Origin of the sequence: Methylobacterium sp. NPDC097929 (assembly GCF_049543375.1) — a bacterium.
In the GTDB taxonomy this organism is placed as follows: domain Bacteria; phylum Pseudomonadota; class Alphaproteobacteria; order Rhizobiales; family Beijerinckiaceae; genus Methylobacterium.
In genome coordinates, this window is the sequence record NZ_JBMVEP010000003.1 from 337,401 (window position 1) to 390,787 (window position 53,387).

Here is a 53,387-nt window from a genome sequence, read left to right on the forward strand (position 1 = left end):
GGCGCGGCTGGCGGCAGGGACTTTGTTCACGTGACCGGCTTCCGATATCCCCCTCCCCCCTCTGCGGGAGAGGGTGGCCCGCGAGGCGGGTCGGGTGAGGGGAGCGACCTTTCCCGAAGCGTCGCCCCCACTCCCGCCTGCTCCGCAGGCACCCTTCCCCGCGGAGGGGGGAGGGTTGCTGTCCCCGAATCCTGATGCCTCGTTACAAACTCGTCATCGAGTATGACGGCGCGCCGTTCTGCGGCTGGCAGCGGCAGGCCGACGACCCGAGCGTGCAGGCCGCCATCGAGACCGCGGTCACCCGCTTCTCCGGCGAGACGGCGCGGCTCACCTGCGCCGGCCGCACCGATGCGGGCGTGCACGCGATCCACCAGGTGGCGCATCTCGACCTCGCCAGGGACTGGCGCACCGACACCGTGCGCGACGCGCTCAACGCGCATCTGCGTCCGCAGCCCGTCTCCATCCTGTCCGCCGAGGTCGTGACGGGGGCATTCGACGCCCGCCACTCAGCGATCCGACGGCATTACCGCTACCGCATCCTCAACCGGCGCAGCCCCGCCGCGCTCACCCGCGCCCATGTCTGGCAGGTGCCCTGGCCGCTCGACGCCTGCTTGATGCAGGCGGCCGCCCGGCGGCTGCTCGGCCGCCATGACTTTTCCGCGTTCCGCGCCGCGGAGTGTCAGGCCAAGAGCCCCGTGCGCACGCTCGAACAGCTCGACGTGACCCGCGAGCGGATGGGCCTGTTCGAGGAGATCGTGATCGCGACCTCCGCCCGCTCCTTCCTGCACCATCAGGTGCGCGCCATGGCCGGCACGCTGATGCTGGCGGGTAGCGGGCGCCTCTCCGCCGACGACGTGGCGGAGATCCTGGCGACCAGAGCGAAGCACCGTTGCGGCCCGCTGGCCCCGGCCTGCGGGTTGACCTTCGTCGGTGTCGATTACGCTTGATGGCAGCGCATTGTCCCGTTTTTTCGAAAGCCGGCGGCCATCGGCCGGGACGAGGCTTCGGACGGCTTCCGCTTGATCACCTCGGATCGTCATCGCGAGCGTGAGCGGCGCGACCCCTCCGGATCGTACAGAGCCCCGGATGGCTTCGGCTCCGCCTCGCCCTGACGATGCGATCAGCTCGAAGCGGTGTCGAAATAAGCCTCCAGCACCCGCCCGTAGATCGCGGTGAGCCGCTCCAGATCGGCCAGAGCCACGCGCTCGTCGGTCTCGTGCATGGTCCGCCCGACGAGGCCGAACTCGATCACCGGGCAGGCATCCTTGATGAAGCGCGCGTCCGAGGTACCCCCCGTGGTCGAGAGCGCCGGGCGTCGTCCGGTCTCGGCCTGAATCGCATCCGCGACGAGATCGACGAAGGCGTCGGGCCGGGTCAGGAAGGCCGGCGAGTTCGAGGGCTGGAGGTCGAGGCTGAAGCGCACGGCGTTGCCGGCTGCCGCCTCCAGGCGCTTGGCGATCTCGGCGCCCAGGGTCTCGGCGGTCCAGTCGTCGTTGAAGCGCACGTTGAACACGGCCTTGGCCGAGGCCGGGATCACGTTGGTGGCGGGGTTGCCGACATCGATCGTCGTGAATTCGAGGTTCGAGGCGTCGAAATGCGCGGTGCCGCCGTCGAGCGGTTCGGCGATCAGGGCAGAGGCGAGGCGCAGCAGGCCGGGGATCGGGTTCTCGGCCCGGTGGGGATAGGCGACGTGGCCCTGGCGCCCGTGCACGGTGATCCGGCCCGTGAGCGAGCCGCGCCGGCCGATCTTGATCATCTCGCCCAGGGCATCGGGGTTGGTCGGCTCGCCGAGCAGGCAATGGTCGAAGCGCTCAGCCCTCGCCTTGGCCCAGTCGAGCAGCTTGACGGTGCCGTTCACCGCCTGCCCCTCCTCGTCGCCGGTGATGAGGAAGGCGATGGAGCCGCCGAAATCCGGGCCGCGCGCATCGAGGAAGGCCAGCGTCGCGGCGAGCATGCAGGCGATGCCGCCCTTCATGTCCACGGCGCCGCGACCGTAGAGGAAGCCGTCGGCGACCGTGCCCGAGAACGGCCCGTGGCTCCAAGCGGTCGTCTCGCCCGGCGGCACCACGTCGGTATGGCCGGCGAAGATGAGGACCGGGCCTGCCGTGCCGATGCGCGCGTAGAGGTTCTCGATGTCCGGCGTGCCGGCCTCCGAAAAGACCGGGCGCTCGACGGAGAAGCCCGCCCGCGAAAGAAGGTCCGCCAGGAAGGACAGGGCGCCGCCCTCCTCCGGGGTCACGGAAGGGCAGCGGATCAGCGCCTGGGCGAGGGCGAGGGGGGTGTGGTCGGACAAGGGCGGTCCCATGGCTCGGATAGACGGCTCCTCCCATCCGCCCCCTCATCCTGAGGTGCCCGCGCTAGCGGGCCTCGAAGGATGCTCCGGAAGCCGCGCGATCGCTGGAGGCTTCGAGGCCTCCGCTGCGCTCCGGCACCGCAGGATGAGAGAATGGATGGGAAACAGCGCTTCTTCGTTGGTAGGCGAGCCGTAGCACGCACCTATCAGCCACGCAGTCAAAACCCGGCGCCGCTTCCGCTGTCCGCCCGAGGCGCTTACATGGCGCCCATGGCCCTCTCGTCCGAAGAAATCGAACGCTACGCCCGCCACCTCGTCCTGCGCGAGGTGGGCGGCCCGGGTCAGGCCCGGCTGAAGGCGGGGCGCGTGCTCGTGATCGGGGCCGGTGGGCTCGGGGCGCCGCTGATCCAGTATCTGGCGGCCGCCGGCATCGGCACCATCGGCATCGTCGATGACGACACGGTCTCGCTCTCGAACCTGCAGCGGCAGGTCATCCACGGCACGCCGGATGTCGGCCGCCCGAAGGTCGAGAGCGCGGCCGATGCCGTCGCCCGGCTCAACCCGCATGTGCGCGTCGAGACGCATCCCTTCCGGCTGACCCCGGAGAACGCGCCGGCCCTGCTCGAAGGCTACGACCTCGTCGCCGACGGCTCCGACAACTTCTCCACCCGCTACGCCGTCTCGGATGCCTGCTTCCACGCCGCGAGGCCCCTGGTGACGGCGGCGCTCGGGGCCTTCGACGGCTCGCTCACCACGATCCGCGCCCACGAGACCGGACCGGACGGCGCGCCGAACCCGACCTATCGCTGCCTGTTCCCGAGCCCGCCGCCGCCGGGCAGTGTCGCGCCCTGCGCCGAGGCCGGGGTGCTCGGGGCGCTGGCCGGCGTCATGGGCTCGCTGATGGCGATGGAGGTGATCCGGGCGCTGGCCGGCTTCGGCGAGCCCCTGGTCGGGCGCCTGCTGATGGTGGACGCCCGCTCGATGCGCTTCGAGACGCTGGGTTACGCCTGGGACCCGGACAACCCGTTGAACGGAGCGGGGGTCAGGACAGGCCCGGAAGCCGCACGGGCGGAGCGGCAGCCTCGGCCGCGTTGAGGCAGCACTTCTTGTACTTCTTGCCCGAGCCGCAGGGGCAGGGGTCGTTGCGGCCGACATCCTTGAACGGGTTCGTGACCGGCTGGCCGTAGCTCTCCTCCGTCCAGGCCAGCGCGCCCACCGGATCGTCGAGCGTGCCGTAGCGGTCGCCGAATTCGCTCAGGTCCGGCGGTTCGGCGCTGGCTTGGCGCAGCGCCTTGCGGAACCACGCCGCATCGCTGAACTCGTCGGTGAGGCGGCCGTCGCGCCGGGCCGCCTGCGAGCGCGGCGCCAGGTCGGTCAGGCCGAGATAGGCGATCGCCTCCTCCCAGCCGACCCAGGCCATGTCGCCCTCGACCGCGGCCTGCGCGGCGTCGAAGCGCAGCAGCAGGGCGCGGGCGTCCTCCAGCGGCAGGCGGCCCTGCCGGGTCAGGTAGGCCAGGGCCGTGAAGGCCTCGTTGCGGATGAAGCCGTCGGCGGCGCTGTCGAGGATCAGCGCGTGGAGCGGGCCGGCGTCGCCGTCGAAGACGCTGGCGATGATGCGGGCCGTGGTGATCGTGCTGGCGTCGCCGAGCAGCCCCTCGACGGCCTCGCCGTCCTGATGCAGCAGGCGCATCAGCGGCGCGTAGACCCGCCTGTCCCCGGCCGCGGCCAGGGCGTGCAGGCCCCAGAACAGCAGGTTGGCCTCGTGCTCGCTCGGCGCCTCGGGATCTTCCGCCGCGGTCGCCAGCACCGCGAGCACGGCCTCGGCGATCGCCTCCGGCTCGGCCACGGCCCGCCGGAGGGCGTCTTTCGGCATGTGTTCGGCGACCGAAAGGCGCTCGATCAGGTTCGCGTCCATGACCATCTCCCCTCGGTCGCTCTCGATCAGGCGCGCAGGGTGGCGCCGGTCTTTTTCGACACCTCGGCGACGATCTTGGCGCTCACCGCCTCGATCTCTGCATCCGTCAACGTGCGCTCGGCGGGCTGGAGCCGCACGGCGATGGCGACGGACTTGGCGCCCTCCGGGATGCCGGTTCCCTCGTAGAGGTCGAACACCTCGATGCCGGTGATCAACTTCCGCTCGGCGCCCTGCGCCGCCTTCAGGATGTCGGCGGCGGGCACGTCGCGGGGGACGACGAAGGCGAAGTCGCGGGAGATCGCCTGGAGGTCGGGCAGGACGAGGGCCGGCTTGGCCTTGGTCGGCCGGTGGCGCGGCAGCGGCAGGGAATCGAGGGTGATCTCGAAGGCGGCGAGCGTGCCCTTGAGGTCCATCGCCTTCAGGAGCCGCGGATGCAGCTCGCCAAAATGGCCGACCACGTTCTTGGGCCCGAATTGCAGGGTGCCCGAGCGGCCGGGATGCAGCCAGTCGGGGCCGCCGGCCACGATCTGGAGCCCGCCGGTCGGCACGCCCAGCGCGGCGAGCAGGGCCAGCGCGTCGGCCTTGGCCTCGAAGGCGTCGACGGCTTGCGCCGCCCCGCTCCAATGGCGCCCGGCTCCGCCGTGGCGGGCGGTGCCCCGGCGCAGTCCGGTGGCGCGCAGGGACTGGCCTTCCGGCTCGTCGCTGGCAAAGCACTGTCCGACCTCGAACAGGGCGGTGTCGGGAAAGCCCCGGTCGGCATTGGCCTGGGCGGCCCGCAACAGGCCGGGCACGAGGCTCGGACGCATGTCGGAGAGGTCGGCCGCGATGGGGTTGGCGAGCGCCAGATCGCTCGTCCCGCCGCCGAACAGCCGCGCGTCGGCCTGCGCGATGAAGGAGTAGGTGACCGCCTCCAGCATGCCGCGGCTGGCCAGCGCCCGCTTGGCGAGGCGTCCGCGCCGCTGGAGCACGGTGAGCATCGGCTCAACCGCGACCGCCTCGGCGCGCGGCAGCGGCTTCGGCTCGATCCGGTCGAGACCGGCGATGCGCACGATCTCCTCCACGAGGTCGGCCTTGCCCTCGACATCCGCCCGCCAGGACGGCGGCAGCACCTTCACGCGGTCGCCGGAGCCCGAAATGTGGAAGCCCAGGGATTCCAGCGTCACCTTCATCTCGGCCCGGGACAATTCGATGCCGGCCAAGCGGCGCACCTCGGTCCAGGGGAAGTCGATGACGTGGGAGAGTTCCGGCACCTCGCCCGCGAGGGTGGCCTGGCTCGGGCTGCCGCCGCACAGATCGACCACGAGGCGCGTGGCGAGGTCGAGCCCGGGCAGGGCGAAGGCCGGATCGACGCCGCGCTCGAAGCGGTAGCGGGCGTCGGAGACGATGCCGAGGCGCCGGCCGGTCCGGGCGATGGCGCGCGGGTCCCAGAGCGCCGATTCGATCAGCACGTCGGTGGTGGTCTCGTCGCAGCCCGAGGCCTGCCCGCCCATGATGCCGGCGATCGACTCGACGCCGTTGTCGTCGGCGATCACCACCGCATCGGAATCGAGCCGGTAGGTCTTGCTGTCGAGCGCGACGAGGCTTTCGCCCTCTTGCGCCCGCCGCACGGTGAGCCCGCCCGCGACCTTCCTCGCGTCGAAGACGTGCAGCGGCCGTCCCCGGTCGAAGGTCAGGTAGTTGGTGATGTCGACGAGCGCGTTGATCGGGCGCAGGCCGATCGCCCGCAGGCGCTTCTGCATCCACTCGGGCGACGGGCCGTTGGTCACGCCGCGCACGAGGCGGAGCGCAAAGAGCGGGCACAGGCCCTTGTCGTGCTCGTCGAAGGCCAGGGTGACCGGCGTCGGGCAGGCCCCCTCGCCGCGCACGGGGGGCAGCGGCTCGCGCTTGAGGGTACCGATGCCGGTGGCCGCAAGATCCCGGGCGATGCCGTGGATCGAGGCGCAATCGGCGCGGTTGGGCGTCAGGTTGATCTCGATGACCGGATCGTCGAGCCCGGCCCAGACGGCGTAAACGGTGCCGACCGGCGCCTCGGCGGGCAGATCGAGGATGCCGTCATGGTCGTCGCCGAGGCCGAGTTCCGCGCCGGAGCAGAGCATGCCGCGGCTCTCGACGCCGCGGATCGTGCCCACCGAGAGGGTGATGGCCTTACCCGGAACGTAGGTGCCGGGGGGCGCGAAGACCGAGAGCATGCCGGCCCGCGCGTTGGGCGCGCCGCACACGACCTGCAGCGGCTGGCCGTCGCCGGCATCGACCTGGCAGACCCGCAGGCGGTCGGCGTTCGGGTGCTGCTCGGCCGAGATCACCCGCGCGATCACGTAGGGGCGAAGCGCGGCGGCCTTGTCCTCGATGCCCTCGACCTCGAGACCGATCCGCGTCAGCGTCTCACTGATCGCGTCGAGCGAGGCCTCGGTGTCGAGGTGGTCCTTGAGCCAGGAGAGGGTGAATTTCATCTCAGAACATCCTCGCGGCCGCCGGGGCGGGCCGAGCCGGGATCGAAAAGCGGTGCGGCGGGGCTCAGGCGGTCAGCCCGCCGACGAGGCTCGGCACGTCGATCGGCCGGAAGCCGTAATGCTCCAGCCAGCGCACGTCCGCCTCGAAGAAGGGGCGCAGGTCCGGCATGCCGTATTTGAGCATGGCGAGCCGGTCGATGCCCATGCCGAAGGCGAAGCCCTGGACCTGATCCGGGTCGAGCCCGCCGCTGCGCAGCACGTTGGGGTGGACCATGCCGCAGCCGAGGATTTCCAGCCAGTCGGTGCCCTCGCCGAAGCGCAGTTCGCCGCCCTTGCGCGAGCACTGGATATCGACCTCGGCCGAGGGCTCCGTGAACGGGAAGAACGACGGGCGGAAGCGCATCGTCACCGCCTCGACCTCGAAGAAGGCGCGGCAGAACGATTCGAGCACCCATTTCAGGTTCGCGATGTTGGCCGAGCGGTCGATCACGAGCCCTTCGACCTGATGGAACATCGGGGTGTGGGTCTGGTCGGAATCGTGCCGGTAGGTGCGGCCGGGCATGATCACGCGGATCGGCGGCTGCCCCGCGCGCATGGTGCGCACCTGAACCGGCGAGGTGTGGGTGCGCAGCAGCTTGCGCCGCCCGAGATGGTCGGGGCGTAGGAAGAACGTGTCGTGCATCTCCCGGGCCGGGTGGCCTTCGGGGAAGTTGAGCGCGGTGAAGTTCAGCTCGTCCGTCTCGATGTCGGGCCCTTCGGCCACCGAGAAGCCGAGATCGGCGAAGATCGCGGTGATCTCCTCGATCACCTGGCTGATCGGGTGGATGCGGCCGCGGACCTCCGGCGCCTCGCGCAGGGGGAGCGTCACGTCGATGCGCTCGGCGGAGAGCCGGGCGTCGAGGGCGGCTTCCGTCAGCGCCTCGCGCTTGGCGAGGATCGCGCCCTGCACCCGGTCGCGCAGGCCGTTGATGAGGGGGCCGCGCTCGCGCCGCTCGTCGGGCGTCATCGCGCCCAGCGTCTTGAGGAGCTCCGAGACGCTGCCCTTCTTGCCGAGCGCCGCCACGCGCAGGGCTTCGAGGCTCGCCTCGTCCCCGGCCCGCTCGATCTGCCCGAGGAGGTCGCGTTCGAGAGCGTCGAGATCCATCACCGCTGTCCTTACCGATCGTCCGAGTGCTGCGTCCGGGGCTGCTTTTGCGCGTCGCCGGGCCACGCGCAAGCGCCGCATCGGCGCCGGGCCTCCGGGAGAAGTCCGCACCCGGAAAACAAGAAGGCGCGGCGCTCGCCGCGCCGCGCCTTGTCAAAGGGTCGTTCCGCCTCTCGGCAGAGCGGTCAGGCGGCCTTCGGCAGGGCCGACTTCGCCTTCTCGACGACGGCGGCGAAGGCAGCCGGCTCGTGGATGGCGAGTTCGGACAGGGCCTTGCGGTCCACCTGGATGCCGGACTTGGCCAGCGCATTGATGAAACGGGAATAGGTCAGGCCGTGCTCGCGCACCGCCGCGTTGAGCCGCTGGATCCAGAGGGCGCGGAAGGTGCGCTTCTTGTTCTTGCGGTCGCGGTAGGCGTACTGCAGACCCTTCTCCACCGCCTGCTTGGCGATGCGGATCGTGTTCTTACGGCGGCCGTAATAGCCCTTGGCGGCCTTCAGAACCTTCTTGTGCTTCGCGTGACTGGTCACGCCGCGCTTTACGCGAGCCATGGGAGATCTCCTGGAGTTCTAGAAAACAGATTCGACTGACGGAGGAAAAACTTACCGCTGGTTCGGCAGGAAGTACTTCTTCACGTTGGCGGCATCGCCCTCGAACAGGGTCGTGGTGCCGCGCAGGTTGCGGATCTGCTTCGTGGTCCGCTTGATCATCCCGTGGCGCTTGCCGGCCTGGGCGTACATCACCTTGCCGGTGCCGGTGATCTTGAAGCGCTTCTTGGCGCCGGATTTGGTCTTCAGCTTGGGCATTTGGCTCTCCTGACGCGACAGCGGATCGGCCGGTGAGCCGGGGCTTCGCGCGTGAATGCTGCTGGAGCAACGGGAACCGCCACGGCAGCCCTAATCGGCCGGGCGGTTCGACGCGGGCGGCTTATGGCAGAAACCGCCCGCCGTTTCAATCGATGGATCGAACGGCACGATTTTCGCGCCGCCCGCAGATGGGTGGCGCGGCGGGCTGCATCGAAAACAGGCATCGGGAGCCGGACGGTCAGGCAAGTGATGAATCACACCTGCACCGATTTGCGGCGATTCCCGCACGAACATTGTGGAAAGCCGGCATTCGGTGGGCTTGCCAAGATTTCCGCTCGCCCCAGCGAGGTGAGCGGAACCATAAACCTTGGCTGTCGGTTTCGTTCATGTCCCGCTCAGGCCGTACCCCCCATTCATCGCCCCAACATCCTTTTCCCGGTCACAGGAGACGTCTTCGTGCGCATTGCCCAGGTTGCTCCGCTCGCGGAAGCCGTGCCCCCGAAGTTTTATGGCGGCACCGAGCGTGTCGTTTCATGGATCACAGAAGAACTCGTCCGCCAGGGTCATGACGTGACGCTGTTCGCGAGCGGCGATTCCCAGACATCGGCCAAGCTCGCCGCCTGCCATCCCGAGGGTCTGCGCCTTCTCGGCTACCGCGACCATACCGCGGGCCACCTCGCCATGCTGCACCACGTGCATCGGCGGGCGCACGAGTTCGACGTGATCCACTTCCACATCGATCTCTTGCAGTATCCGATGTTCGAGGATCTGTATCACAAGTGCCTGACGACCATGCACGGCCGCCTGGACGTGCCGGACTTCATGCCGGTCTACAACACGTTCACGGGCATGCCGCTGGTCTCGATCTCCGACAACCAGCGCGAGCCGATGCCGGAAAACTCCAACTGGCTGGCCACGATCCATCACGGCCTGCCCAAGGAGAACTGCCCCTATTATCCGGAGGCCAAGGGCGGCTACCTCGCCTTCCTCGGCCGCATCTCGCCCGAGAAGCGTCCCGACCGCGCGATCGAGATGGCGATCCGCTCCGGCACGCCGCTGAAGATCGCCGCCAAGGTCGACAAGGCGGACCAGGAATACTGGGATGAGAAGATCGAGCCGATGATCCACCACCCCCTGGTGGAGTATATCGGCGAGATCAACGAGGAGCAGAAGAAGGACTTCCTCGGCAACGCCCTGGCGCTCGCCTTCCCGATCGACTGGCCGGAGCCCTTCGGCCTCGTGATGATCGAGGCGATGTCGGCCGGCACCCCGGTGATCGCTTACGGCAACGGCTCCGTGCCGGAGGTCATTAAGGACGGCGTCTCGGGCTACATCGTCAACTCGATGGACGAGGCGGTCGAGGCCTGCCGCAAGGTCAAGGATCTGCCGCGCGCCGGCGTCCGCAGCCACTTCGAGGGCCGCTTCACCGCCGAGGTCATGGTCCGCAAGTACGTAGCGGCCTACGAGCAGCTGCTGGCCGGCCGGGGAAACGTGCTGAAGATGCCGTCCGCCGGCGCCTTCTCGCCTCAGTACGGTGAGCTGAACGGTGCGTCGCACGCGCCGATCCACGTCGCGGCGATGCCGGCCTGAAGCCGGGTCCGGGCTTGAGGGAAACTGTCCCGTGGCCCCTCGCCGGGGCCGGGGACGCGCCTAACTGAACGGGTCCGACAGGGGCCGCCGGTCGCTTCGAGCCGACCGGCGGCCCTCGATTTGCGAGCCCGGCCACGGGCTCCCCTCGGATCAACGGCACAAAGGCGCTTCGCATGGCGGCACAGGACGACGCAGCCCACAACCACGCCGATACGGCCGAAGGGCGGGCGCGCAAGGCCGGCCCGGGACTCGGCTTCCAGGACGCGGACGAGAGCCTGCCGCAATACCATATCGAGGCACAGGCCTCGCTGGTGGAGCGCCCCCTGCGCTCCTTGAAATACGGCGAGGCCTTCGCCGTGCTCGACAGCTACGGCGATATCGGCTGGTATCCGGGGCCGGAGGGCCTCTACTTCCAGGACACGCGCTACCTCTCGCGCCTCGCCCTCACCATCGAGGACGAGCGGCCGATGATGCTGTCCTCGGCGATCCAGGACGACAACGGGGCGCTCAGCGTCGATCTCACCACGCCCGACATCCGGCTCGATGCGGGCGACGAGACCGCGATCCCCCGCGAGCTGATCGCCATCGAGCGCACCAAGTTCCTGTTCAAGGGGACCTGCTACGATCGGATCGGCCTGCGCAACTACGACACCCGGCGGCGGCGGCTGCGCATCGGCGTCACCTTCGACGCCGATTACCGCGACCTGTTCGAGGTGCGCGGCTCGGATCGCACGAACCGGGGCAAGCGCACCGTCGAGCGGCGCAGCGAGACGGAGGTGCAGTTCCGCTACGCCGGCCTCGACGAGATCGTGCGCACCACCTCCCTGCATTTCGGGCCCAAGCCCCACACGCTCGAACCGGGCAAGGCCGAGTTCGTGGTCGAGCTGGAGCCGGGGGCCCAGAACTCCCTCTTCATCCGCGTCGTCTGCCAGTCGCACCGGGCCTATACCAGAGCGCCCGGCCCCGAGCGGGCGGGCGAATCCGCGGCGGCGGCGCTCTCGCGGGCGGCGGGCAGCCTCGCCGAGCAACCGGATCGCTCCTTGAGCGAGGGACGCATCTTCGCCCGCGCCTACCGCGACAACCGGCGCGACCAGCGCCAGATCACGGCGGGCATCACCACGATCATCTCCTCGAACGATCAGTTCAACGAGGGGCTCTGCCGGGCCACCGCCGACCTCTACATGCTGGCGACCCGGACGCAGGAGGGCATCTACCCCTTCGCGGGCATCCCCTGGTACTCCACGGTGTTCGGACGCGACGGCATCATCACGGCGATGATGGCGCTCTGGATCGACCCGAACTTCGGCAAGGGCGTGCTGCGCTTCCTCGCGGCGACGCAGGCCAAGGCCGTCGATCCGGCCGCCGACGCGCAGCCCGGCAAGGTGCTGCACGAGACCCGCCGCGGCGAGATGGCGATGCTCGGCGAGGTGCCCTTCCGGCACTATTACGGCACCATCGACGGCACGCCGCTCTTCGTGATGCTGGCGGCGCAGTATTACGAGGTGACGGGCGATCTCGGCACGATCCGGGCGATCTGGCCGCAGCTCAAACTCGCGCTGGAATGGATCGACACCTACGGCGACCGCGACGGCGACGGCTTCGTGGAATATGCCCGCGAGACCGAGCAGGGCCTGGCCAACCAGGGCTGGAAGGACAGCCACGACTCGATCTTCCACGCCGACGGCGCCATGGCCAAGGGGCCGATCGCGCTGTGCGAGGTGCAGGGCTACGTCTACGCGGCCAAGCGCGGCGCGGCCCGGCTCGCGAGCCTTCTCGGCGAGGACGACCTCTCGGTCCGGCTCTCCGCCCAGGCCAACACGCTGCGCGAGAACTTCGACCGGGCGTTCTGGTGCGAGGAGATCGGCACCTACGCGCTCGCGCTCGACGGCCAGAAGCGGCAATGCGCGGTGCGCTCCTCCAACACCGGCCACGCCCTGTTCACGGACATCGCCCTGCCGGAGCGGGCACCCCTGGTGGCGGCGCAGCTGCTGTCGACCGACGGCTTCAACGGCTGGGGCATCCGCACCATCGCCAAGGGCGAGGCGCGCTACAACCCGATGTCCTACCACAACGGCTCGATCTGGCCGCACGACAACGCGCTCTGCGCCCTCGGGCTCGCGCGCTACGGCCTCAAGGACGAGGCGGCGCGGGTGTTCGAGGGCATGTTCGACACGAGCCTCTACTACGACCAGAAGCGGCTGCCCGAGCTGTTCTGCGGCTTCATGCGGCGGCGCCAGCGCGGCCCCGTCAGCTATCCCGTGGCCTGCTCGCCGCAGGCCTGGGCGGCGGCGGCCCCCTTCGCCTTCCTGGCGGCCTGCCTCGGGCTCGAACTCGACCACGCCCGCAACCGGATCCGCTTCCGCAACCCGGTCCTGCCGCGCTTCCTCGAAGCGGTGGAGCTGTTCAACCTCAAGCTCGGGGATTCGCGGGCCGACATCCGCCTGCACCGCCACGGGCACGACGTGACGGTCGCGGTGAGCCGGCGCGTCGGCGACGTGCAGATCTCGATGCTGAAATAGGGTTTGCGAGCAGCCGGTCCGTCTCGGACGACGAGGCTGGATGCGATGTCCGATCCACGGCCCGGCAGCGTCGCGATCCTGGATCGCTTCGCTGAACCTCGCTATGACGGCGTGGGTTCACTCTCTCCGTCACGGCGAGGCCCGAAGCGATCCGGACCGCGACGCTGCCGGAAAGAGGCGCTCGAACGGTCCGCACCGGCCCCATCGCCGCACGGGGTCGCGAAAACGAAAAATGCGCCGCCCCCGCAAGGGGACAGCGCATTGGGTGGGGGCAGACGCTCCGCGACGATGCGCGGATGAGGAGCCTTTTAGCGCGGCGCCAGGATCATGATCATCTGGCGGCCTTCGAGCATCGGCTCGCTCTCGACCTTGGCGATCTCGGCGGTCTCGACCTTGACGCGTTCCAGGAGGCGCAGGCCGATATCCTGGTGAGCCATCTCGCGGCCGCGGAAGCGCAGGGTCACCTTGACCTTGTCGCCCTCCTCGAAGAAGCGGTGCACGGCCTTCATCTTCACGTCGTAATCGTGCTTGTCGATGCCGGGGCGGAGCTTGATCTCCTTCACCTCGACCGTCTTCTGCCGCTTACGGGCCTCGTTCTGCTTCTTCTGTTCGTTGAAGCGGAAGCGTCCGTAATCGAGGAACTTGCAGACGGGAGGCGACGAGTTCGGCGCGATTTCGACGAGATCGAGCCCGATCTCCTCAGCCATCGCCAGCGCGTCGAAGAAGGGCACGACACCCTTGTTCTGACCATCCTGGTCGATGAGCTGGACGTCGCGGACGCCGCGGATGTCCCGGTTTGCGCGCGGCCCGTCCTTCTGCGGGGCCGGCATGGCTCTCATTGGTCTGCGAATGGCTCAGTTCTCCTGTATCAACGACGAAACGGCAGCCTGAAGAGCCACCCCAACGAGCAAGCCCCGGCCACCGATCGATCCGGCGCGGCCGGACCTCACTAACTTGGCAAATCTTCTTGCGGAGTCAACTCGCGGGACTGATTTCGGTTCATCCCCGCCCCGTTCCGCCCCGATTCAGCAGCTCCGCGTAGACGCCGAGCGTTCCCGCGATCATGCGATCGAGGGAGAAATTCGCCTCGACATGGGCTTGCGCCCGGCGGGCGAGGGCGTCGCGGGCGCTCGCTCTCAGGCAGAGCGCCTCCTTCAGCGCCTCGGCCAGGGCGGCGGCATCGCCGGGCGGCACCCGCCAGCCGGTGCGCTGGGCCGGATCGACATCGGGCGGGGCCAGCACCGTCTCGGGCACGGCGCCGAGATCGGAGACGACCACCGGGATGCCGAGCGCCTGCGCCTCCACCGCCGAGCGCCCGAAGGCCTCGGGCTCGACGGAGGGCACGGCGACCACGCAGGCCGCCCGGAAGGCCGCCGGCATGTCGCTGCAATGACCGACCCGGCGCACGAGGCCGGCGAGGCCCCGGGCCTCGATCAGGGCGTCGAGTTCGCGCTCGTAGGCCGTGCGTCCCTGCGGATCACCCGCGAGCACCACGGCGAAATCGGCGATTCCGAGATCGCGCAGGCGGGCGGCGGCCTCGATCAGCACGCGCTGGCCCTTCCAGGCGGTCAGCCGGGCGGCGAGCAGCACGACCCGCTCGTGGGGGGCCACGCCCCAGGCCCGGCGCAGGCTCTCGACCCGGGCGGGCGCGACCGCCGAGGGCGTGAAGGTCGAGAGATCCGTGCCCCGGTGGATCACGGTGATCCGCTCGCCCGCCTGTTCCGGATGCGCCCGGCGGATCAGCTCGGCCGTGTAGTGCGAGTTGGCGATCACGGCGTCGCCCCGCGCCATCACCGAATTGTAGAGCACCTTGACCGCCGTCCGGCCGGAATAGCTGCCGTGATAGGTCGTCACGAACGGGATCTTCAAGCGCCGCGCGGCACCGAGCGCCACCCAGGCCGGAGCGCGGGAGCGGGCGTGCAGGATCTGCACGCCCTCGTGGCGGCAGAGCCGGGCCAGACGCTCGACGTTGAGCGCCATGGCCAGCGGATTCTTGGTGTTGGCGGGGAAGGGCACCCAGATCCCGCCCTTGGCCTGCAGCTCGCCGACGAGCCGGCCGCCCTCGGTGGCCACGAGCGGACGCGCTCCGGCCTCGGCCAGGGCGGCGGCCACGTCGACGGTGGTGCGCTCGGCGCCCCCCGCCTCTAGGGCGGGGATGATCTGGAGCACCGTGACGCCCGCCAGCGGCGAGACCTCGGACGACCGAACGGGGCCGCCGGACAGGCTGCCCCCGTTCATCGCGTCACCCGCGTCGGGACGGTCGCTCGAAACATGGTCATCGGGTAAGGATCGTCCCAGGCGCTTTACGGTTCGGTAAACGAAGCGTCGTCGGCATGTTTCAGAATCGCGGGGCCCACGCGGACGTGAGCACTTCCGGGACTTTTTCGGGCGAATTGCCCGTCACCACCCTGACCGTCGGCGGCGCCTCGGCGCCCCGACGGATCGCCGTGCGCATCCGAGAGGGCGAGGGCCCGCCCGTGGTCTGGCTCGGCGGCTTCCGCTCGGACATGCGCGCGACCAAGGCCGCCGCCCTGGATGCCTGGGCGGCGGAGCGGGGCCGGCGCATGGTGCGCTTCGACTATTCGGGGCACGGCGAGTCGGAGGGGCGCTTCGAGGACGGCACGATCTCCGACTGGCTCGCCGACGCCGCGGCGGTGATCGAGCGCTACGCCGACGAGCGGCCGATCCTCGTCGGCTCCTCCATGGGCGGATGGATCGCCTGCCTCGTCGCCCGCGAGCGGGCGCGGCGGAGCCTGAGCCTCGGCGGCATGGTGCTGATCGCCCCGGCCCTCGATTTCACGGAAGCGTTGATGTGGGCCTCGTTCCCGCCGGAGATCCGGCAGACCCTCGAGCGCGACGGCGTCTGGTACCGGCCCACGGACTATGCCCCGGAGCCGGACCCGATCCGCATGGCGCTAATCGAGGACGGGCGGCGCCACCTCCTGCTGGAGGAGGCGCTGGAGCCGGGCTGCCCGGTCCACATCCTCCAAGGCATGGCCGATCCGGACGTGCCCTACGGCCATGCCCTGCGCATTCTGGAGCGCCTGCCCGGGCCGGGCTCGATGCTGACGCTGATCAAGGACGGCGACCACCGCCTGTCCCGGCCCCAGGACATCGCGCTCCTGGTGCGGTCGGTCGAGGCGATGGCCTGAACGACAGCCCCCGCATACACGCGGGGGGCAGCGCCTTTGATGCCGCTTAGAGCTGCGCTTTCTTTCGACGAACCGGTGTCCACTTCGTCGGAATGCGCACTAGTGCAGGCTCACCGGGAAGAGCTGGTGCGCCATCGCGTTCGCGACGGCGACCTCGCGGGAATCGGTGAGCAGGATTGGCGCCCCGCTCGCGGAGAGCAGCGCGAACAGGTCGAGGCCCGGGGTCATCTCGGGCGCCTGCGGGAACAGGCTGCGCACCTCGTCCGAGCGGATCGGCCGGACATAGGCGATATGCCCCTCGCCGAGCGCGGCGAACTCGGCCGGATCGATGGCGGGCGTGGCGGCGGTGTCGATGGTGAGGTCGATCGTCGTGAGGTCGTTCATGGAATGCCCTCCTTCCGAGGCAGAGCGTTGAATCGGATATGGTCCCGCAGGTCGGCGGCGACAAATCCGGGTTGGGGGTGAGGTCTGGCGACGGATGACCGCAGCCTGCGATGCATCGCTGCGTCGGCTCAGGGAACCCGGATCACGGGTCCTTCGAGGCGATCGCGATCTTGCGCACGATGCGCTCCGGCTCCGGCCGGACGAGATCGATCGAGAGCAGGCCGTTCGACAGCTCCGCGCCCAGAACCTCCATGCCGTCGGCGAGGAGGAAGGCCCGCTGGAACTGCCGCGCCGCGATGCCGCGGTGCAGGAATTGGCGGGACTTGTCGTCGATCTGCCGGCCGCGCACGACGAGTTGACTCTCCTCGAGGGAAACGTCGAGCTGGTCCTGCGTAAAACCGGCCACCGCCAGCGTGATGCGCAAGCGATCGGGCTCGTTTTCGCTGCGGGCGATGCGTTCGATGTTGTAGGGCGGATACCCGTCGTTGGCGGCCTTCGACACGCGGTCGAGAGCCTGCTCGATCTCGTCGAAGCCGAGCAGGAACGGGTGCCCGAACGGGGATGGCCGCGTCATGGTCGCTCAAACCTCCGGCGAGGCCCTGCGGGGACGAACCCCTTGCGGCACCTCGCGGTCTCGAGCCCGCCTCGCGGCAGCGCTCTTGAACGGGGATATGGAAAGCGGCCCCTCCGCGATCAAGATCGCCGGTTCCCAGCGCCCTCGGTGCGACTGCATCCCCGCCGGTGCGCCCGATCGTCCGGCACCATCATGGGATTAAATGGCAATTCAGTCCGGGACGATCGGGAAAGAGCGGGACGGGGGCGGCATCGGGTCCAATAGTTTGGAATTGCTCTGAAATTCTTCTCAAACCTTGATTGCTCCCCCGATTGTCGGATAGCACGCCTTGAAACTTGAAAGATGCGCGGTGCCCCGGGAGCGCCGGGCGTCACCTTTGCCGTATCCGTGACATCAGCCGCAGCCGGACCTCGCGAAGGCTGTCCGGTGCCCGAGGAGGGCGCCCTGGGATCGGATCGCCCGCGGCGGGCAATCGGTACTTCTTCGGCCTTCGGGTCAGGCGGCCCGCTCCGAATCCGACGGGGCGGCGCGAGAACGGGGAGACGGGATCGTCGTGATTCAGGAAGCCTGGGGAATGCGGCGCGCAGCGCCGGGACGGGACGGGATCGGAAGGCGCCTGCTCGCGGGCGCCGCGCTCGCCGCCGCCCTGACCGCCCCGGTCCCGGCCGCGCTGGCGCAGGAGGGCGGCCCGACGGCCGCCAAATCCGACACGGTCAAGTCCGACGCTCCGCCCCTGAAGATCGAGCTGAACCGCCTCGAGCCCGCGGGCGAGGCCTGCCGCACCTACATGCTCGTCGACAACAGCCGCGGCACCGCGCTGAAGTCGCTCAAGGTCGATCTCTTCGCCTTCGACACCGAGGGCGTCGCCCAGAAGCGCCTCGCGGTCGAGCTGGGACCGGTCCAGGAGAAGAAGACCGTGGTGCGGCTCTTCGACTTCCCCGGCCTCGCCTGCCCGAAGGTCGGCCGCCTGCTGCTGAACGACGTCCTGGCCTGCGAGGGCGGGGACGCCACCCGCGAAACCTGCCTGGAGCGGATCGAGCCCGCCACCAAGACTTCGGCCGCCTTCGATCGCTGAAGCCGGCCCGGCCGTCCCACCCGCTCCGGTTCGTCCGGGCGGCCTGGGACGGCGGACAGACCATGAGCCACGAGGAGTAACAGATGGATCCGACGTCCGTGCCCGCCGAGGCCGTCGCGCAAGCCCACGACATGTCGTTCCTCGGCCTGTTCCTTCAGGCCGACCCGATCGTGAAAGGCGTGATGATCCTTCTCGTGGTGGCCTCGCTCGCCTGCTGGACCGTGGTGTTCGAGAAGATGGTCCGGCTCGCCGCCGCCAAGCGGCAGGCCAAGGCCTTCGAGGCGATGGTCCGCTCCGAGGGCACCATCGACACGGGGCAGAGGGGCATCGCCGGCCACGTGGTCCGGGCGGGCCTCGACGCGTGGCGCGATCAGGACACCAGCGAGAGCCGGGCCGAGCGCCGCGAGCGGATCGAGCGCGCGATGAAGGGCGCGCTGGGCGTCGAGGTCAAGCGCCTCCAGGGCGGCCTGCCCCTGCTCGCGACCTCCGGCTCCACCGCCCCGTTCGTCGGCCTGTTCGGCACGGTCTGGGGCATCATGAACTCGTTCTCGTCCATCGCGAAGAGCCAGGACACCAGCCTCGCGGTGGTGGCGCCGGGCATCGCCGAGGCGTTGTTCGCCACCGCCATCGGCCTCGTCGTCGCGATCCCGGCGGTGATGGCCTACAACAAGCTCTCCGGCGACGTCGCCCGCATCCAGTCCGGCTTCGTCTCCTGCATCGCGGTGCTCGGCAACCGCCTCGCCCGCGACCGCGGCCCCCACGCCCGCGCCGCGGCCGCCGAGTAGCGTCCCGCACGACACCCGACCATCCCGAAACCCTTGAGGCGACGCCCGTCCGGTCCGGCGGGCCGCCGCCGACGCCCGGGAGGGCGACACCATGGCCATGGGAACCGCGCGTTCGGCGAGCGACGACGAGGACGGCCTCGACGCCACGCCGATGTCCGAGATCAACGTCACCCCGATGGTGGACGTGATGCTGGTGCTGCTCATCATCTTCATGGTGGCGGCCCCGCTCATGACGACGGGCGTGCCGGTGCAGCTGCCGAAGACGACCGCCGCCAAGGTGGCGCAGTCGCAGAAGCCGCTCGAAGTCTCCATCGACAAGGACGGCAACCCGTTCATCGCCAAGGACGGCTTCACGCCGGAGACGATCCTGCCGCGCCTGCGCCAGCTCAAGGCCGAGAACCCGGAACAGGTCGTGCTCGTGCGCGGCGACCGGGACGTGCCCTACGGCAGGATCATGGAGGTGATGGGCCTCGTCGGTCAGGCCGGCTTCACCAAGGTCTCGCTGATCGCCCAGTCCGCGGGCGGTGCCGCGCCCGCCGCCGGGGGTGCCAAGTAGCGCCATGGCCGCTCCCATGCCCGCCCCCAGGTCCGCACAGAAGCCGCCCCCGATGCCGGCATCCCTGCCTGCCCCTGCACCCGGCTCCGCCGGAGCGGCGCTTCCCTCGGACGGGGGGGGAGGGCAGGGCCGCCTCGCGGCCGCCTTCGCCCTGGCGCTGGCCCTGCACGCCGCGGGCCTGATCGGCATCACCTACCTGCACCTGACGCCGCCCGCTCCGCCGGGGGACCAGGAGATCACGATCGATCTCGCCCCGCAGATGATGGAGGCCGACACCCAGGCGGCCGCCGAGACGGCCCAGGCGGACGCCGTTCCCGAGGAGGCCAAGCCCGAGGGCGAGCCGGAAACCGCCGAGCCGGTCGAGACGCCGCAGGAGGTGCAGCCGCCGCCTCCGCCGGAGACGGCCCAGGTGGCGCCCGACGAGGTACAGCCGCCCCCGCCCACCGAGATGACGCAGGTCATGCCGGAGGAGGTTCAGCCGCCCCCGCCGCCCGAAGCCGTCACCGAGGCCGTGCCCGACACGCCGCCGCCCCCGCCGGAGGAGCAGCTCGTGACCTCCGAGGCGCAGGAGGCGGAGCCGATGGCGCCGCCCCCGCCGGTCGCGGCCAAGCCCGAGCCGCCCAAGCCCGAGCCACCCAAGCCCGATCCCAAGATCGAGGAGCGCCGCAAGGCCGCGCTGGAGAAGAAGCGCGAGGCCGAGCGCGAGGCGCGCCGCAAGGAGCTGGAGAAGGTCCAGGAGAAGAAGCGCGAGGAGGCTCGGATCAAGGCCGCCAAGGCGAAGGCCGAGCGCGACGCCGCCCGGCGCGCCCAGGCGGCGCAGGCCGGCAATTCGCAGCGCAACTCCGCCGCGACCTCGCGCCAGAGCGCGACGGGCTCAGCCGCCGCGGCCAGCGATCCCAACGCCATGGCGGCGTGGCGCGGCGCGATCGCCTCGGCGATCCGGGGCCGCATGAACCGCGAGGCGGCGGCCGGCACCGCCGGCGGCGTCGCCAACGTGCGCTTCACCGTGAGCCGCTCGGGAGCGGTGAGCGGGGTGAGCCTCGTCGGCAGCAGCGGGGTCGGAGCCATCGATGCCGCCGCGCTCGCGGCGGTGCGCGGCGGCCTGCCGCCCGCCCCCGCCGGCGTGACCTCGTCGAGCCTCGCCGTCACGGTGCCGATGCGCTTCAGTCCCGGCCGCTGAGGCCGTATCGATCGCCCCTCCGCCGCGTTGTCCCGCTCACAGCGGACGGCGCGGCGGATCACGGCGGCGGATGACGATCTACTTCACGAGCGACACGCATTTCGGCGACCCGCGCATCCTGCGCATCGACCGCCGGCCCTTCCCCGACCTGCCGACGCACGACGCGGCGCTGGTGGAAGCCTGGAACGCGGTGGTCGGACCCGACGACACGGTCTGGCACCTCGGCGACTTCGCCCTCGGGCCCCCGCCGGAGCGCGTCGCGGCGCTGCTCGCGGGCCTCAACGGGCACAAGCACCTCATCATCGGCAATAACGACGGCCCCGCGACCCTCGCGGCGCCCGGCTGGCGTTCGGTCGCACACTACGCCGAGACCGAAGTCGAGGACCGGCGGCTCGTTCTCTGCCATTACGCCTTCCGCACTTGGAACGGCCTCGGCCGGGGCGCGATCAACCTGCACGGGCACAGCCACGGCCGGCTCAAGCCGATCCCCCGGCAATACGATGTCGGCATCGATGCGCAGGACCTGCGCCCGGTCACGCTCGGGGAGATCCTGGTCTCCCGCCGCGGAAGGACGGCGCGGACGCAGCGATAGCCATTCGCCCCGCGCCCTTCCGCAGACCGAGGGCCAAGCGGGGCAGGACTGCCCGAAATTGCGGCATGGGCGGGCGCAGAACGGGGCCGGCGCGCTCGGAACCATCCGCCGAGCGTCGCCGTTCAAAAGCCGAGACGGACGACGATGCGACGAACGGAGCGGTGCCAAGGCACTGTGATGTCACTGCATTGTGCGCTCCTCACTTTTTTGCGTTCCAGTTGAATCAGCGTCGGTTCGCCCATGCGTCACCCCTTGCGACACACCGCACTCGTCGGACTCGCCGCCGCTCTGGCGGGTCTCGGCGTCGCCTCGACCGCCCTCGCCGCGCCCGGCTGCATCGATGCCCGGCGCAAGATTCAGGAAGCCGGCGCCCTGCGCTACCAAGCCCGTGAGGAAGCCCGCCTCGGCAACCGGGATCGGGTCTGCGACACCCTCGACGAGGTCGGCGACCGCTACCACGAGGCGCAGGACGCCTTCGAGGATTGCGGGGCCGACATCGTGGCCATCGACCTGCGCAGCGAACTCCGGGCGCTCAGCGTCGCCAAGCGCGTGAATCGCTGCGAGTGACCCGGGCGGCCTCGGCCGCAACCTCTTTACGCCGACGACACCATGAAAGCCGGGCCTTGGCCAAGGTCCGGGTGCGGTCCCGCACCGCCAAGCGTTGCCGTGCGGCGCACGTTCACATCAACGAAACCACCCGCTTGCCTGAGGACTTGCCATGATCGCCACCGAGAGCAGCCACCGCCCCTCCGAGACCGAGATGCGGACCGGCCCGTCCTTCGCCGCCGCCCTGTGCGGGTTCCTCGGCAGCACCGTGGCCACGACGATGGTGATGTTCCTGCTCGGCAGCAGCGTCTGACGCCCGCACGACCGTTCGCGCGCCGTCAGGGCGCGATGGACCACAGGCGGCTGCGCGAGAACAGCATCTCCGGCTTGCCGACCGCCGCCGCCGTCCTCGGCAGCGGGCATCGAAGCGTCTCGGGCCGGGGCGGGGCCGCCGCGGCCTGAGCGGGCGGCACGAGACCGAGCCGCAGCTGGACCGCCGGATGCCGCGCCGCCGTAATGGTGGCCACACCGGCGATGATGCAGCCGGCGATCACGCCGAGGAAGAAGTTCGTCATTGGAAGCGGGTTCCGAACCCGGTGCGGCGCTGGCTGTCCACGCGGAAGGGATTCACGCCTTTCGGGGCACCATTACGGCAGAGGTCTCGCATACCCGCTTTTAACAAAGCACATGCGACATGATTCGCCCGACGGAGCGACAGCAGCGCTGGAAAAGGGCGGACGATGCAGTATGCGGCCAATGCCTATGCGAGGGTCTCGCAAGTGGCCCTCACGCCCCGGGAGGCCGAGGCCGCCGTTCTGCGCAAGGCGGCCGGACGGTTGCAGGCCCTCGGCGCCGATGTGGCGACGGGACCGGCCCTCAACGAGGCCCTGACCTTCAATCAACGCGTCTGGACGATCCTGGCCTCGGCCGCGACGGAGCCGAGCAGCCCGCTGCCCATCGAGGTGCGCACCGGCATGGCGCAGCTCTCGGCCTTCGTGTTCCGCACCATCCTGGACGCGATGATCGAGCCGACGCCGCAGAAGATCGAGTCGCTGGTCTCGCTCAACAACCACATCGCCGCCGGCCTGCAGGGCGATCCCGGCCCGGGCGCCTGAGGTCTTCGGCGCCGCTCCTCGATTGGGGCGCATGGCTCCGGGCTTGCGCCGCGTGTCCGGCCTCACGGGCCGAGGACATCCGCGTCGGCACGCATCAGGCGGTCTTGGCGACGCGCCTCAGGCGGTTTTGGCGACGCGCTCGCCGGCAAAGGGCGTCGTCTCCCGCGCGTAGACGCGCGCCTTGAGGATCACCTCGTTCGGAATCTGCATCACCACGTCCCCGGTCGAGGGGTCGGTGACGCGGAAGACGAGGCTCTGGCTCTCCGCGTCCCGGATGTAAGCGCGCCGTTCCGGCTCCGGCGGCTTCGTCTCGGTGGCTTCGGGCTTCACGTCGAGCGAGACGGCGGGGTCGAGCACGCGCGGCGGCGCGGCCTCGCTCGGTGCGGGCTCCGCCACGGGGCGAATGGGGGTCACGGTCGCGGGTGAGGAAACGGGCGGCAACGGTGCCGCGGCCCTGATCGGGTCCATGGCTGCAATCCTTCGGCTTTCGGCGCGAGGCCGGCCCTCAGGAGATTGCAGGCGTCGCTACCGGAACCTTAACGGCTCAGGAGCTGTCCCCCGGGAACGGGGAGCAGCCTGACCGAGCCGTAAAGATTGCCTGAAGGATTTTCACGATTCGCGACGGGGACGGCCGATCGAGCGGCCGTCCCCGTCGCGGGCGATCCTATTCGGCCGCGTCGACGTAGAGCTTGCCGCCCTCTTCCAAGAACTCCTGCGACTTCGCCGCCATGCCGGCTTGGCGCTCGGCGTCGCTCATCGGCTGGGCTTGGCCGATGACGATGCCGGCCTCCTCCATGGCGAGCACGTCGGCGCGCAGATCCTGCGTGATCTTCATCGAGCAGAACTTCGGGCCGCACATCGAGCAGAAATGGGCGACCTTGTGGGCGTCCTTCGGCAGGGTCTCGTCGTGGTAGGCGCGCGCCGTGTCGGGATCGAGCGAGAGGTTGAACTGATCCTCCCACCGGAAGTCGAACCGCGCGCGGCTGAGGGCGTCGTCGCGCAGCTGCGCGGCGGGGTGGCCCTTGGCGAGATCGGCGGCGTGGGCAGCGATCTTGTAGGTGATGACGCCGGTCTTCACGTCGTCGCGGTTCGGCAGGCCGAGATGCTCCTTGGGCGTGACGTAGCAGAGCATCGCCGTGCCGAACCAGCCGATCATCGCCGCGCCGATGCCCGAGGTGATGTGGTCGTAGCCCGGGGCGATGTCGGTGGTCAGCGGGCCGAGCGTGTAGAACGGCGCCTCGCCGCACTCGGCCAGCTGCTTCTCCATGTTGACCTTGATCTTGTGCATCGGCACGTGGCCGGGGCCCTCGATCATGGTCTGGCAGCCCTTGTCCCAGGCGATCTTGGTGAGTTCGCCCAAGGTCTCCAGCTCGGCGAACTGCGCCGCGTCGTTGGCATCCGCGATCGAGCCGGGGCGCAGGCCGTCGCCCAGCGAGAACGACACGTCGTAGGCGCGGCAGATGTCGCAGATCTCGTCGAAGCGCTCGTAGAGGAACGATTCGCGGTGTCCGGCGAGGCACCAGCGCGCCATGATCGAGCCGCCGCGCGAGACGATGCCGGTGGTGCGCCGCGCAGTCAGCGGCACGTGGGCCAGCCGCACGCCGGCATGGATCGTGAAGTAGTCGATGCCCTGCTCGGCCTGCTCGATGAGCGTGTCCTTGAAGACCTCCCAATCGAGCTTGAGCGGGTCGCCGCCGACCTTCTCCAGCGCCTGATAGATCGGCACGGTGCCGATCGGCACGGGGGAGTTGCGCACGATCCACGAGCGGATGTTGTGGATGTTGCGGCCCGTCGAGAGGTCCATGACCGTGTCCGCGCCCCAGCGGATCGACCAGACCAGCTTCTCCACTTCCTCGGCGGCCGAGGAGGTGACGGCCGAGTTGCCGATGTTGGCGTTGATCTTCACGAGGAAGTTGCGGCCGATCGCCATCGGCTCGAGTTCGAGGTGGTTGATGTTGGCCGGGATGATGGCGCGGCCCCGGGCCACCTCCTCACGCACGAATTCCGGCGTGATGAAGGGCGGCACCGAGGCGCCGAAGCTCTCGCCGTCGGCGAGCGCGGCCTCGGCGCGCTCCAGCATCTGCTCGCGGCAGGCATTCTCGCGATGCGCCACGTAGATCATCTCTTCCGTGACGATCCCGGCCCGGGCGAACTCGAACTGCGTCACCATCTGCCCGGGTTCGGCCCGGCGGATCGTGCGCTCGGCCGGGCAGGGGGCGACGAGCTTGTCGGCGGCGGCAAAGCCGTTGTCCTCGGGCTTGACCGCCCGCGGCTGCACGGCGGCGTAGCCGCGCTTGACGATCCAGGGCTCGCGGGCGGCGGGCAGGCCCTTCTCAAGGTCGATGGCCGCATCCGTCTCCGTGTAGGGGCCGGACGGGTCGTAGACCCGCACCGGGGCTTCCTTCGGGTCGGAGAGGGCGATCTCGCGGTAGGGGACGCGGATGTCCGGGCGGCCGGGCGCTTCCGCATAGACCTTGCGGGAGCCCTGGACGGGGCCGGTGGTAACGCTGGCAGGATTGCCGTTGGGAAGGTCTTTGGGACGGACGGGTGCGTTCATCGCTGTCGCTCCTGGCGTTGGAGGCGACCCGTGGTCCCGACGATGGTGCGGTCGGCCGCTGCTCGTGCGAGCGATGAGGCCGCTGGTTCCCGTCCCTCCGCCGGTACGAGCCGGATCAGGTTCAAGGGTCAGGGCGTCGCCCACTCTCAGCCCCCTTGACGGGGCCCCCCTCGGAACGATTCCAACCTCTGCCTCGGGGCCGGTCTTGTCAATGCACGACCGAAAACCGGCCGATTCGGAGAAGGCTGTTTTCGTTTCGGAACGATCCGGCTGTCAGCGGGACGGCGCGGTGCGAAACCAGCCGGCAAAGCTTGACGGTTTGCGCCGTATCCGAGACAGGGGCTCGACGAAAAACTCACCAATTGCCGCGACAAGGGCCTTCGGGCCGCCGCGGAGGCGGCTTGGGTGTGGATGACGCCCCGGCCGCGGGTGGTCATGCGCACGCCTTTTCGCGACACCAGATGGCGATGAGCACGATCATCCCTTTCCGCCGACCCGCCCCTCCGGCGCCGACCCGCACCGGCTGCGACGTGGCGGCCGTGGCGAGCGACCTCCTGGTCGTGCTGGACCAGCTCGAAGGGCTGGTGGCGCGGGCCGCACACATGGACCGGCCGCGGATCGAGGTGGAGCGCAGCGTGCAGAACCTGCTCGACGCGATCAACGCCGTGGAGCGCGCCTCGGATTGCCTGGGCGAGGGCAACAGCGTCTCCGAGCCCGCCTGAGGCGGCGCCCCGACCTCGGCCTGGCGCGCCGTCGAGCCGAGCGTGTTCCGATCAAGCGCGGCTGGGCGGATTTGACCCGGCGGAGCCTGCCGGCCACCATGCTAGCTTCCTCATTCGTGCGCGGGGCTCGTCTGCCCGGCGCCCGCGGGAGCCGCGACCGGACACGATGAGCGAGGCCGAACGGACGATCCCCGAACGCGACGGGCGGCAGGGCGCGGCAGGCCGCCTCGACCGGCTCGTGGCGCAGGCGCGGGCCGCGGGCCTGTGGGAGCGGGTGTGGCCGGTTCTCTGGCGGGGCCTCGGCGTCGGGCTCGCCTTCCTCGCCGTGTCCTGGCTCGGCCTGTGGCTCGATCTTCCGCCGCTCTGGCGCATGGCCGGGCTCGGCCTGTTCGCGATCCTTCTCGTCCTGGCGCTTTTGCCCGCCCTGCGCCTCAAGCGCCTCAGCCGCCGCGAGGCCCTGGCCCGGATCGACCGGGAGGCCGCCCGCGCGGGGGGGCTTGCCCACGATCCGGCCTCGGCGATCGAGGACACGCTCGCCGTCGGCCAGACCGATCCGGCCACCCGTGCGCTCTGGGCGCTGCACCAGTCACGGGCCGCGGCCGCCGTCGCCCGGCTGCGGGCCGGGCGCCCGCGCCCCGACATGCCCGGCCACGACCCGCTGGCCCTGCGCGCGGGGCTCCTCGTCGCCGCGCTCGCCGCCCTCTTCGTCGCCGGCCCCGAATGGCGCGGGCGCGTCTCGGCCGCCTTCGACTGGCGCGAGCCGCCCGCCGCCGCGCCGAGCTTCCGCGTCGACGGCTGGATCGACCCGCCGATCTACACCCGCGTGCCGCCGCTGATCGTCGCGATGTCCGGCAATGCCGCGGACCCGGTGCAGCGCCTGCGCGCGCCGGTCAATTCTACGCTGATCGTGCGCATCGCCGGCCAGGGCGAGGCGGCGCTGACGCCGAATGCCGCCCTGGTGCCGGTGGCCAAGGACGAATCCGCCCCTTCGCGCGCCGCACCCGCGCCGCAGGCCTCCGCCGCCCGCGCGACCTTACGGGAGGAGCGCTTCCGGCTTGTCGGCGGTACGGCCGAACTCGGCATCGCCGCCTCGGGCTCCGAGCCGCAGCGCCTCGTGATCGAGACGATCCCCGACCGGCCCCCGGAGGTGCAGCAGGTCGGCGGCCTCGAAGTGAACGGACGGGGCACCTTCAACCTCACCTACCGCGCCAAGGACGATTACGGCATCGCCGCCGCCGAGGGGCTGGTGGAGCCGCTGAAGGCCGGCCGCTCCCTCGTGCCGGTGCCCAAGATCGGGCTGGCGCTGCCCGCCGACGCGCTCGGCGAGACCGACACCAAGACGCTCGTCGACCTCACCGACAATCCCTGGTCCGGCGCCCGGGTGAAACTGACCCTGGTGGTCCGCGACGAGGCCGGCCAGGAGGGCCGCACGCAGCCCGCCGAGATCGTGCTGCCGGCGCGCGTCTTCACGCAGCCGCTCGCCCGGGCGCTCGCCGAGGAGCGCCGCCGCCTCGTCACCGCCCCCGACGCGGATCGCCCCCGCGTCCAGACGGCGCTCGACGCCCTGCGCATCGCCCCCGAGCGCTTCACGCCGCAGCCCGCGATCTTCCTCGGGCTCACCACCGCGGCCAACCGCCTGCGCGCGGCCAAGACCGACGCGGATCTGACCGGCGTCGCCGACCTGCTGTGGGAGATGGCTCTCAAGATCGAGGACGGCGACCTCTCGGATGCCGAGAAGGCCCTGCGCGCGGCCCAGGACCGCCTCAAGGAGGCGATCGAGCGCAACGCGCCGGACGAGGAGGTGAAGAAGCTCACCGAGGACCTGAAGCAGGCCCTCGACAAGTTCATGAAGGAATTCGCCCAGCGCCAGAAGCCGCAGAACCGCCAGCAGCAATCCGAGCGGCAACAGCAGCAGAAGGGCGGCCAGACCGTCACGCCGGACGATCTGGAGAAGATGATCAAGGACATGCAGGAGGCGATGCAGCGCGGCGACACGGCCGAGGCCCAGCGCCTGCTCGAACAGCTGCGCAATGTGCTCGAAAACCTCCAGAGCGCCGAGAACGGCCAGAAGTCCGACGGCGGCATGGCCGAGATGAACCGCCAGCTCGACGACCTCGACCGCATGTCCCGCGAGCAGCAGGACCTGCGCGACGAGACCTACAAGGAGGGTCAGCAGGGACAGCGGCCCGGCCCGCGCCAGCGGCAGCAGAACGGCCAGCAGCAGGGGCAGCAAGGCCAGCGTGGGCAGCAGCCGGGCCAGCGCGGCCAGGGTGAGGAAGGCCAGCAGGGTCAGCAGGGCCGGGGCCAGCAGGGACAACAAGGTCAGGGCCAGGGCCAGCGCGGGCAGCAGGGCCAGAGCATGGGCCAGCGCCAGCAGGGCCTGCGCGAGCAGCTCCAGGATCTCAAGGAGCGCATGAAGCAGCAGGGCCTCCAGGGCGAGGAAGGGCTCGCCGACGCCGAGGGCGCCATGCGCGAGGCCGAGGAGGCGCTGGGCCAGGGTCGCAACGGCGATGCGGTCGATGCCCAGGGGCGGGCCCTGGACGGGCTCAAGCGCGGCGCCGAGGGCCTGCAGCAGCAGATGCAGCAGATGGCCGAAGGCGAGGGCCAGGGCCAGCAGGAGGGCCAGTCGCCGGGCCAGCAGGGCCGCTCGGGCGCCTCCGACGACGATCCGCTCGGCCGCCCGACGCGGGGGCGCGACCTCTCGAACGGCAACGTGCGCGTGCCCAACGCCGACGAATCCGCCGTGCAGCGCGCCCGCCGGATCATGGAGGAGTTGCGGCGCAAGCTCGGCGACCCCTCGCGTCCGCAGGAGGAACTCGACTATTTCGAGCGCCTGCTGCGCCGGAACTGACGCCCCGAAGACCCACCGCTCGGGCCGCGCTCGCGTGAGCGCGGCCCCTCACGAGATCAACGACCCATGTCCGCCAACCAGCTCGCCCTCCTCGCCTGCCTCGCCGTGGCCGTGGTGCTGCTCCTCGGCCTCGTCAACATGATGCGGGGCGGCAGCGCCAACCTCTCGCAGAAGCTGATGCGCCTGCGCGTGCTCCTGCAATTCGTCGCGATCATCGTCATCATGGGCGTGGTCTGGTGGCGGGCGGCCTGACCGCTCCGCCCGGGCCGGCGCGGCCGCTCACTCCTTCGTGCGCTCGAAGGTGACGATGCTGCGGGTCTCGCCCCGGTCGGCCCAGTTGGGCATGACCCGCCAGGGCGTCAGCACCCGCAGGCGCGCGCCGTCGAGGGTGAAGGAGCGGGTCTGCTCCGTCCCGACCCATTTCGGGTCCCAGGCCACGTCGACCGCCGTCGTCCACTTGTCCCCGTCGAGCCGGTAGCGGCCGCTGTAGGAGACGAGGGTCTGCAACAGGGCGGCGCGCTGCGCGTCGGTCTCGGCCGGCTTGCGGCCCTCGCCGGTGAGGATGAAGAAGACCCGCTTCTCCGGCGTGAACAGGACGTAGCCGGTCGGCCGGTCGCCCATCGCCGGCAGCTTCGTGCCGTCGGCGCGCGCCTCCACCTCGTACGAGACCAGCTTCCAGAGCCCGACCACGCGGGCCTCGTCGTCGGCCCGGGCCAGTCCCGGCACCAGGCCGGCCGCCAGAGCCAACCCCGCCTGCAGCCCCATTCCCATCGTCGTTCGCATCGTTTCCCCCGGATCGAGAAGCCCCCGCCGAAGGGGTGTATCGGCAACGCGGACGTCGCTCGGAGGATGCGCCATCGACGCATCCCCACCGGGGAGCCTGCCGTCGGCCTCCGATCCTCGGCGGGAGCCTCCCGCTTCGTTCCGGATCGCCGACGAAGCCCGCCGGGTGTGGCGTCGGCGCCCCACCGGCCGAGCAAAAGCACGGGCGCCGGATGAATCCACGGGCTGCGGCCCCGAGTGCGTGATAATCGAGGCGGGTTGAAACGGACGGATCGACCGCCGATGAAGTCACCCATTGCCCGGATTCTCCTCGGCGCCCTCGTCGCCTCGGCCGTCACGACCACGCAGGCCGCCGATCTCGGCGCCGCCCGGGCTCCCGCGCCGCCGCCCTACTTCGCCCCCGTCCAGCCCTACTCGATCGTCTCCGAGGTCCGCATCGGCGGCTCGGTTCAGGATCCGGGCAGTGCCGAGGGCAAGCTTCCGGGCTTCAGCACCGCGAACGTCAACGGCGAAATCCTGTTCGCCAAGCCGCTGGTGACCACCGATCCGTTCTGGCAGGCCTTCGTGCCGCGTCCCACCGTGGGCGGCAGCTACAACACCGGCGGCCGCACCAGCTACGCCTATATCGGCGCGACCTGGACGGTGGACCTCTTCCCCGAGACGCTCGACCGGCGCGTCTTCCTCGAAGGCTTCTTCGGCGGCGCGGCCCATAACGGCTATACCGGCCTGAAGGCGAACGCGCCCTACGGCTTCAATGCGCTGGGCTGCAATCCGCTGTTCCGCGAGGCGGCGGCGCTGGGCTTCCGCATCAACGCCCAGTGGAGCGTGATGGCCACCGTCGAGCACATGTCGAATGCCGGCCTGTGCGGCGACAACCGCGGCCTGACCAATTTCGGCGGAAAGCTCGGCTACACGTTCTGATCCGGCGCCGGCCGCTTTTCCGGCTTGCTAAAGACCCGCCGCGCGCGAAACATCGCCCGGCGGGTTTTTCTTTGGCCAGGGCCTGCCCGTCGCGAGGGCCGGCCGGCCCCTGCGGCCCGCGAAAAACAGATAACAATCTCGCGCCCGCAGCGGATGCGGCATCCGGGACGGGAGCGAGAGGAGAGAACGCCGTGGTCAAGCTCAACCGCATCTACACCCGCACCGGCGACAAGGGCACGACCGGACTCGCCAACGGCGAGCGCCGCTCCAAGGCCGATCTGCGGGTGGAGGCCTACGGCACGGTCGACGAGACCAATGCCTGCATCGGGCTCGCCCGCCTGCAGGCCGAACCCGCCCTCGACGCAATGCTGGCGCGCATCCAGAACGACCTGTTCGATCTCGGCGCGGATCTCGCCACGCCCCCGAGCGACAAGCCGCTGGGCTACGAGCCTCTGCGGATCGTGCCCGCCCAGGTCCAGCGCCTGGAGGCGGAGATCGATGCGCTGAACGCCGAGATTCCGCCGCTCACCTCCTTCGTGCTGCCCGGCGGCTCGCCCACGGCGGCCGCGCTCCACCTCGCCCGCACCGTCTGCCGCCGGGCCGAGCGGCTGGTCGTGTCGCTGTCGGGCATCGAGAGCGAGGCGATCTCGGGCGAAGCCCTGCAATACCTCAACCGGCTGTCCGATTTCCTGTTCGTGGCCTCCCGCGCGGCCAACCGGAACGGCGCCGACGACGTGCTCTGGGTGCCCGGCCAGAACCGCTGACAGTCAACCCTACCCTACCGAGAAGGCGCGTTGACAAGCGGGAAATCGCCTCGTTACGGTCCCGCCGCCCTGACAATCACATCGAGTTCCGTCGAGCGGATCCTGAAGCCGTCCTTGAAGTGACGCCGGGACTGTGTCGGCGCGGAGGAAAGCGACAGTCATGAAGGTTCTGGTGCCCGTCAAGCGGGTGGTCGACTACAACGTGAAGATCCGCGTCAAGGCCGACGGGTCGGGCGTGGAACTCGCCAACGTCAAGATGTCGATGAACCCCTTCGACGAGATCGCCGTCGAGGAGGCGATCCGCCTGAAGGAGAAGGGCACGGTCTCGGAGATCGTCGCGGTCTCGATCGGGCCGCAGCAGGCCCAGGAGACGCTGCGCACCGCGCTCGCCATGGGCGCCGACCGGGCGATCCTGATCAAGACCGACGTGAATTGCGAGCCCCTGGCGGTCGCCAAGATCCTCAAGGCGATCGTCGAGAAGGAAAGCCCGAACCTCGTCATCCTCGGCAAGCAGGCCATCGACGACGATTCCAACCAGACCGGCCAGATGCTCGCCGCCCTGCTCGGCTGGCCGCAGGGCACCTTCGCCTTCAAGCTTGAATTCGGCGAGGGCGCGGTCGACGTGACCCGCGAGGTCGATGGCGGGCTCCAGACCGTCTCGCTCAAGCTGCCGGCCATCGTCACGACGGACCTGCGCCTCAACGAGCCGCGCTACGCCAGCCTGCCCAACATCATGAAGGCGAAGAAGAAGCCGCTGGAGGAGCTGGCCCCCGACGCGCTCGGCGTCGACGTCACGCCCAAGCTCACCGTGCTCAAGGTGTCCGAGCCTCCGGGCCGCTCGGCGGGCGTGAAGGTCGGCTCCGCGGCCGAACTCGTGCAGAAGCTCAAGGTCGAAGCCGGCGTACTCTGACCCCCTCAGGCGCCGCTCCCGGAACCGGTCGAGCGGCGCCTCCCTCCCTCATCTGAGAGATCGTTCATGACCACGCTCCTCTACGTCGAGCACGCCAACGGACAGATCAAGGACGGCACGCTCAAGGCGCTCACCGCGGCCAAGGAAATGGGCGCTCCGATCCACGCGCTCGTGCTGGGCTCCGGCTCGAAGGCGGCGGCCGAGGCCGCGGGCCGTCTCGACGGCGTCGAGAAGGTGCTGAGCAGCGAGGAGGCGGTCTACGATCACGACCTCGCCGAGCCGAGCGCAGCGCTGATCGCCTCGATCGCCGAGCCCTACGACGCGATCGTGGCCGCCGCCACGACCACGGGCAAGAACACGCTGCCGCGCGTGGCCGCGCTCCTCGACGTCGCGCAGATCTCCGACATCATCAAGGTCGTTGCGCCCGACACCTTCGAGCGGCCGATCTACGCCGGCAACGCGATCCAGACCGTGCAGGCGGGTGCGGGCAAGCGGGTCATCACCGTGCGCACCGCCGCCTTCAAGCCCGCGGAAGAGGGCGGCGCGGCGGCACCCGTCGAGGCACTCTCGGCCGCGGCACCCGACGCGCTGGGTGCTGCCTACAAATCGGAAGAAATCGCCAAGTCCGACCGGCCGGAGCTCGCCTCGGCCAAGTTCATCGTCTCCGGCGGTCGCTCGCTGGGCTCGGCGGACAAGTTCAAGGAGTTGATCGAGCCGCTGGCCGACGCGCTCGGCGCGGCGGTGGGCGCTTCGCGCGCGGCGGTGGATGCGGGCTACGCCCCCAACGACTGGCAGGTGGGCCAGACCGGCAAGGTGGTGGCGCCCGACCTCTACGTGGCGGTCGGCATCTCCGGCGCGATCCAGCACCTGGCCGGCATGAAGGACTCGAAGGTCATCGTCGCCGTCAACAAGGACGAGGACGCGCCGATCTTCCAGGTGGCGGATTACGGCCTCGTCGGCGACCTGTTCCAGGTGGTGCCGGAACTCCAGGCCGAGATCGCCAAGGCCAAGGACCGGTAGCGGACCGCCGAATGCGGGGGCGGGCTCGTCGCCCGGCCCCACAGCCTGCGGCCGAAGGACCGGACAGGGAGCCGGATGTAGCCGGATCGGATGGGACCGGTTTGACGCATTTGTTGCAGTGCCGCATTCTAGGGGTGCGGGTTGCAGGACGATGCCGCAGCAGTAGGACGTGATTCGGGTATGGGCATCGAGATCAAGACGGTCGGCATCATCGGTGCCGGCCAGATGGGCAGCGGCATCGCGCATGTCTGTGCGGCATCGGGCCTGGACGTTCGGCTGAACGACCGCGACCCCGACCGGATCGACGCCGCGCTTGGGCTGATCGACGCGAACCTCACGCGTCAGGTCCAGAAGGGCACGCTCAGCGACGAGCAGCGCCGCAGCGCCCTGGAGCGGATCGGGGCCGCACGGGGCTTCGACGATCTCGCGCCCTGCGACCTCGTCATCGAGGCGGCGACCGAGGACGAGGCGACCAAGCGCAAGATCTTCCAGAGCCTGTGCCCGTCGCTCAAGCCCGATGCGCTGGTCGCGACCAACACCTCGTCCATCTCGATCACCCGGCTCGCGGCGTCGACCGACCGCCCGGACCGCTTCATCGGCATCCACTTCATGAACCCGGTGCCGCTGATGCAGCTCGTCGAGCTGATCCGCGGCATCGCCACCGAGGACCCGACCTACGAATCGGCCAAGGTCTTCATCGCCAAGCTCGGCAAGACCTCGACCATGTCCGAGGACTTCCCGGCCTTCATCGTCAACCGCATCCTGCTGCCGATGATCAACGAGGCGATCTACACCCTCTACGAGGGCGTAGGCTCGGTGGAGTCGATCGACACGGCGATGCGGCTCGGCGCGAACCACCCGATGGGCCCGCTCCAGCTCGCCGACTTCATCGGCCTCGATACCTGCCTGTCGGTGATGCAGGTGCTCTACGAGGGGCTGGCCGATTCGAAGTACCGGCCCTGCCCGCTCCTGGTGAAATACGTCGAGGCCGGCTGGCTCGGCCGCAAGACCAAGCGCGGCTTCTACGACTATCGCGGCGAGACGCCGGTCCCGACGCGCTGAGGACGGCGCCGCTCATCCCGGCGCATCTCCTTCCCGAGGGCGCGAGGACGGGTCACCTCCGCTGGCGTTCGCGATGGCGGGACCGGCCGTTCGTGCGCGCCTTTGGAAACCGGATGAGGCTGCTCTGCGCAGCGACGTTTCTCACCGTCGCGACCATGGCCGCACCGGCCGGAAGTGCGGCGAGCGAGGTCGCGGCCGAGCGCTATCCGCTGGCCTGCGTCTATTTTCGCCGCGATCTCGACCAGTACGAGCATTGCGCCCGGCGCGAGGACGGGATGGTCCGGGTCGCCCCGGCGCATGTCGCGCGGCTGCGGTTCGAGCGCGGCCTCGCCGAGTTGCGCGTGCCGGGAATCGGCTGTCTCTGGGTGCGCCGCGACGGCCTCGCGCTGCCGGTGTTCCTGCTCGACAACGGGCCGGACCCGTTCGAGCAAGGCCTCGTGCGCAGTTGGCGCAACGGCACGGTCGCCTTCTACGACCGCCGCCTGCGGCTCGTCCTCGCCACGCCCTATGACTGGGCCTTCCCGTTCAATGCGCGCGGCGAGGCGCTGGTCTGCGAGGGCTGCCGCTCGGACGGAAGGCAACCCGCCTCCATGGTCGGCGGGCGCTGGGGCCTGATCGACCGGACGGGACGCCTCATCCTACCGCTGGCCGAGACGGACGCCGCCGACAGGCGCTATTTCGACCGGCGCTGATCCGCGCCCTCCGCGGCCTCGACCGCGTAGCCGAACTCGGCCGACGCGTGCTCCAGCCAGCGCCAGAAGCTGCCGGCGAAGCTGCGAGCGACCGTGAGGTCGTAGGTCGGGCCGGCATCGCGTTGCCAGAACTGCACGCCGATATGGGCGATGCTCGTCACCGCTGCCCGGCCCGGCCCGAACGCGCGCGGATGCAGATCGACCGCGACGCCCTTGGCGAGCATGGCACGCGCCTGCGCGCCCGAGATCCGCACCAGGGCGCGGCTGTCGCTCTGGTCGGTGACGGCAGCGACGCCGCGCAGGGCCTCGGGCAGGTCCCTCAGATCGCGCGGTGACGGCGCCACCGCGAGCCACTGGCCGGGCGCGGACCAGACCAAACCCGTCTCGCCATGGAAGATTGCAGTTCCGGCCTCCGGCAGGGACGGGCCGAACCGGTCCGCGAGAGTGGTTCGTAAGCCGGCTTCCTTTCCCTCGGCCGCGATGACGGTGGCGAGGCCGATCCCCTCGCGCAATTTCAGGCGGATGCCCGCCGGTCCCGCCGCCGCGCCGTGGCGCCCGACCCGCGCGGCCCCTTCCCAGGCGCCGCGCGGCCGCCACAGGCTCGTCATCGCCTCAGACACGCAGCTTCTCCTCCTTGGGGTCCACGAAGACGGCTGAGCAGATCTCGACCTCGATCTCGGCACCGCGCACCGGATCGGTGGCGCGCACCCGCTCACCGTGACGCTCCGGCCCGCGCCGGATCAGGCCGAGGCCGATCCAAGACTTCAGGCTCGGCGAGTAGGCTACCGAGGTCATCACGCCCTCGTCCGCCTCAAGACTCGGCTCCGCGCCGAGGCTCAGGAAATGCGCGCCCGCCCGCAGCCGCGCGCTCGGATCGACGGGGCGGAAGCCGACCAGGACCGGCCGGTCCGGATCGACCAGCGCCGGGCGCTCCTTCATCAGGCGGCCGACATAGTCCTTCTTCCTGGCGAGCATCCCGCCGAGGCCGAGATCGCGCGCGGTGGTCTGACCGTTGATTTCGGCGCCCGCCGCGTGGCCCTTCTCGATGCGCATCACCGAGAGCGCCTCCGAGCCGTAGGCGGTGATGCCGTAGGGCAGGCCGGCTTGCATGATCGCCCGCCACGCGGCGTCGCCGTAGGCGGCCGGCACCGCCAGCTCGTAGGCGAGCTCGCCCGAGAATGAGATACGGAACAGCCGCGCCGGGATGCTGCCGCCGACGGTGACCTCGGTGCAGGCGAGGAAAGGAAACGCCTCGTTCGAGAGGTCGAAGCCGGGATCGACGATGCGGCGCAGGGTGTCGCGGGCGCGGGGTCCGGCGACCGCAACTTGCGCCCATTGCTCGCTCACCGAGGCGAGCTGCACGTCGAGATCCGACCACAACCATTGCCGGCAAAATTCGAGATGCTGCATCACCCGCGCAGCGTTCGCCGTCGAGGCGGTCATGACGTAGTGCGTGTCGCCCAACCGCGCGACGGTGCCGTCATCCATGACGAAGCCGTCCTCGCGCAGCAGCACGGCGTAGCGCGCCTTACCGACGGGCAGCGTCGCGAAGGGGTTGGCGCAGACCCGCTCGATGAAGGCGAGCGCGTCGCGGCCCTGGATGTCGATCTTGCCCAGCGTGGTGACGTCGCAGAGTCCGACGCGGGCGCGCACGGTCTCGACCTCGCGCACCACCGTGTCGAGCCAATCGGTCTCGCCGGCGCGCGGGAAGTAGGCCGGGCGCAGCCACAGACCGGTCTCGACGAAGACGCACCCGTTCTCCTCGGCCCAGGCATGGGACGGGACGTGGCGGGTGGCGCGGAATTCCTTACCGCGGTGATGGCCGGCAAACGCGCCGATCGCGACCGGGGTGAAGGGCGGGCGGAACACCGTGGTGCCGACGCTCGGGATGTCCTTGCCGGTCAGCTCGGCCATGATCGAGAGGCCGGCGAGGTTCGAGGTCTTGCCCTGGTCGGTCGCCATGCCGAGCGTGGTGTAGCGCTTCAAGAGCTCGACCGCGCGGAATCCCTCGCGGTGGGCAAGCTCGACGTCGGAGGCCGCCACGTCGTTCTGGAAATCGACGAAGGCTTTTCCGCGGGGCTTGGGCACGCGCCAGAGCGGGGTGTGGTCCACGCTCTCCGGGTCGGTCTGCGGGGCGGGCTCTGCGGTCGCGGTGAAGCCGCACTCACTCGCGGCCTCGGCGCCGGCCCGGGCGCCGGTCTCCAGACATTCGGCGAGGGTGAAGCGCCCGGCGGCGGCGCCGGCCGCCTGCATGCCGGAAGCGAGGGCGCCCGGCACGAAGGCGTGGATCGCCTCGTCCCAGACCGGCCGGCGCGACAGGTGCGAATCGAGATGCACCACCGGGTTCCAGCCATTGGCCATGGCGAGGCCGTCGCAGGGGATGACTTCCGAGCTGTGATATCTGTCCACGACCTGAATCGCGCTCAAGCCGAGATGACCCTTGGTGCCGGCGACATAGCCGCCCGCCACCACCCGGGCGCCAGCGGCCTCCGCCATCCGCCGCAAGGCGGGGGGAACGGAGGCGCGGGTGTCGATCACCGCCGCCAGCCCGCCGCCCGCGGTCAGGACATCGGCGGCTGTGCGCCAACCGTCGTCGCTCGACGTGAACACGGCGAGGCGGCGCCCCGGCAGCACGCCGTAACGGTTGAGGTAGGTCCGCATCGCACCGGCCAGCATCACGCCGGGGCGGTCGTTGCCCCCAAAAACGTGCGGGCGCTCGATGGCGCCGGCCGCGAGCACCGCCCGCCGCGCCACGATCCGCCACAGCCGCTGGCGCGGGGCGTGAGGGGCCGGCACCGCGCAATGGTCGGAGACGCGCTCGACCGCGCCGTAGGCGCCGTGATCGTAGACGCCGAACAGGGTGGTGCGCGACAGGATGCGCACTTCGGGGAGACTCTCCAGCTCGGCCAGAGCGCGGGCGGCCCAGTCGGCTCCGCTCGCACCGCCGATCTCGCGCCGCTCGGCGAGCAGCCGGCCGCCGGTGGCGAAATCCTCGTCGACCAAGATCACGCGGGCGCCGGAGCGACCGGCGGCGAGCGCCGCCGAGAGCCCGGCCGGGCCGCCGCCGATGACGAGCACGTCGCAATGGGCGTGGGCGTGGTCGTAGGTGTCGGGATCGGGGGCGTCGGCGGCGCGGCCGAGGCCCGCCGCGCGCCGGATCATCGGCTCGTACAGCTTTTCCCAGAAGGCCGCCGGCCACATGAAGGTCTTGTAGTAGAAGCCCGCCGCGAAGACCGGCGAGAGCACCGCGTTGACCGAGAGCGCATCCACGGCGAGGGACGGCCAGCGGTTCTGGCTCGTCGCCTCCAGCCCCTCGTAGAGTTCGGCCATGGTGGCGCGGGTGTTGGGCTCGCGTCGCGCCCCGGAGCGGAGTTCCACCAGCGCGTTCGGCTCCTCCGAGCCGGCCGAGAGGATGCCGCGGGGCCGGTGATACTTGAACGAGCGGCCGACGAGGCGCACGCCGTTGGCAAGCAGCGCCGAGGCCAGCGTATCGCCGTGGCAGCCGGTGAGGCGCCGCCCGTCGAAGGTGAAGTCGCGCGGCCGGCTCCGGTCGATCAGGCCGCCGGTGGCGGTGCGGAAGGGCTGGGCACCTCCGAACCCTCCTCCCAACAGATCTCGGGCTTGCCCGAGATCCGCACTGATCTGCCCAAGTCGGGCAGGCCCGACTTGGGTGGGGGAGGGTGCCCGCGGAGCGGGCGGGTGAGGGGGCGACGTTTCCGGAGAGGTCGCTCCCCTCTCCCGACCCTCGCTGACGCGAGGGCCACCCTCCCCCGCGGAGGGGGGAGGGAAGTTCGGCGTCTTATCAAGCATGGGAAGCGCTCCCGGCGGGCGTGGTGGCGCGGGTCTTGGCAACGTCGCGCGCCGGCTCAACCGCCTCGATGGCGTGGGTGCGGGTGTCGCGGGTCACGACCAGCCAGGAGCGGCAGCCGGCGGCGTGGTACCAGAGTTCGCGGATCGTCCCGGCGGGGTTGTCGCGGAGATAGACGTAGTCGTGCATGGCTTGCGCCGAGGCATCGAGCCCGTCGGGACGCACGGGCGCGGCGTCGCCGAGGTAGCTGAACTCCCCGTTGTCGCGCTCGCCGCAATAGGGGCATCGGATGCGCATGGCGTGTCGTCCGTCCTGAATCGTTTGGTTCCACCCCTCGTCCTCATCCTGAGGTGCCGCGAAGCGGCCTCGAAGGAGAGCTCCAGGGATCGTAGCGGCTGCTGGAGGTCTCCTTCGAGGCCTCCGCTACGCTCCGGCACCTCAGGATGAGGGCGGTGGATGGGAGGCTGCGGTCAGCCTCAATGCAGGTTGGGCTGGGCGCCCATGCCCTTCTCGTCGATGAGATGGCCGGTGGCGAAGCGGTCGAGGCGGTAGGCGCTCGCATCCGCGTGGGGTTCGTCGCGGGCGATCAGGTGGGCAAAGCAGAAGCCGGCGGCGGGTGTGGCCTTGAAGCCGCCGTAGCACCAGCCGGCGTTGAGATAGAGGCCGCCGATGTCGGTGCGGTCGATGATGGGCGAGCCGTCCATCGACATGTCCATGATGCCGCCCCAGTGGCGCAGCAGCCGCAGGCGCCCGATGCCGGGCCAGAGGGCCATGCCGCCCTCCATCACGTCCTCGATGGTGTGGAGGTTGCCGCGGCTCGCATATGAGTTGTAGCCGTCGATGTCGCCGCCGAAGACGAGGCCGCCCTTGTCCGACTGGCTGACGTAAAAGTGGCCGGCCCCGAAGGTCATCACGCCGTCGATCAGCGGCTTCACGCCCTCGCTCACGAAGGCCTGGAGTACGTGGCTCTCGATCGGCAGGCGCATGTCGACCATGCCGGCGAGCAGCGAGGAGGAGCCGGCCACCGACAAAGCCACCTTCCCCGCCCGGATGAAGCCGCGGCTGGTCTCGACGCCGGTGACGCGGCCGTTCTCGCGGCGGATGCCGGTGACGGCACAGTTCTGGACGATGTCGACGCCGCGATCACTCGCCGCGCGGGCATAGCCCCAGGCTACCGCGTCGTGGCGCACGGTGCCGCCGCGGCGCTGGAGCAGGCCGCCCTTCACGGGGAAGCGCGCATTGTCGAAATCGATGAACGGGACCAGCCGGCGCACGCCCTCGCGGTCGAGCAGTTCCGCATCGATGCCGGCGAGCCGCATGGCGTTGCCGCGGCGGGCATAAGCGTCGCGCTGCGCGTCCGAATGGTACAGGTTCAACACGCCGCGCTGGCTGACCATGGCGTTGTAGTTGATGTCCTGCTCCAGCCCCTCCCAGAGCTTCATCGAGCGCTCGTAGAACGGGATGTTGCCGGGCAGGCCGTAGTTCGAGCGCACGATGGTGGTGTTGCGGCCCACATTGCCGGAGCCGATGTGGCTCTTCTCCAGCACGGCGACGTTGGTGAGGCCGTGTTCCTTGGCGAGGTAGTAGGCGGTGGCGAGCCCGTGCCCGCCGCCGCCGACGATGACCACGTCGTAGGCCTCCTGCGGGGCGGCGTCGCGCCATTGCGGGGTCCAGTCCCGCTGGCCGCGCAGGGCCTGCCCCAGGACGCTGAACAGGGAGTAGCGCATGGGGTCAGCCGCTCTTGCCCGAGATGTCCGTGTGGCCCCAGAGGTAGCCGCGATCCCCCGCGGCGGACTTGCATTTCGCGACACGTTTCCGGCACATCGCGCAGAAATACGCGGCTCGTCCTTCGCCTGATCCGAGCGCAGGGCGTATCGCCGGACCCGCGCGACGGCCGCGTCGGCCATCCCGGAGGGATCGATCGGAGATGTCGGACGATCCCCCCGAACCGGGCCACCACGCCCGGCCCCGGCGAAAGCTCCCGCGGGCCGAAGATCCCGCGCCGCGAACGGTCGGCTTCGTGCTGGTGCCGGACTTTCCGCTGATGGCCTACACCGCGGCGGTCGAGCCCCTGCGCGCCGCCAACACCCTGTCGGGCTGCGAACTCTATCGCTGGTGGCACGCCGCGCCGGGCGGCGGCGTGGTGCAGGCCTCGAACGGGCTCGGCATCCTCACCGACGTCGCCGTCGGCGCGCGTGCGCGCGCCGACCGCGTCTTCGTCTGCGCCGGCGGAAACCCGGCCGAGTTCGACGATCCCTCCCTGTTCGCGTGGCTGCGCGGGCTCGCCCGCCACGGGGCGACGCTCGGCGGCATCTCCGGCGGGCCGTATCTTCTCGCCCGCGCCGGTCTGCTCTCGGGGCGCCGTTGCACGCTGCACTGGGAGCACGTCCCGGCCTTCGAGGAGCGCTACCCCGAGATCGAGGTGGTCCGCTCGCTGTTCGAGATCCAGGGCGACCGCATCACCTGCTCCGGCGGCATCGCCGCGCTCGACCTGATGCTCGACCTGATCGGCCGCGACCACGGCGCCGGTCTCGCGGCGGGGGTGAGCGACTGGTTCCTGCACAACCAGATCCGCGAGGGCCTGAGCCCGCAGCGGATGGACCTGCGCCAGCGCTTCGGCGTGCGCGACCCACGGCTGCTGCGGGTGCTCGCGGCGATGGAGGCGAACCTCGAAGCGCCGCTTCCGCGGGAGGCCCTGGCGGAGTTGGCCCGCGTGTCCGTACGGCAGATAGAGCGACTGTTCCGCCAGGGGCTCGGGCACGGTCTCCACCGGCATTACCTGCACCTGCGCCTCGACCGGGCGCACCAGCTCGGCCGGGAGAGCGCGTTGAGCCGCGCCGAAATCGCTGCTGCCACGGGTTTTGCGAGTGCGGACGAGCTGTCGCGGGCCGAGCGGAGACGGCAGCGGCAAGGGGCGGAGGGTTGACGAAGCAGCCTTCCGGCGAACGGGCAATCATTTCGAAGCGGGCGCCCCCTCTCCCCGCCGGGCGGGGAGAGGCCGGCCTGCACCTCGTCGTGCAGGGCGGTAGCGGAGGCGAAGCCGGAGCGATGGTGAGGGGGTGCTTCCGGAGGAGGTTCATTCGGACGAGCCCCCTCACCTTCGGCTGCCGCCTCGCTTCGGCGACGACAGGGTCGCCGAAGCCCTCTCCCCGCGTGCGGGGAGAGGGGATGCTGGTCTATCGACGTGTCGTTTCGTAAGCCAGCGGAGCAGGCGACCGCGCGATCGGCTTTCGCTCACGTAGTTTCATGACAGGAAATTTTCGTGCTTGAAAGTTGACGCGGCGACGCCGCCGTGCGATCCCGTTCGACAGTGATCGAACGGACGGGGCGACGCCGATGTGCGGTATTGTCGGGCTATTCCTCAAGAATCCGAAGCTTGAACCGCAGCTCGGCGCGATGCTCTCCAAGATGCTGGAGACGATGACCGATCGCGGCCCCGACAGCGCGGGCTTCGCGGTCTACGGCTCGGACGGCGCCGCGGATGCCGGCAGCGTCAAGCTGACCCTGCGCGGCCCCGGCCCGGCCGAGTTGCGGGGCGCGGTCGCAGGGCTGGAGCAGGCGCTGGCCCTCTCCGTTGAGACGACGGAGCGCGACACCCACACCGTCCTCGCTATGCCCGCCGAGCGCGAGCAAGAGATCCGCGCATGGCTCACCGCCAACGCCCCCGGCATCGACGTGGTGAGCGCGGGCCGGCGCATGGAGATCTACAAGGAGGTTGGGCTGCCGGCTTCCGTGGCCGAGCGTTTCGCCCTGGAGGGCATGTCCGGCACCCACGGCATCGGCCATACCCGCATGGCCACCGAGAGCGCGGTGACGACCAACGGCGCCCACCCGTTCTCGACGGGCACCGACGAGTGCCTCGTCCATAACGGCTCGCTGTCCAACCACAACGACCTGCGCCGCCGCCTCCGGCACGAGGGCCTGAGCTTCGCCACCCAGAACGACACCGAGGTCGCCGCCGGCTATCTCAGCTGGCGCATGCGCGAGGGCGCCTCGCTGAAGCAGGCGCTCGAATCGAGCCTGACCGATCTCGACGGCTTCTTCACCTTCGTGGTCGGCACCGAGAACGGCTTTGCCGTGGTGCGCGACCCCATCGCCTGCAAGCCCGCCGTGATGGCCGAGACCGACGACTACGTCGCCTTCGGCTCCGAGTACCGGGCGCTGGTCGGCCTGCCCGGGATCGACGCCGCCCGGGTGTTCGAGCCCGAGCCGGCCAAGGTCTACGCGTGGGAACGCGCCAGCCACCACGCCTCCGGGGAGCGCCAGTGATGCCGAGCTTCGACCTGCGATCCGCGCCCCTGCGCGAGTTGAACCGGGCGCTCCACGCCCTGCGGCCCGACACCAACGAGACCCACTGGACCGTCACCGGTCCGGACGGGCGCCACGCCATCGCCGCCGGGCTCGACGCGCCGGTCTCCGTCGAGATCGAGGGCAATGTCGGCTACTATTGCGCCGGCATGAACAAGCTCGCCACCGTGCTCGTCAACGGCAATGCGGGCGTCGGCGTCGCCGAGAACATGATCTCCGGCCTCGTCCACGTGCGGGGCGATGCCAGCCAGTCGGCCGGCGCCACGGCGCATGGCGGCCTGCTCATCATCGACGGCAATGCCGGCGCCCGCTGCGGCATCTCGATGAAGGGCGTCGACATCGTCGTGAAGGGCTCGATCGGCCACATGTCGGCCTTCATGGCCCAGGCCGGCACGCTCACCGTGCTCGGGGATGCCGGCGAGGCGCTCGGCGACTCGCTCTACGAGGCCAAGCTCTACGTGCGCGGCTCGGTGAAGAGTCTGGGCGCCGACTGCATCGAGAAGCCCATGCGCGACGAGCATCGCGCCGAACTCGCCGAGAAGCTGAAGGCAGCGGGCCTCTTCGGTGAGGTCGGCGTCGAAGAATTCCGACGCTACGGCTCGGCCCGCACCCTCTACCACTTCCACGTCGACAACGCCGGAGCCTACTGATGACGGATCACCGCCAGCCTCCGCGCACCAAGCCACGCCTGTCGGCAACCTTCACCCCCGACGTGATGTCCGAGATCCGCCGCGCGGCGGCGACCGGCATCTACGACATCCGCGGCGCCGGGGCGAAGCGCGCCCTGCCGCATTTCGACGACCTCCTGTTCCTCGGCGCCTCGATCAGCCGCTACCCGCTGGAGGGCTACCGCGAGCGCTGCGGCACCGAGGTGGTGCTGGGCGCGCGCTTCGCCTCGAAGCCGATCCACCTGAAGACGCCGGTCACCATCGCCGGCATGAGCTTCGGCTCGCTCTCGGCCAACGCCAAGGAGGCCCTCGGGCGCGGCGCCACCATCGCCGGCACCTCCACCACCACGGGCGACGGCGGCATGACGCCGGAGGAGCGCGGCCACTCCAAGACCCTGGTCTATCAGTACCTGCCCTCCCGCTACGGCATGAACCCGGACGACCTGCGCAAGGCCGACGCCATCGAGGTGGTGATCGGCCAGGGCGCCAAGCCCGGCGGCGGCGGCATGCTGCTCGGCCAGAAGATCACCGAGCGCGTCGCCGGCATGCGCTGCCTGCCGCCCGGCGTCGATCAGCGCTCCGCCTGCCGCCACCCGGACTGGACCGGGCCGGACGACCTCGCGATCAAGATCGAGGAGCTGCGCGAGATCACCGACTGGGAGAAGCCGATCTACGTCAAGGTCGGGGCCTCGCGCCCCTACTACGACACCGCGCTGGCGGCCAAGTCCGGCGCCGACGTGGTCGTGCTCGACGGCATGCAGGGCGGCACCGCCGCGACGCAGGACGTGTTCATCGAGCATGTCGGCATCCCGACGCTGGCCGCGATCCGCCCCGCCGTGCAGGCACTTCAGGATCTGGGGCTCCACCGCAAGGTGCAGCTCATCGTCTCCGGCGGTATCCGCTCCGGCGCCGATGTCGCCAAGGTGCTGGCGCTCGGCGCCGACGCGGTCGCCATCGGCACCGCCGCCCTGATCGCGCTCGGCGACAACGATCCCCGCTGGCAGGCCGAGTACGAGGCGCTCGGCACCACGGCCGGCGCCTACGACGACTGGCACGAGGGGCGCGACCCCGCCGGCATCACCACGCAGGACCCGGAACTCGCCAAGCGCCTCGATCCGGAACTCGCGGGCCGCCGGCTCGCCAACTACCTCGCGGTGATGACCCTGGAGGCCCAGACCATCGCCCGGGCCTGCGGCAAGAGCCACCTGCACAACCTCGAACCCGAGGATCTGGTGGCGCTCACCATCGAGGCCGCGGCCATGGCCCAGGTGCCGCTCGCCGGCACCGGCTGGATCCCCGGCAAGAACCCCACGATGTCCGGCATCTGACGTGCGAGGGCCGACCCCGACAGCTTCAGGGCGGCCCTTTTTCTTGGGTGGGATTTTTGGATGGGACCAACGAGGGTCCGATGACACCGGGAGGATTCTTGCAATGACGCATGAACTCGAAACCGCCGCCCGGGAGCGCGGCATCAAGTATTTCCTCGTGTCCTACACCGACCTGTTCGGCACCCAGCGTGCCAAGCTGGTGCCGGCCGCCGCCATCGGCAGCACCTGCCGCAACGGCGCGGGCTTTGCCGGCTTCGCTACCTGGCTCGACATGAGCCCGGCGGACGCCGACCTGCTGGCGATGCCCGACGCGGAAGGGCTGATCCAGCTGCCCTGGAAGCCGGAGGTGGGCTGGCTGCCCGCCGACCTCGTGATGAACGGCCAGGCGGTCGAGCAGGGCCCGCGCAACATCCTCAAGCGCCTGATCAAAGAGGCGGCCCGCGAGGGGCTGCAGATGAAGAGCGGCGTCGAGTGCGAGTTCTTCCTGATCACGCCCTGCGGCTCGGAGCCCGCCGACACCGCCGACCGGCAGACCAAGCCCTGCTACGACCAATCCGCCCTGATGCGCCGCTACGAGGTGATCACCGAGATCTGCGACGCGATGCTGGCGCTCGGCTGGAAGCCCTACCAGAACGACCACGAGGACGCGAACGGCCAGTTCGAGATGAACTGGGACTACGACGACGCGCTCGTCACCGCCGACCGGCACGCCTTCTTCAAGTACATGACCCGCTCGATCGCCGAGAAGCACGGCTTCCGCGCGACCTTCATGCCCAAGCCCTTCATGGATCTGACGGGCTCCGGCTGCCACGCCCACGTCTCGCTCTGGCGCGACGGCCAGAACGTCTTTGCCAACCGTTCGGACGAGATCGGCCTGTCGCAACTGGGCTACCACTTCATCGGCGGCCTGATCCACTCCGCCGACGCACTCGCCGCGCTGACGAACCCGTGCGTGAACTCCTACAAGCGCATCAACGCGCCGCGCACCACCTCCGGCGCGACCTGGGCGCCCAACACCGTGACCTATACGGGCAACAACCGCACCCACATGATCCGCATCCCCGATGGCGGACGCTTCGAGTTCCGCCTCGCGGATGGGGCGGCCAACCCCTACCTGCTCCAGGCCGGCATCCTCGCCGCCGGCCTCGACGGCATCCGCCGGAGCCGCGATCCGGGCCAGCGCCTCGACATCAACATGTACACGGACGGGCATACGGTGGAGGGCGTCAAGCGCCTGCCGCTCAACCTGCTCGATGCCCTGCGCGCCCTCGAGGCGAGCCCCGTGCTCAACGAGGCGCTGGGCGGCTTCGTGCCGAGCTACCTCAAGCTCAAGCGCCAGGAATGGGACGATTATTGCCGCCACCTCACCCAGTGGGAGCGCGACACGACGCTCGACTGCTGAGCGGCATCCGCCTCGTCGAATGAAAGAGGCGGGCAACCGCGGCCCGCGACGACGGTTGCCCGGCGGGCCGCACCGACGTTATCGAACAGCCCGTTCGGCTCACCGGTCCCCGGCCGAGCTGCTCCGGCCCCGGCGGAGCGCGCGAGGGATGACGAACGGAGCGGCCGATGCGCATGCTGGGACGCCTCCTCCTCGCGGCCTTCGCCCTGATGATGGCGATTCCTGCCGGGGCGCTGACGCTCGGTGCCGGCGTGCTCCTCGATCCGGGCCTGCGCGACGCGTTCGGCCGCCTTGGTCTCGTCGGTCTGTTCGCCGGCCTTTCGGATCTCGCGCAGGGCCTCCCGCCGGAGATGGCGGCGATGGCGATCCTGGTGCTGATTCAGGCGCTCAGCCTCCTGCTCATCCTGCCGCCCACGCTCGCGGCTCTGATCGGCGAGACGCTCGGGCTGCGCTCGCCCGTCTGGTACGGCGGCGCGACGGGCGGGCTCACCGCACTCCTGCCCTGGCTCGCCCGCGGCGGCATCCCGCCCTCCGGTCCCGCCCTGGCGGCGGAGGCGCGCCTCTCCGCGATCCTCCTCGTGACCGGGGCCGTCTCCGGCTTCGTCTATTGGCTGATCGCCGGCCGCGAGGCCGGGACGCAAACGCGGCCGTAACGTCCGCCGCATTTTTGGGGTGGACAGATGCCGGCCATCCCGTATGAAACTGAAGCTCGGTGCCGTCCCCGGACCTCCGGTCCCTCGGCAGCACCCTCCGGTTCGCGGAGCGCTTCGTGAGCAACCGGATGCGGGCGTAGTTCAGTGGTAGAACGTCAGCTTCCCAAGCTGAATGTCGTCGGTTCGATCCCGATCGCCCGCTCCAATCCCCTCAAGCACTTAGCCGGGGACCGTGGTACGCCAGAAACCGAGCGTACCACCAGCGTACCACCATCAGACCAGATGCACGGGCCTTGCGGCGCGCCGATTCGAGGGCGATCTTCCCCGGCATGCGGGATGGCAAACCCCTCGTCACGCACCCGCGAAGAGGGACCGGAGGCCGCTCCGGGTAGTGGGTCAGTTTGAAATCCGCCTCGCTTGACCCGGCCTTGGTCCCGGCGGGTGCCCGTGGCATGGTCGGGGAATGATACTGGAAGCCGAAGCAAAACAGGGCGAAGCCTGGACGCCAGTCAGCCCGGCTGAAGCCACGTCGCTGAGCGGAGTACCCCTCCGCTGCCCAGCCTGCCACGGGGCTGTTGCGCCCTGGACTGGCGTCGGCGGCAAACCGCACTTTGGGCATCTCGTTGCGCATACGGGCTGCAAGCTCGCCTACAATTTCGCCGGCACCCAAACCCGTCACCCGGACGCGCTGCTATGACCACTCCCAGGCGTCCCCGCGATCCCAACCAGCTCGCCAAGTTCATCGTGGATGCAGTGACGGGCGATGAACAATCGACTCGACAACCTGAGAATGCTGTTCCAGTCTCTCCCGCAACCGAGTTCGCACGAAGCGGCGGCTTGAAGGGAGGAAGAGCGCGGGCTGAGAGTCTATCGCCCGAAGAACGCTCGCGTATCGCTCGTCAGGCCGCCGCCGCAAGGTGGCGCAAAGATGACAGCTGAAATTGCGGTTTTAAATAAGTCTGCTGTCGCGTTGGCTGCGGATAGCGCCGTAACAATTGGCAGAGGTGCGTCGGCAAAAATCTACAATAGCGTCAGCAAGATATTTGAACTACATGAGTCTGCTCCAGTAGGAATAATGATTTACGGCAGGCTTGATTTTATGGGCCTACCCCTCGAGACAATCATTAAAGAATACCGACGACAGTTGAGTACAGACACTTTTCCCAAGATAGTCGATTATAAAGATGACTTTATAAAATACCTGTCCGGGAAAGTGCCGGTAGACAAGCCTGATAAAGATCAAATCGTGCTCATGATTACTGCTGATATCATTGAGGAGCTCACCCAAAAAATCGATGAAAAAATTTATCAGGAGATAGACCGCCAAGGTAAGTACCTGAAGAGCAAAAATAATATTATAGCTCAGGGGGTGATAAAAGAAAAAACAGATGAACTTGGTGTCTTGAAAAGATTGCCCTACGCCTCCAAGGCGTATATCGGAATGATTGAGGCTGATTACGGCCCTTCGATAAATCGAGCTGTGTCGCTATTTTTTAATCGAATAGTTCCAAGTCAGAAAACAAGGGAAGCTCTTCATAAGTTAGTGGTTATGGCTTTATCGTGTGAGCACCTTTCATCTTACAGCAGTGGCGTCGTTATTGCGGGGTTTGGCGACGACGAAAGGTGCCCGTCCTTAGAACGATTTGAAATGGAAGGAATAATCGGCAACAATTTGAAGTACGTAGAAGGGGCATCGGTTGATGTAGGTCGCCGCGGTCCCCACGCTGAGGCTCTTGGATTTGCTCAAAGTGATATGATCGACCGCTTCATGCACGGCATTGATCCGGAGCTCTACGAGTTTAGCCAGGAAATCATAAAACAATCAATTGAGCAGATTTCTGAGGAACTTATTGCAGCATTCACAGGTAGCACTTCAACGGGCACTGGCCTCCCGGCGGCCGTTGTGTCAATTATAGAAAAAATCAAGGCCGACCAGCTGAAGGAGCTCGAAGCGTACAAGCAAAAAGAGTACACCAAGCCTATCTTCGATATGATTAGGCACATGCCAAAACAAGAGCTTGCCAATATGGCCCGTGCACTCATTGAGCTTACCTCGCTTAAGCGCAAGGTTTCTAGGGAGCAAGAGTCAGTTGGTGGTGATGTTGATGTTGCCGTTATATCAAAGTCAGAGGGGTTTGTTTGGGTAAAGAGGAAGCACTATTTCCCGCCGGAGCTAAACTCTCGGTTCTTTGCGCGGAGATATAAACAAGCGGAGAATTAGTAATGACGGCAAAGCTTCTCAAAACGGGCACTAAGGATGAGAATGCTGTGGAAATTCCGCGTGATCTGCAGACATTTCTTGACAAGCCGTCCGTCTCTGCGTCGCTTGACGCTGAGCTTGCAACAAAAAGCGTCATGGATCGTCATCGCAACGAGCTGCGAAGCGCGGTAAGGAAATTGACCCATTCTGCTTGACAGACAAGCATAAGGGTCATATTGAAGGAGGGCCATGAACAAGCTCTCCTCGGCCGACCGTGCGCGCGTCCTGCACCTCCTCTGTGAGGGCATGTCGATCCGCGCGGTGGTGCGGACGACGGACATCAGCAAGAACACGATTGCGAAGCTGCTCGTGGACGCTGGCAAAGCGTGCGCCGCCTACCACGACGAGCACGTTCGGGGCGTTCAAGCGAAGCGGGTGCAGGTCGATGAGATTTGGGCCTTCACCCACTGCAAGCAGAAGAACGTAGCGACCGCCAAGGCGTCGCCGGACGATGCTGGCGACGTGTGGACGTGGACGGCCATTGATGCCGACACCAAGCTCGTGCTGGCCTACCTCGTCGGCGGCCGGGACGCCGAGTACGCTAACGCGTTCATGCTCGACGTGGCGGATCGGCTGAAAGGCCGGGTGCAGCTCACGTCCGATGGGCACAAGCCGTACCTCGAAGCCGTTGAGGGCGCGTTCGGCGCGGACATCGATTTCGCCGTCCTACAGAAGACCTATGGCACGGCTCCTGAGGCCAAACAGGGCCGCTACAGCCCGCCGATCTGCACGGGCGCCATCAAGCGTCAGATCGAAGGCCAGCCCGATCCTGAGCACGTCTCCACGTCCTACGTGGAGCGCCAGAACCTCACGATGCGGATGCACATGCGCCGCTTCACCCGGCTCACGAACGCATTTTCTAAGAAGGTGGAGAACCACGCCTACGCCGTGGCGCTGCACTTCATGTATTACAACTTTGTCCGAGTCCACGCGAAGCTGCGGGTAAGCCCTGCGATGGCGGCGGGCATCACCGACCGGCTTTGGGAAATCAGCGATATTGTGGCGCTGGTCGAGGCAAGAGATGCGGGGCCAGCGAAGCGTGGCTCCTATAAGAAATCTGTTAGACATCCGGTTTAGTCGTTGGGAAAAGATTGCGCATTTCGTCGAAGCTTTTCACATTAAATGCCGTAATCCGAGTTTTGTGAAACAAGCGCTGAATAGGGAGCATTCTTCTTAGAGTATTATAGTCCGCTCCATTTTGCTCAAGATAGTTTCTTGTCTTTATATGACCGCTTAGAGCGTCAAGGAACAAACTTACCGCCTTTGGCGGCAGCTTTTCATTCAGTGGAAAATACATCTGCTTCCACATATTGACGAACACAAGCCCGCCCTTTTGCACTGTGCCTTCCAGCAGTGGGCTGACTGTGACGATGGCATGCTCTGACTCATCGGTATCTACCCAAAAATTACGAATACTTTGCACCTGATTGTCATCAATCATCAGGCCATTTGGGCCTGTCATAACATCCAGTAACGGCTTTACTACGTTATCTATGTCAGCGGATCTGTCGGTTTCGTAGCGATTTTGTTCATGGAGAAACAATTCGATAGTAATCTCAACATCGTCCGAAAATAAAAATGGTATTTTATTGAGTTCTTCAGAGGTTGATTTAAGTAAGCCCTCCCGCCGCTGCTTCTTGCCTTGTTTTGAAAGTGGGGCATCGTTCAATCGGAAGCTGATGCTCCGTTTGTTGGCGTGGATTATGCCCATAGGTAGCTCCGCATCAATCGCGCCATGCTACCGCATGCCTCGTGGGAGACAAAAATTCAAACTGACCAACTACCCCGCTCCGGCACACCTCGACAACGCCATGCGTGCTATCCCGGGCGCCATGGAGATCACCCGCATCCCCGCCGAGGACCTCGCCGCTCGCCAAGCGGACCTGCTCGCGCCCGACGCGAGCGTCTGGGCCGGCACCGGGTGGCGCCCCATCATCGACGAGGCGCTGGCGGCGCTGGCCGGGCATCCCGTCGTCGTCACCGCCGTGCGGGACCACGGGGCCGGCCTGCGGCTCGGCGTGCGCCCCCGGGAGGCGTGGACGGACGAGGCCTACGCCGTCGCCGGGCGCGTCGTCGACAGCGCCCGCGACCGCAGCCGGGAGACGTGCGAGGCCTGCGGCGCGCCCGGCCGGCCGCGCATCCCCGGGCCCGGCGTCCGGTGCGACGCGCACGCGACGGAGCGCTAGCGCCAGACCCTGGCCGTGCTATCCCGGGCGCCATGGAGATCACACTACAGTACGTGGACCCGGAGCTCTGGCCCCGCCCCGAGGGATGGACCGCCGTCGGGCTCGTCGGCCACCTCGCACTCGCCTACGACCCCGAGCGTCAGCCGTTCCTCGTCGGCGAGGGCGAGCCGATCCCGCTCGAACGCGACGTCGTCAACCACGCCCTGGTCGCCGCGGTGGATCGCGCCGGGATGAAAGTCTGGCCGGGCGGCTGGACGCATGCGCTGCCGGCCGCCTTCGGGCTCAACAAGCGCACGACGCAACGCGACCGCATCGAGCGCCAAGGGCTCCACCCGGCGGTCCTACTGGCCCTCGGCCAAGCCGCCACCCACTCCGACGCGGACGGCATCGGCGGGCTCCTCGTCGCCATCGCGTCCTACGCCGACCGGTACGGCGACGGCTATGGCGATCTAGGAGTAGCCCTAGACCGCGCGGAGGACGCCGCGGGCAAAGCCGCCGACATCCTGCGCAGCGTCCGCAGGCCCAGGAGCTTGCGCAACCGCGATGGATTCGGATGACGATCCTTCAGGCGGTAATGTCCCGTTAACAGGTAGGCGTTATCAGGGGTGCTCGTCCCGGCTCGGTATTTTGCCGTCACTGGGGCCATCGGAGTGTCCCGGAATGAAGAAGCCCCCCAGGGCGGCTTTCGCGCCGACGCGCGAGCTCTACGCCTGCACCGCATCCCTCATCAACGACAGTATCGCCCAAGACGGCGCCGCATGGGTCCGCCACGCGCGCGCCATCGGACCGAAGCTCGACTTTGCCGGCGACACGCCGACGGACCGCGTCGTCGACGAGTTCCTCGCCGGCGTCGCGCGGACGTTCGCCGACTGCTTGGCCGCCGGTGAAACGCCGGAGGCCAAGGCGTTCCTTGGCCGGCGCCTCGTCGACCATCTCCACCTCGGCGAGCAGGTCCTCGCCGACGAGGACGGATTCGACCGCCCCGGCCTGCCGGAAATCCTCGGGCGCCTCGCCTTCTACGCTCTCGCGCTCGGCATGCGGCAGGCGCGCCAGTACGCGCACGACCGCGCCATCGAGCTCGCGCGGATGTCGCCGCCGGGCGACGCGATGCACTACGTGGCGCACGGCTTGAGCCTGCTGACGCCGCTGCACCCCTGCTTCCTGGCCTCCGAACTCTCGCCGCGCGGGCTATGCCTCGCCATGAGCCACGCCCTCGCGCTCGGGCTGGAGCACCTGCCCGGGATCATGCCGGCCGCGGCGGCCGCGCCCCTCGACGTCGAGGAGGAGAACGAGGACTGCCAGGGCATCGTCCGCTGGCGTCAGGGCCCCCCGCCGCGGCCGCGTCCCAAGGCCGAGCCGTTCGCCAAGGCCGCGGAGCCTGTCGAACCCGGCGCGGTCATCTTCCCAGCGGAGATGATCGAGCGGCACAAGCCCGACCACAGGCGGGACATCAAGGCTGCCCTCGGGCCGGCCCTGGGGGCGCACCTGCGCCACGTCCCGGTCCCGCGGGATTGGGCGGCCTGGGCGCGGGAGCGGCAGGAGGGGTTCCCTTGGGCAGGGGAGGCCATCGAGGCCTTCCGCGAACTCCAGGGCAACCGGGAGCACTTCGGCGGCGCCGTCCTCGGGCTGGTCGGCACGACCGGCTGCGGGAAGTCGACCCTTGCGGCGGAGCTCGTCACGAGCAGCGGCCTGCACCTCGTCCGCTACAACGCAGACGCTGCGAGTGAGAACTCCTTCCTGGGCACCCCCGCAAGGTGGGTCTCGGGCCACCTGGGCATCCCCGAGGATGCCCTGGCGAAGGCCATGGCGACGTCGG

The 53,387-nt window shown here is 69.2% G+C and carries 54 protein-coding genes, 1 tRNA gene and 1 riboswitch (2 of these 56 cut by a window edge); of the genes, 36 read left to right on the plus strand and 19 right to left on the minus strand.

Going from position 1 to position 53,387, the window contains the following annotated elements:
* Both fmt and truA read left to right on the plus strand, forming a co-directional pair.
* Positions 1 to 34, plus strand: partial view of a methionyl-tRNA formyltransferase gene (fmt, locus tag ACPCJR_RS11705; RefSeq protein WP_391512144.1) — the 3' portion only. Its footprint begins 896 nt before the window's first position; the window shows 34 of its 930 coding nt (coding positions 897–930); its start codon lies beyond the left edge, outside the window; the stop codon is at positions 32 to 34.
* Positions 35 to 194: 160 nt separating this feature from the next.
* Positions 195 to 947, plus strand: coding sequence for a tRNA pseudouridine(38-40) synthase TruA (truA, locus tag ACPCJR_RS11710; RefSeq protein ID WP_391512143.1), 753 nt, complete (start codon positions 195 to 197; stop codon positions 945 to 947).
* 173 nt (positions 948 to 1,120) lie between these two features.
* Here the strand turns inward: truA and dapE are convergent, their stop codons facing one another.
* Entirely contained in the window at positions 1,121 to 2,305 is a 1,185-nt protein-coding gene (gene dapE / locus ACPCJR_RS11715) for a succinyl-diaminopimelate desuccinylase (protein ID WP_391512142.1), read from the minus strand.
* A gap of 258 nt (positions 2,306 to 2,563) precedes the next feature.
* On the opposite strand from dapE, the gene ACPCJR_RS11720 reads away from it, so the two are divergent.
* Positions 2,564 to 3,388, plus strand: a complete 825-nt coding sequence (locus ACPCJR_RS11720) for a HesA/MoeB/ThiF family protein (protein WP_391512371.1) — start codon at positions 2,564 to 2,566, stop codon at positions 3,386 to 3,388.
* On the opposite strand, the gene ACPCJR_RS11725 is transcribed toward ACPCJR_RS11720, so the two are convergent.
* The 5 genes from ACPCJR_RS11725 to rpmI all read right to left on the minus strand — a co-directional run bounded on the left by ACPCJR_RS11725 (position 3,336) and on the right by rpmI (position 8,608).
* On the minus strand, positions 3,336 to 4,208 hold the full coding sequence (locus ACPCJR_RS11725; protein ID WP_391512141.1) for a DUF1186 domain-containing protein: 873 nt from the start codon (positions 4,206 to 4,208) through the stop codon (positions 3,336 to 3,338). The two genes, ACPCJR_RS11720 and ACPCJR_RS11725, sit on opposite strands and share 53 nt — an antisense overlap.
* A gap of 26 nt (positions 4,209 to 4,234) precedes the next feature.
* A complete protein-coding gene (pheT, locus tag ACPCJR_RS11730) occupies positions 4,235 to 6,658 on the minus strand; it encodes a phenylalanine--tRNA ligase subunit beta (RefSeq protein WP_391512140.1) in 2,424 nt (807 codons plus the stop codon).
* Between the two features lie 64 nt (positions 6,659 to 6,722).
* Positions 6,723 to 7,802, minus strand: a complete 1,080-nt coding sequence (pheS, locus tag ACPCJR_RS11735) for a phenylalanine--tRNA ligase subunit alpha (protein ID WP_391512139.1) — start codon at positions 7,800 to 7,802, stop codon at positions 6,723 to 6,725.
* 185 nt (positions 7,803 to 7,987) lie between these two features.
* Complete coding sequence (gene rplT / locus ACPCJR_RS11740; protein WP_110350399.1) at positions 7,988 to 8,353, minus strand: 50S ribosomal protein L20; 366 nt, start codon at positions 8,351 to 8,353, stop codon at positions 7,988 to 7,990.
* A 51-nt stretch (positions 8,354 to 8,404) separates the two neighbouring features.
* Positions 8,405 to 8,608, minus strand: coding sequence for a 50S ribosomal protein L35 (gene rpmI, locus ACPCJR_RS11745; protein ID WP_056244427.1), 204 nt, complete (start codon positions 8,606 to 8,608; stop codon positions 8,405 to 8,407).
* A gap of 456 nt (positions 8,609 to 9,064) precedes the next feature.
* Between rpmI and ACPCJR_RS11750 the strand changes: the two genes are divergently transcribed.
* Both ACPCJR_RS11750 and ACPCJR_RS11755 read left to right on the plus strand, forming a co-directional pair.
* A complete protein-coding gene (locus tag ACPCJR_RS11750) occupies positions 9,065 to 10,198 on the plus strand; it encodes a glycosyltransferase family 4 protein (RefSeq protein ID WP_391512138.1) in 1,134 nt (377 codons plus the stop codon).
* Between the two features lie 173 nt (positions 10,199 to 10,371).
* The gene (locus tag ACPCJR_RS11755) at positions 10,372 to 12,717 is read left to right on the plus strand and encodes a glycogen debranching N-terminal domain-containing protein (RefSeq protein ID WP_391512137.1); all 2,346 of its coding nucleotides are present in this window, start codon (positions 10,372 to 10,374) and stop codon (positions 12,715 to 12,717) included.
* A 308-nt stretch (positions 12,718 to 13,025) separates the two neighbouring features.
* Here ACPCJR_RS11755 and infC read toward each other — a convergent pair whose 3' ends face one another.
* The gene (gene infC / locus ACPCJR_RS11760; RefSeq protein ID WP_245421477.1) at positions 13,026 to 13,547 is read right to left on the minus strand and encodes a translation initiation factor IF-3; all 522 of its coding nucleotides are present in this window, start codon (positions 13,545 to 13,547) and stop codon (positions 13,026 to 13,028) included.
* A 169-nt stretch (positions 13,548 to 13,716) separates the two neighbouring features.
* Positions 13,717 to 14,955, minus strand: a complete 1,239-nt coding sequence (locus ACPCJR_RS11765; RefSeq protein WP_391512136.1) for a glycosyltransferase family 4 protein — start codon at positions 14,953 to 14,955, stop codon at positions 13,717 to 13,719.
* 95 nt (positions 14,956 to 15,050) lie between these two features.
* Here ACPCJR_RS11765 and ACPCJR_RS11770 point away from each other — a divergent pair, with 95 nt between their 5' ends.
* Positions 15,051 to 15,869: an alpha/beta fold hydrolase gene (locus ACPCJR_RS11770; protein WP_391512135.1), complete on the plus strand. Its 819-nt coding sequence runs from the start codon at positions 15,051 to 15,053 to the stop codon at positions 15,867 to 15,869.
* 99 nt (positions 15,870 to 15,968) lie between these two features.
* Here the strand turns inward: ACPCJR_RS11770 and ACPCJR_RS11775 are convergent, their stop codons facing one another.
* Both ACPCJR_RS11775 and ACPCJR_RS11780 read right to left on the minus strand, forming a co-directional pair.
* Positions 15,969 to 16,253 (minus strand): DUF1150 family protein, encoded by a 285-nt coding sequence (locus ACPCJR_RS11775; protein ID WP_391512134.1) that lies wholly within the window; start codon positions 16,251 to 16,253, stop codon positions 15,969 to 15,971.
* 142 nt (positions 16,254 to 16,395) lie between these two features.
* The gene (locus tag ACPCJR_RS11780) at positions 16,396 to 16,827 is read right to left on the minus strand and encodes an Hsp20 family protein (protein ID WP_110350406.1); all 432 of its coding nucleotides are present in this window, start codon (positions 16,825 to 16,827) and stop codon (positions 16,396 to 16,398) included.
* Positions 16,828 to 17,401: 574 nt separating this feature from the next.
* Here ACPCJR_RS11780 and ACPCJR_RS11785 point away from each other — a divergent pair.
* The 7 genes from ACPCJR_RS11785 (at position 17,402) to ACPCJR_RS11815 (ending at position 21,874) form a co-directional block, all read left to right on the plus strand.
* Positions 17,402 to 17,902 carry a Tat pathway signal protein gene (locus ACPCJR_RS11785; RefSeq protein ID WP_391512133.1) on the plus strand — a complete coding sequence of 167 codons (501 nt, stop codon included), beginning with the start codon at positions 17,402 to 17,404 and terminating at the stop codon, positions 17,900 to 17,902.
* Between the two features lie 83 nt (positions 17,903 to 17,985).
* Complete coding sequence (locus ACPCJR_RS11790) at positions 17,986 to 18,687, plus strand: MotA/TolQ/ExbB proton channel family protein (RefSeq protein ID WP_391512132.1); 702 nt, start codon at positions 17,986 to 17,988, stop codon at positions 18,685 to 18,687.
* Between the two features lie 91 nt (positions 18,688 to 18,778).
* The gene (gene tolR, locus ACPCJR_RS11795; RefSeq protein WP_110350409.1) at positions 18,779 to 19,243 is read left to right on the plus strand and encodes a protein TolR; all 465 of its coding nucleotides are present in this window, start codon (positions 18,779 to 18,781) and stop codon (positions 19,241 to 19,243) included.
* A gap of 52 nt (positions 19,244 to 19,295) precedes the next feature.
* Complete coding sequence (locus tag ACPCJR_RS11800; RefSeq protein WP_391512131.1) at positions 19,296 to 20,423, plus strand: TonB family protein; 1,128 nt, start codon at positions 19,296 to 19,298, stop codon at positions 20,421 to 20,423.
* A gap of 70 nt (positions 20,424 to 20,493) precedes the next feature.
* Complete coding sequence (locus ACPCJR_RS11805; RefSeq protein WP_391512130.1) at positions 20,494 to 21,015, plus strand: metallophosphoesterase family protein; 522 nt, start codon at positions 20,494 to 20,496, stop codon at positions 21,013 to 21,015.
* 240 nt (positions 21,016 to 21,255) lie between these two features.
* Positions 21,256 to 21,582, plus strand: coding sequence for a hypothetical protein (locus ACPCJR_RS11810; protein ID WP_391512129.1), 327 nt, complete (start codon positions 21,256 to 21,258; stop codon positions 21,580 to 21,582).
* A gap of 151 nt (positions 21,583 to 21,733) precedes the next feature.
* Positions 21,734 to 21,874 carry a hypothetical protein gene (locus ACPCJR_RS11815; RefSeq protein WP_391512128.1) on the plus strand — a complete coding sequence of 47 codons (141 nt, stop codon included), beginning with the start codon at positions 21,734 to 21,736 and terminating at the stop codon, positions 21,872 to 21,874.
* Between the two features lie 25 nt (positions 21,875 to 21,899).
* Here the strand turns inward: ACPCJR_RS11815 and ACPCJR_RS11820 are convergent, their stop codons facing one another.
* Positions 21,900 to 22,136: a hypothetical protein gene (locus tag ACPCJR_RS11820; RefSeq protein ID WP_110350413.1), complete on the minus strand. Its 237-nt coding sequence runs from the start codon at positions 22,134 to 22,136 to the stop codon at positions 21,900 to 21,902.
* Positions 22,137 to 22,301: 165 nt separating this feature from the next.
* On the opposite strand from ACPCJR_RS11820, the gene flaF reads away from it, so the two are divergent.
* Positions 22,302 to 22,676, plus strand: coding sequence for a flagellar biosynthesis regulator FlaF (gene flaF / locus ACPCJR_RS11825; protein ID WP_391512127.1), 375 nt, complete (start codon positions 22,302 to 22,304; stop codon positions 22,674 to 22,676).
* A 117-nt stretch (positions 22,677 to 22,793) separates the two neighbouring features.
* On the opposite strand, the gene ACPCJR_RS11830 is transcribed toward flaF, so the two are convergent.
* Both ACPCJR_RS11830 and thiC read right to left on the minus strand, forming a co-directional pair.
* The gene (locus tag ACPCJR_RS11830; protein ID WP_391512126.1) at positions 22,794 to 23,144 is read right to left on the minus strand and encodes a hypothetical protein; all 351 of its coding nucleotides are present in this window, start codon (positions 23,142 to 23,144) and stop codon (positions 22,794 to 22,796) included.
* A gap of 196 nt (positions 23,145 to 23,340) precedes the next feature.
* A complete protein-coding gene (thiC, locus tag ACPCJR_RS11835; RefSeq protein ID WP_391512125.1) occupies positions 23,341 to 25,233 on the minus strand; it encodes a phosphomethylpyrimidine synthase ThiC in 1,893 nt (630 codons plus the stop codon).
* A gap of 75 nt (positions 25,234 to 25,308) precedes the next feature.
* Positions 25,309 to 25,414: riboswitch (TPP riboswitch) on the minus strand.
* A 280-nt stretch (positions 25,415 to 25,694) separates the two neighbouring features.
* On the opposite strand from thiC, the gene ACPCJR_RS11840 reads away from it, so the two are divergent.
* The 3 genes from ACPCJR_RS11840 (at position 25,695) to ACPCJR_RS11850 (ending at position 29,058) form a co-directional block, all read left to right on the plus strand.
* Positions 25,695 to 25,955 (plus strand): hypothetical protein, encoded by a 261-nt coding sequence (locus ACPCJR_RS11840; RefSeq protein ID WP_391512124.1) that lies wholly within the window; start codon positions 25,695 to 25,697, stop codon positions 25,953 to 25,955.
* A gap of 166 nt (positions 25,956 to 26,121) precedes the next feature.
* A complete protein-coding gene (locus ACPCJR_RS11845) occupies positions 26,122 to 28,806 on the plus strand; it encodes a TIGR02302 family protein (RefSeq protein WP_391512123.1) in 2,685 nt (894 codons plus the stop codon).
* Between the two features lie 66 nt (positions 28,807 to 28,872).
* A complete protein-coding gene (locus tag ACPCJR_RS11850; RefSeq protein WP_391512122.1) occupies positions 28,873 to 29,058 on the plus strand; it encodes a twin transmembrane helix small protein in 186 nt (61 codons plus the stop codon).
* Positions 29,059 to 29,085: 27 nt separating this feature from the next.
* On the opposite strand, the gene ACPCJR_RS11855 is transcribed toward ACPCJR_RS11850, so the two are convergent.
* A complete protein-coding gene (locus ACPCJR_RS11855; protein ID WP_391512121.1) occupies positions 29,086 to 29,589 on the minus strand; it encodes a lipocalin-like domain-containing protein in 504 nt (167 codons plus the stop codon).
* A gap of 282 nt (positions 29,590 to 29,871) precedes the next feature.
* Here ACPCJR_RS11855 and ACPCJR_RS11860 point away from each other — a divergent pair, with 282 nt between their 5' ends.
* The 6 genes from ACPCJR_RS11860 to ACPCJR_RS11885 all read left to right on the plus strand — a co-directional run bounded on the left by ACPCJR_RS11860 (position 29,872) and on the right by ACPCJR_RS11885 (position 34,958).
* Complete coding sequence (locus ACPCJR_RS11860; RefSeq protein WP_391512120.1) at positions 29,872 to 30,510, plus strand: acyloxyacyl hydrolase; 639 nt, start codon at positions 29,872 to 29,874, stop codon at positions 30,508 to 30,510.
* Positions 30,511 to 30,701: 191 nt separating this feature from the next.
* Positions 30,702 to 31,274 carry a cob(I)yrinic acid a,c-diamide adenosyltransferase gene (locus tag ACPCJR_RS11865; protein ID WP_110350420.1) on the plus strand — a complete coding sequence of 191 codons (573 nt, stop codon included), beginning with the start codon at positions 30,702 to 30,704 and terminating at the stop codon, positions 31,272 to 31,274.
* A gap of 160 nt (positions 31,275 to 31,434) precedes the next feature.
* Positions 31,435 to 32,184 carry an electron transfer flavoprotein subunit beta/FixA family protein gene (locus ACPCJR_RS11870; RefSeq protein ID WP_391512119.1) on the plus strand — a complete coding sequence of 250 codons (750 nt, stop codon included), beginning with the start codon at positions 31,435 to 31,437 and terminating at the stop codon, positions 32,182 to 32,184.
* A 66-nt stretch (positions 32,185 to 32,250) separates the two neighbouring features.
* On the plus strand, positions 32,251 to 33,204 hold the full coding sequence (locus tag ACPCJR_RS11875) for an electron transfer flavoprotein subunit alpha/FixB family protein (protein ID WP_391512118.1): 954 nt from the start codon (positions 32,251 to 32,253) through the stop codon (positions 33,202 to 33,204).
* Positions 33,205 to 33,384: 180 nt separating this feature from the next.
* A complete protein-coding gene (locus ACPCJR_RS11880) occupies positions 33,385 to 34,266 on the plus strand; it encodes a 3-hydroxybutyryl-CoA dehydrogenase (protein WP_391512117.1) in 882 nt (293 codons plus the stop codon).
* Positions 34,267 to 34,421: 155 nt separating this feature from the next.
* Complete coding sequence (locus ACPCJR_RS11885; protein WP_391512370.1) at positions 34,422 to 34,958, plus strand: hypothetical protein; 537 nt, start codon at positions 34,422 to 34,424, stop codon at positions 34,956 to 34,958.
* On the opposite strand, the gene ACPCJR_RS11890 is transcribed toward ACPCJR_RS11885, so the two are convergent.
* The 4 genes from ACPCJR_RS11890 to ACPCJR_RS11905 all read right to left on the minus strand — a co-directional run bounded on the left by ACPCJR_RS11890 (position 34,940) and on the right by ACPCJR_RS11905 (position 40,493).
* Positions 34,940 to 35,578 (minus strand): sarcosine oxidase subunit gamma, encoded by a 639-nt coding sequence (locus ACPCJR_RS11890; RefSeq protein ID WP_391512116.1) that lies wholly within the window; start codon positions 35,576 to 35,578, stop codon positions 34,940 to 34,942. The genes ACPCJR_RS11885 and ACPCJR_RS11890 overlap by 19 nt on opposite strands.
* Entirely contained in the window at positions 35,571 to 38,567 is a 2,997-nt protein-coding gene (locus ACPCJR_RS11895) for a sarcosine oxidase subunit alpha family protein (protein ID WP_391512115.1), read from the minus strand. Before ACPCJR_RS11895 ends, ACPCJR_RS11890 begins: the two co-directional genes overlap by 8 nt.
* A gap of 193 nt (positions 38,568 to 38,760) precedes the next feature.
* The gene (locus ACPCJR_RS11900; RefSeq protein ID WP_391512114.1) at positions 38,761 to 39,063 is read right to left on the minus strand and encodes a sarcosine oxidase subunit delta; all 303 of its coding nucleotides are present in this window, start codon (positions 39,061 to 39,063) and stop codon (positions 38,761 to 38,763) included.
* A gap of 179 nt (positions 39,064 to 39,242) precedes the next feature.
* Positions 39,243 to 40,493, minus strand: a complete 1,251-nt coding sequence (locus ACPCJR_RS11905; protein ID WP_391512113.1) for a sarcosine oxidase subunit beta family protein — start codon at positions 40,491 to 40,493, stop codon at positions 39,243 to 39,245.
* Positions 40,494 to 40,693: 200 nt separating this feature from the next.
* Here ACPCJR_RS11905 and ACPCJR_RS11910 point away from each other — a divergent pair, with 200 nt between their 5' ends.
* From ACPCJR_RS11910 to ACPCJR_RS11955, 10 genes are all read left to right on the plus strand, one after another.
* Positions 40,694 to 41,692 (plus strand): GlxA family transcriptional regulator, encoded by a 999-nt coding sequence (locus tag ACPCJR_RS11910; RefSeq protein ID WP_391512112.1) that lies wholly within the window; start codon positions 40,694 to 40,696, stop codon positions 41,690 to 41,692.
* Positions 41,693 to 42,102: 410 nt separating this feature from the next.
* Positions 42,103 to 43,035: a class II glutamine amidotransferase gene (locus ACPCJR_RS11915; protein ID WP_391512111.1), complete on the plus strand. Its 933-nt coding sequence runs from the start codon at positions 42,103 to 42,105 to the stop codon at positions 43,033 to 43,035.
* Complete coding sequence (locus tag ACPCJR_RS11920; protein ID WP_391512110.1) at positions 43,035 to 43,724, plus strand: protein glxC; 690 nt, start codon at positions 43,035 to 43,037, stop codon at positions 43,722 to 43,724. Before ACPCJR_RS11915 ends, ACPCJR_RS11920 begins: the two co-directional genes overlap by 1 nt.
* Positions 43,724 to 45,070 (plus strand): FMN-binding glutamate synthase family protein, encoded by a 1,347-nt coding sequence (locus tag ACPCJR_RS11925; protein ID WP_391512109.1) that lies wholly within the window; start codon positions 43,724 to 43,726, stop codon positions 45,068 to 45,070. Before ACPCJR_RS11920 ends, ACPCJR_RS11925 begins: the two co-directional genes overlap by 1 nt.
* A gap of 103 nt (positions 45,071 to 45,173) precedes the next feature.
* Positions 45,174 to 46,472 (plus strand): type III glutamate--ammonia ligase, encoded by a 1,299-nt coding sequence (glnT, locus tag ACPCJR_RS11930; RefSeq protein WP_391512108.1) that lies wholly within the window; start codon positions 45,174 to 45,176, stop codon positions 46,470 to 46,472.
* 167 nt (positions 46,473 to 46,639) lie between these two features.
* Positions 46,640 to 47,125 (plus strand): hypothetical protein, encoded by a 486-nt coding sequence (locus ACPCJR_RS11935; protein ID WP_391512107.1) that lies wholly within the window; start codon positions 46,640 to 46,642, stop codon positions 47,123 to 47,125.
* 130 nt (positions 47,126 to 47,255) lie between these two features.
* Positions 47,256 to 47,330 (plus strand) — tRNA-Gly (locus tag ACPCJR_RS11940).
* Positions 47,331 to 48,053: 723 nt separating this feature from the next.
* Positions 48,054 to 49,346, plus strand: coding sequence for a hypothetical protein (locus tag ACPCJR_RS11945; RefSeq protein ID WP_162940504.1), 1,293 nt, complete (start codon positions 48,054 to 48,056; stop codon positions 49,344 to 49,346).
* A gap of 2 nt (positions 49,347 to 49,348) precedes the next feature.
* Positions 49,349 to 49,540 carry a hypothetical protein gene (locus ACPCJR_RS11950; protein ID WP_239681436.1) on the plus strand — a complete coding sequence of 64 codons (192 nt, stop codon included), beginning with the start codon at positions 49,349 to 49,351 and terminating at the stop codon, positions 49,538 to 49,540.
* Between the two features lie 34 nt (positions 49,541 to 49,574).
* Entirely contained in the window at positions 49,575 to 50,462 is an 888-nt protein-coding gene (locus ACPCJR_RS11955; protein ID WP_108939651.1) for a DDE-type integrase/transposase/recombinase, read from the plus strand.
* On the opposite strand, the gene ACPCJR_RS11960 is transcribed toward ACPCJR_RS11955, so the two are convergent.
* On the minus strand, positions 50,446 to 51,096 hold the full coding sequence (locus ACPCJR_RS11960) for a RusA family crossover junction endodeoxyribonuclease (RefSeq protein ID WP_108939650.1): 651 nt from the start codon (positions 51,094 to 51,096) through the stop codon (positions 50,446 to 50,448). The two genes, ACPCJR_RS11955 and ACPCJR_RS11960, sit on opposite strands and share 17 nt — an antisense overlap.
* A gap of 100 nt (positions 51,097 to 51,196) precedes the next feature.
* Between ACPCJR_RS11960 and ACPCJR_RS11965 the strand changes: the two genes are divergently transcribed.
* From ACPCJR_RS11965 to ACPCJR_RS11975, 3 genes are all read left to right on the plus strand, one after another.
* The gene (locus ACPCJR_RS11965; RefSeq protein ID WP_162940503.1) at positions 51,197 to 51,571 is read left to right on the plus strand and encodes a hypothetical protein; all 375 of its coding nucleotides are present in this window, start codon (positions 51,197 to 51,199) and stop codon (positions 51,569 to 51,571) included.
* A gap of 32 nt (positions 51,572 to 51,603) precedes the next feature.
* Complete coding sequence (locus ACPCJR_RS11970; protein ID WP_162940502.1) at positions 51,604 to 52,128, plus strand: hypothetical protein; 525 nt, start codon at positions 51,604 to 51,606, stop codon at positions 52,126 to 52,128.
* A 103-nt stretch (positions 52,129 to 52,231) separates the two neighbouring features.
* Positions 52,232 to 53,387 carry the 5' portion of an AAA family ATPase gene (locus tag ACPCJR_RS11975; RefSeq protein ID WP_108939647.1) on the plus strand. The gene runs 449 nt beyond the window's last position, so 1,156 of the gene's 1,605 nt are visible here — the first part of the coding sequence; the start codon lies at positions 52,232 to 52,234; the stop codon falls past the right edge of the window.

Excerpts from the sequence above, each read along its gene's own strand:
- truA (WP_391512143.1), top strand. The coding sequence starts at position 195 with ATGCCTCGTTACAAACTCGTCATCGAGTATGACGGCGCGCCGTTCTGC.
- dapE (WP_391512142.1), bottom strand. The coding sequence starts at position 2,305 with ATGGGACCGCCCTTGTCCGACCACACCCCCCTCGCCCTCGCCCAGGCG.
- ACPCJR_RS11720 (WP_391512371.1), top strand. The coding sequence starts at position 2,564 with ATGGCCCTCTCGTCCGAAGAAATCGAACGCTACGCCCGCCACCTCGTC.
- ACPCJR_RS11725 (WP_391512141.1), bottom strand. The coding sequence starts at position 4,208 with ATGGACGCGAACCTGATCGAGCGCCTTTCGGTCGCCGAACACATGCCG.
- pheT (WP_391512140.1), bottom strand. The coding sequence starts at position 6,658 with ATGAAATTCACCCTCTCCTGGCTCAAGGACCACCTCGACACCGAGGCC.
- pheS (WP_391512139.1), bottom strand. The coding sequence starts at position 7,802 with ATGGATCTCGACGCTCTCGAACGCGACCTCCTCGGGCAGATCGAGCGG.
- rplT (WP_110350399.1), bottom strand. The coding sequence starts at position 8,353 with ATGGCTCGCGTAAAGCGCGGCGTGACCAGTCACGCGAAGCACAAGAAG.
- rpmI (WP_056244427.1), bottom strand. The coding sequence starts at position 8,608 with ATGCCCAAGCTGAAGACCAAATCCGGCGCCAAGAAGCGCTTCAAGATC.
- ACPCJR_RS11755 (WP_391512137.1), top strand. The coding sequence starts at position 10,372 with ATGGCGGCACAGGACGACGCAGCCCACAACCACGCCGATACGGCCGAA.
- infC (WP_245421477.1), bottom strand. The coding sequence starts at position 13,547 with ATGCCGGCCCCGCAGAAGGACGGGCCGCGCGCAAACCGGGACATCCGC.
- ACPCJR_RS11765 (WP_391512136.1), bottom strand. The coding sequence starts at position 14,955 with ATGAACGGGGGCAGCCTGTCCGGCGGCCCCGTTCGGTCGTCCGAGGTC.
- ACPCJR_RS11770 (WP_391512135.1), top strand. The coding sequence starts at position 15,051 with ATGTTTCAGAATCGCGGGGCCCACGCGGACGTGAGCACTTCCGGGACT.
- ACPCJR_RS11775 (WP_391512134.1), bottom strand. The coding sequence starts at position 16,253 with ATGAACGACCTCACGACGATCGACCTCACCATCGACACCGCCGCCACG.
- ACPCJR_RS11780 (WP_110350406.1), bottom strand. The coding sequence starts at position 16,827 with ATGACGCGGCCATCCCCGTTCGGGCACCCGTTCCTGCTCGGCTTCGAC.
- ACPCJR_RS11785 (WP_391512133.1), top strand. The coding sequence starts at position 17,402 with ATGCGGCGCGCAGCGCCGGGACGGGACGGGATCGGAAGGCGCCTGCTC.
- ACPCJR_RS11790 (WP_391512132.1), top strand. The coding sequence starts at position 17,986 with ATGGATCCGACGTCCGTGCCCGCCGAGGCCGTCGCGCAAGCCCACGAC.
- tolR (WP_110350409.1), top strand. The coding sequence starts at position 18,779 with ATGGCCATGGGAACCGCGCGTTCGGCGAGCGACGACGAGGACGGCCTC.
- ACPCJR_RS11800 (WP_391512131.1), top strand. The coding sequence starts at position 19,296 with ATGCCGGCATCCCTGCCTGCCCCTGCACCCGGCTCCGCCGGAGCGGCG.
- ACPCJR_RS11805 (WP_391512130.1), top strand. The coding sequence starts at position 20,494 with ATGACGATCTACTTCACGAGCGACACGCATTTCGGCGACCCGCGCATC.
- ACPCJR_RS11810 (WP_391512129.1), top strand. The coding sequence starts at position 21,256 with ATGCGTCACCCCTTGCGACACACCGCACTCGTCGGACTCGCCGCCGCT.
- ACPCJR_RS11815 (WP_391512128.1), top strand. The coding sequence starts at position 21,734 with ATGATCGCCACCGAGAGCAGCCACCGCCCCTCCGAGACCGAGATGCGG.
- ACPCJR_RS11820 (WP_110350413.1), bottom strand. The coding sequence starts at position 22,136 with ATGACGAACTTCTTCCTCGGCGTGATCGCCGGCTGCATCATCGCCGGT.
- flaF (WP_391512127.1), top strand. The coding sequence starts at position 22,302 with ATGCAGTATGCGGCCAATGCCTATGCGAGGGTCTCGCAAGTGGCCCTC.
- ACPCJR_RS11830 (WP_391512126.1), bottom strand. The coding sequence starts at position 23,144 with ATGGACCCGATCAGGGCCGCGGCACCGTTGCCGCCCGTTTCCTCACCC.
- thiC (WP_391512125.1), bottom strand. The coding sequence starts at position 25,233 with ATGAACGCACCCGTCCGTCCCAAAGACCTTCCCAACGGCAATCCTGCC.
- ACPCJR_RS11840 (WP_391512124.1), top strand. The coding sequence starts at position 25,695 with ATGGCGATGAGCACGATCATCCCTTTCCGCCGACCCGCCCCTCCGGCG.
- ACPCJR_RS11845 (WP_391512123.1), top strand. The coding sequence starts at position 26,122 with ATGAGCGAGGCCGAACGGACGATCCCCGAACGCGACGGGCGGCAGGGC.
- ACPCJR_RS11850 (WP_391512122.1), top strand. The coding sequence starts at position 28,873 with ATGTCCGCCAACCAGCTCGCCCTCCTCGCCTGCCTCGCCGTGGCCGTG.
- ACPCJR_RS11855 (WP_391512121.1), bottom strand. The coding sequence starts at position 29,589 with ATGCGAACGACGATGGGAATGGGGCTGCAGGCGGGGTTGGCTCTGGCG.
- ACPCJR_RS11860 (WP_391512120.1), top strand. The coding sequence starts at position 29,872 with ATGAAGTCACCCATTGCCCGGATTCTCCTCGGCGCCCTCGTCGCCTCG.
- ACPCJR_RS11870 (WP_391512119.1), top strand. The coding sequence starts at position 31,435 with ATGAAGGTTCTGGTGCCCGTCAAGCGGGTGGTCGACTACAACGTGAAG.
- ACPCJR_RS11875 (WP_391512118.1), top strand. The coding sequence starts at position 32,251 with ATGACCACGCTCCTCTACGTCGAGCACGCCAACGGACAGATCAAGGAC.
- ACPCJR_RS11880 (WP_391512117.1), top strand. The coding sequence starts at position 33,385 with ATGGGCATCGAGATCAAGACGGTCGGCATCATCGGTGCCGGCCAGATG.
- ACPCJR_RS11885 (WP_391512370.1), top strand. The coding sequence starts at position 34,422 with ATGGCCGCACCGGCCGGAAGTGCGGCGAGCGAGGTCGCGGCCGAGCGC.
- ACPCJR_RS11900 (WP_391512114.1), bottom strand. The coding sequence starts at position 39,063 with ATGCGCATCCGATGCCCCTATTGCGGCGAGCGCGACAACGGGGAGTTC.
- ACPCJR_RS11905 (WP_391512113.1), bottom strand. The coding sequence starts at position 40,493 with ATGCGCTACTCCCTGTTCAGCGTCCTGGGGCAGGCCCTGCGCGGCCAG.
- ACPCJR_RS11910 (WP_391512112.1), top strand. The coding sequence starts at position 40,694 with ATGTCGGACGATCCCCCCGAACCGGGCCACCACGCCCGGCCCCGGCGA.
- ACPCJR_RS11915 (WP_391512111.1), top strand. The coding sequence starts at position 42,103 with ATGTGCGGTATTGTCGGGCTATTCCTCAAGAATCCGAAGCTTGAACCG.
- ACPCJR_RS11920 (WP_391512110.1), top strand. The coding sequence starts at position 43,035 with ATGCCGAGCTTCGACCTGCGATCCGCGCCCCTGCGCGAGTTGAACCGG.
- ACPCJR_RS11925 (WP_391512109.1), top strand. The coding sequence starts at position 43,724 with ATGACGGATCACCGCCAGCCTCCGCGCACCAAGCCACGCCTGTCGGCA.
- glnT (WP_391512108.1), top strand. The coding sequence starts at position 45,174 with ATGACGCATGAACTCGAAACCGCCGCCCGGGAGCGCGGCATCAAGTAT.
- ACPCJR_RS11935 (WP_391512107.1), top strand. The coding sequence starts at position 46,640 with ATGCGCATGCTGGGACGCCTCCTCCTCGCGGCCTTCGCCCTGATGATG.
- ACPCJR_RS11945 (WP_162940504.1), top strand. The coding sequence starts at position 48,054 with ATGACAGCTGAAATTGCGGTTTTAAATAAGTCTGCTGTCGCGTTGGCT.
- ACPCJR_RS11950 (WP_239681436.1), top strand. The coding sequence starts at position 49,349 with ATGACGGCAAAGCTTCTCAAAACGGGCACTAAGGATGAGAATGCTGTG.
- ACPCJR_RS11955 (WP_108939651.1), top strand. The coding sequence starts at position 49,575 with ATGAACAAGCTCTCCTCGGCCGACCGTGCGCGCGTCCTGCACCTCCTC.
- ACPCJR_RS11960 (WP_108939650.1), bottom strand. The coding sequence starts at position 51,096 with ATGGGCATAATCCACGCCAACAAACGGAGCATCAGCTTCCGATTGAAC.
- ACPCJR_RS11965 (WP_162940503.1), top strand. The coding sequence starts at position 51,197 with ATGCGTGCTATCCCGGGCGCCATGGAGATCACCCGCATCCCCGCCGAG.
- ACPCJR_RS11970 (WP_162940502.1), top strand. The coding sequence starts at position 51,604 with ATGGAGATCACACTACAGTACGTGGACCCGGAGCTCTGGCCCCGCCCC.